We start from the raw sequence: 56,645 nt of genomic DNA on the forward strand, positions 1-56,645 counted from the left end.
CGGGATCGTCGCCGTCGACTGGGTCCACTCCGTCGTCTGGCACACGCGGGCCTTCTTCAGCGGCCGAATCCCGAGGGAGTACGCCCGAGGCGACGCGAGTCGCCCCGTCGTCGTCCTCATCCCCGGCGTGTACGAGACCTGGGCGTTCCTGAAGCCGGTCGCCGACCGCCTGAACGCCGACGGCTACCGGATCCGCATCGCCCGCGGCCTCGGATACAACCGCAAACCCATCCGCGACACGGCGGCCCGCTTCGCCCGCGCGCTCGGGCGGTTGCCGAAGCCCGCCGCCGGGTGCGTCATCGTCGCGCACAGCAAGGGAGGCCTCGTCGGAAAGGAGCTGCTCCTCACCGAACGCGAGCGGCTGGGCCTGCTCGGGGTCGTCGCGATCTGCTCGCCGTTCTCCGGGTCGGTGCTCGCGAAGTACGTCGTCGACCCGAGCCTCCGCGCCTTCCTCCCGACAGACGAGACCATCGTCGCGCTCGGCGCCCCGCACGACGTCAACGCCGACATCGTCTCGATCTACAGCACCTTCGACCCGCACGTGCCGTCCAGCAGCGTGCTGCCCGGAGCGACGAACGTGCTCCTCCCGGTGCCGGGTCACTTCGTGATCCTCAGCACGGACGAGCTCAAGGACGCCGTGGAACTCGCCGTCGACGGGTTCGCCGGTCGGGTGCGGCCCGCACTCGACACCGAGAACCCGGCCGACCGGTGAGCCGCGCACCCGAGAGCTCGGGCAGCGCGCTCCCCGACATCCTCGTGTCCGCGGTCGCGATCGTCCGCGGACGGCGGGTGCTCATGGTGACGGCTCGCGGCCGCGACGTCCTCTACATGCCGGGCGGGAAGATCGACGCGGGCGAGACGCCCGCCGAGGCCGCCGTCCGGGAGGCACGCGAGGAGGTCGCGGTCGAGATAGATCCGGCGCGGGTGTCGCCGTTGTTCACGGTGGTCACGCAGGCGCACGGCGAACCCGACGGCCGGCTCGTGCGGATGCACGTCTTCGCGGCCGAGACGCACGAGACACCGACGCCCTCCGCCGAGGTGAGCGCGGTCCACTGGGTGGGCACGGAGTCACTCGACCGCTGCCCACCTGCGGGACGCGACGTGCTCGAGCGCCTGGCGGCGGCGGGGCTCATCGACTGAGGAGCCCTTCAACAGGCGGATACTGCCATTCGACAGGCTCAGGGACCGGCGGGGGTGAGCCCTTCGACAAGCTCAGGGACCGGTTGACGCTCAGGGACCGGTCAACCTGGGACCGGAGGAGTGAGACCGGCTCAGTGCACGTACTCGAGGAGGTCCTGGCCGAGGATCCGAACGGCGTCGACCACTCCGAGGCGCGTGCCGAGCTCCGTGTCGTCGTAGCTCGTGCACACGGCGTAGCTCACGGCACCGTTCGGGCCGCGGAGGATACCCGCCTCGGCTCGCACGCCGACTCCGGAACCGGTCTTGTTGAAGAGCTGGATGCCGTGGTCGGGCTCACGGTGGGCCAGTGGGTCGAGCCCGAAGCCCGAGGCGACGAGCGAGAGGTCGGTGTTGAGCGACAACCAGGCCAGGACCCGGCGGCTCGTGGTCGCGTCGACGATCTCGCCCGTCGCGAGCGCCTGGAACAGCCAGGCGAGTTCGCGGGCGGAACCGACGGAGAGCTGCGGTGCGTTGTCGGGGCCGCGGTGGTCGCGGACGATGTCGAGGAGGGCCGTGCGCTTCAGCCCGATCTCCTCGGCACGGTGGCGGACGGCGTCGAGACCGATGTGTCGGAGCAGGACGTTCGTGGCGAGGTTGTCGCTCGTCGCGCCGACGAGGGCCGCGAGGTCGGCGACCGGGAGGGACGGCGCTTGGAGGTGCTGCCAGATCCCGGAGTCGGCGACGGCGTCGAGTGGCTCGCGGTCGAGGATGGTGAGCCCGCTGAAGTCGGCGTCGCCCAGACGGGCCGCGACCTCGATGAGGAGGAGGACCTTGCCGATCGAGGCAGTGGGCACGACGACGTGGTCGTCGGCCGACATGAGCATCTCGCCGGTGGTGATGTCGTTGATCCGGAGGCTGACCTGCGCACCCGACGCGGCCAGCTCACCGAGGGCGCTGAACCCGCGGGTGAATGGTTCGATCTGGGCGGAGGCACGGTGGCGCCCTCGACGCGCATCGCGCGAACGGCGACGTTCCGACTCGTGCACTCGTGAAGCCACGGCTGACCGAACTCCTCTGCTCCAGATGGTGATCCCGACGATCCTGCGGGTGTGGACCTGCCCCGGTCAGCCCACTCGACGGCCGTCCGACGACCCGCGCAGCGGGCCTCCGGATGTGCCGTCCACGGTATCGTAAGCGCCCTTCGCGCTGGCTGCGAATCTGGGCCTGGGAACGTCGTTCCCGGGCGCGTCGGTCCGACATCCATCGCTTCCATCGCCCGCGAATCCGGTCGGTCCACCGCCCGGATCCCGTCGGGTTCAGAGCCTGATCACGGGCGAGCGCGGGCTGGGAACTGGGTCGCGAACTTGCCGCCACTGACGTCGATCAGCGCACCGGTGACGTAGCCAGCCTGGTCGCTCGCGAGGAACCGCACGATGTTCGCGACGTCCTCCGGTTCCTCCCATCGGCGCACCGAGAGCGTGTCGAGGAGTTCGTCCTGCTGCGCTGTCGGGAGATCGGCGAAACCGTTCATCGCCGTCGGCACCATGCCGGGGGCGTAGGCGTTCACCGTGATGCCCCACGGCCCCAGCTCGCTCGCGAGGACCCTGGTCAACTGGACCACCGCGGACTTGGACGCCGCGTAGGCCGCGCTGCCGACGCTCGGGATGACCGCCGCGAAGCTCGCGGCGTTGATGATGCGCCCGGAACGCTGTTCCTTCAGATACGGGATGACCGCCTTCGACACCCGGAAGACGCCGCCGACGTTGACGTCGAAGCACCTCGTCCACGCGGCGTCGCTCGTCTCCTCGAGCAGCGACTGCACGTTGACCCCGGCGTTGTTCACGAGGACGTCGATCCCTCCGAGCCCGGCGGCAGCCGCCGCGACCGCGCTCGACACCGATTCCTCGGAACGCACGTCGCATGCGATGGCGACGAGGTCGCCGTGGTGGGACGCCACGAGCGCGTCCAGGGAGGAGACGTCGAGGTCGAGCACCGCGGCGCGGGACCCCTCGGCGAGGAAGGACTCCACGAGGGCGAGCCCGATTCCGCGAGCACCTCCGGTCACAATCACCCGTCGATCCGTCAGGTCCAGCAGCATCGGTGTCTCCCGTCGTTTGAGCGCGTCCGTCGACGCGTCGACCCGGTGTCGACGGCAGCGTGCGCACGAGGCGAGTAAAACATACTTATGATCGATCAGCTCGATACACTGGCGTCATGACGGATCGAGTGCTCTGGGTTACTGGTGGCGGCAGCGGCATGGGGCAGGCCGTGGCGGTGTCTGCTGCTGAGGCGGGCTGGCGCGTCGCCGTGACGGGGCGACGCCGCGAGGCGCTCCTCGAGACCGTCGAGGCCGTCACCTCCGCCGGCGGTGTGGCCGTCGCCGCGGAGGCCGACGCGACGGACCCCACTTCGCTCACCCGAGCCCACGAACGCATCGTCGCCGAGCTCGGCCCGGTCGACGACCTCGTCACCGCGGCGGGCCTGAACGCACCACGGCGTCGATGGGACGACCAGTCGATGACGGAGTTCGCCGCGATCGTCGACACCAACCTCACCTCGGTCGCCCGGACGATCGATCTCGCACTGCCCACCATCCGTGACGCACAGGGACGGATCATCGTCATCTCCTCCTTCGCCGGTTGGCGCTTCTCGACGAAAGGTGGCGTCGCCTACAGCGCGAGCAAGACCGCGCTCGCCTCGCTCTGCACGACCCTCAACGAGGAGGAGGGACTCCGCGGCGTCGGCGCCACCCACCTCTGCCCGGGCGACGTCGACACCCCGTTCCTCTCCATGCGGCCGCAGGTGCCGGACGCGTCGGCGCGCGAGACGATGCTGACACCCGAGGACATCGGCCGCGCCGTGCGGTTCATCCTCGACGGCCCGCCACACGTGCGGATCGATGAGCTCGTGATCTCCCCCACCCGTCCGTCAGCACGGGCGTGAGCCGCGCACCGGGGACGTCGGCCTTCGAACGGACGCTCGACCGGATCGGTACCGACATCGTCGACGGCGGACTGCCCGCCGGCACGGTGTGCACGGTGGACGAGCTGGTCGACCGCGCCGGGCACTCACGGTCGGTGGTCCGCGAGGCCACCCGCGTACTGGCCGGCCTCGGACTCCTCGCCAGCAAGGCGCACGTCGGCCACACCGTGCAGCCGTCGTCGAGCTGGGACTGGTTGCAGCCTCGGGTGCTCCGCTGGGCGTTGGCGAGCGGACGACGGGAGTCCACCCTCCTCGCGATCCGCGAACTCCGCACCGCGACCGAGCCGGAGTCGGCACGGCTCGCGGCCGAGCGACGCAGCGACGACGACGCCCGCGAGCTCCGCGTGACGAGTGAGGCGCTCCGCGCGGCCGCGGTTCGCCAGGATCCGATCGCGTTCCTCGAGGCCGACCTCCTGCTGCATCGCCTCATCCGGCGCGCGGCGGCGAACCCGATCCTCGACCGGGTCGGCGACGCCGTCGACGAGGCCCTCCGGGATCGTGTAGACCAGCTGCCCGGCGACGGCATCGACCACCACGACGCGGCGTTGCACACGGACCTCGCGTCGGCGATCGAGGCGCAGGACGGCGAGCGGGCCGCCGCGACGATGCGCGTGATCATCCTGCGCACGGCCTGACGGCGGCGATGCCCGACCGCCCCTCGCACACACGGTTCTCGCAGCTTCGTGAAACACGTCCGTCACGCAGGTAACGACCGTGTTGCAGTGCTGGAAAATATTTGCAAGCTTCCTGTACTTATTGAATACTGTTTCCACACCCACTGAAAACAGCAGGGATCGACCGCGGTTTCCCGGTCATCACGGATCCCGGGCCAACGACGGCTCGGACTCCCGATCCCAGAATCGAGGAGCAGCACCATGCGCAAGCGCACCCTTCCGCTGGCCGTCCTCGCCACCGCGGCACTCGGCCTCACCGCCTGTGCCGGTGGCGGTTCCGGCTCAGGCGACGTCTCGGCAGACGGCCAGACGCTCACCGTCTGGATCATGCAGGGCACCAACCCCGACTCCGAGGCCTTCTTCAAGGAGGTCGGCTCGGCCTTCAAGAAGGAGACCGGCGCCACCCTCAAGGTCGAGTACGTGCAGTGGGCCGACGCCCACGACCGCTTCGTGACGTCGATCGCCGGGAACACCACCCCCGACGTCGCCGAGACGGGCACCACCTGGACGGCCGAGTTCGCCGATGCCGGCGCCCTCGCCCCCATCGGCGACTACGTCGACGAGGCCGGCCTGAAGGACGACCTCGTCAAGGGCCTCGCCGACTCCGGTACGTACGACGGCGAGCTCTACGGCATGCCGTGGTACGCCGGCGTCCGCTCGATCGTCTACCGCACCGACGTCTTCGAGGAGCTCGGCCTCAAGGCGCCGACCACCTGGCAGGAGATCATCGACGCCGGCACCGCGATCAAGGCCGCCAAGCCCGACATGATCCCGTTCCCCGTCCCCGGTGACGCCGAGTTCACGGCGTACCCCTGGGTCTGGGGCGCCGGCGGCGAGGTCTCCGAGCTCGACGGCGACACCTGGAAGTCGGGGCTCGCGAGCGACGACTCACGCAAGGGCATCCAGTTCTGGACCGACCTGGCCACCAAGTACGACCTCTCCTCCTCAGGTGCCACCACCTGGAAGGAGACGGACGTCCTCGACAACTTCGTGCAGGACAAGGTCGCCATGGCGATCATGGGCTCCTGGACCCCGGCAACGATCGTCCAGAAGAACCCGGAGCTCGAGGGCAAGTTCGCCGCCATCCCGATCCCGGGTGAAGACGGCGGCATGTCGCCCTCCGTGCTCGGCGGTTCGCACCTCAGCATGTTCAACACCTCGAAGAACAAGGACCTCGCGTTCCAGTTCATCGAGATGATGACCACCGGCAAGTTCGCCTCCGAGTGGGCCGAGCAGACCGGCTACTTCCCCGGCCAGACCTCGCTTCTCAGTGACTCGACCGAGAGCGACGACCCGCTGGTGAAGCCCTTCGCCGAGCAGTTCGTCGACGGCGGCGCTTCCCTCCCCGTGACCCCGAAGTTCGGTGCGGTGCAGGCGAAGAAGACCACCAACGCGATGATCCAGGCCATCCTCTCCGGAAGCAAGTCGGTCGACCAGGCGACGACCGATGCCGCCAAGGAGATGGACGACATCATGAACGGCAAGTAGCCGATCGTGTCGACCCTCACCCCGCCCACGGTCACCCGCGAAGCCCCCGCTTCGCGGGTGGCCGGGGGCCCCTCCCCCAAGCGGCTGCGCCTCCTGATGCGCACCCGCCCCTGGCTGCTGCTCGCGCCGGCACTCCTCATCCTCGCCGTGCTCCTCCTCTGGCCGCTCATCCGCGTCGTCCTGTTCTCCCTGCAGGACTACGGCCTGCGCGAGATCGTCAGCGGCGACACCAACTTCAACGGCGGCGCCAACTACGCCGAGGTCTTCGCCGACCCGACCCTCTGGACCGTCGTCCTCCCGAACACCGTCTTCTTCGCCGCGGCCGCCGTCATCGGTACGGTCGTCCTCGGCACCCTCGTCGCCCTGCTCATGGCGAACCTCGGCTCCTTCTGGCGCACCATCGTCGGCAGCGCCATCATGGTCGCCTGGGCGATGCCCGCCGTCACCGGCACCTACGTCTGGGTCTGGATCTTCGACGCCGACCGCGGCATCGTCAACCAGACGCTCATGGGGCTCGGGCTCATGGACGAGCCCTTCAACTGGTTCACGAACCAGTTCACGTTCTACGGCATCGCGCTGCTGAACGTGATCCACCACGGCTTCCCGTTCGTGGCCATCACCGTCCTCGCCGGCCTGCTCGGCGTGTCCAAGGAGATGCTGGAAGCCGCCGAGATGGACGGGGCGGGCGCGTTCCGTCGCTTCTTCCAGATCACCTTCCCGTCGCTGCGCCAGGTGTTCTCGGTCGTGATCATCCTGTCGACCATCTGGGACTTCAAGGTGTTCGCGCAGATCTACCTCATGCCGGGTGGTTCCGGCTCGAACCGCGAGGTGTTGAACCTCGGCGTGTGGTCGTACGTGGAGTCCTTCGGGCAGAACCGCTACGGCTTCGGCTCCGCGATCGCGGTGCTGTTGACGCTCGTCCTGCTCGGCATCACGATCGTCTACATCCGCGCCCTCATGAAGGAGGACGAACTGTGACCACCCACGCTCCCGCCCCCACCGCCGCCCGTCGACAGGCTCAAGGGCCGGGCACCGACCGGTCCACCAAGCCGCAGGTCCCGATGCACCGGAAGGCGAGCGGTCGGAAGATCCGCTCGAACACCGTCAAGGCGATCCTCGTCACCCTCCTGCTCGTGTTCACGCTGTTCCCGGCGTACTGGATGCTGTCGAGCGCGTTCGACGCGCAGGCGTCGAGCGGCGGCCAGTCCTTCTTCCCGAAGGAGTTGTCGTTCACGAACTTCGAGTCGGTGCTGACCGACGGCGGGTTCGCGGTCTTCCTCCGCAACTCCGCGATCGTCGCCGGTGCGACGGTGCTCATCTCCGCCGCCGTCGCGCTCCTGGCGTCGGTCGCGGTCGCCCGCTTCCGGTTCAAGTTCCGCACCGCGGTGCTGCTCATGATCCTCGTCGTGCAGATGGTGCCGCTCGAGGCGCTCGTGATCCCGCTGTTCGTGCAGATCCGCGACCTGCAGCTGCTCAACACGCTGCTCGGGCTCATCATCGTGTACGTCGCGCTCGCACTGCCGTTCGGCATCTGGATGCTGCGCGGCTTCGTCGCGGCGGTGCCCGTGGAGCTCGAAGAGGCGGCGTTCCTCGACGGCGCCAGCTGGTGGCGCATGTTCCGCTCGATCATGCTCCCGCTCGTGGCCCCCGGCCTCGTCGCGACGAGCGTGTTCAGCTTCATCACGGCCTGGAACGAGTTCATCTTCGCGATGACCCTGCTCGGCGGCTCGACGGAGAACTACACGGTGGCCATCGGCCTCAAGCAGTTCTTCGGTCTGAACTCCAACGACTGGGGTTCGGTCATGGCGGCGTCGACCATCATCACGATCCCGGTCATGATCTTCTTCATCCTCGTGCAGCGCCGCCTCTCCGGCGGACTGGTGTCCGGAGCGGTGAAGGGATGATCGACCCCGACGTCGCGCGGCTCGTCCGAGGCGTCCTCTGGCCGGGCTTCCTCGGCCGGACCGCCCCGGACTGGCTGCTGCGCGAGCTGGACGGCGGCCTCGCGGGCGTCGTGTACTTCGGGCAGAACCTCTCCTCGGACCCCACGGAGGTCGCGGCGCTGTCGGCCGAACTCCGCGACCACCGGCCCGAGATCCTCATCGGCGTCGACGAGGAGGGCGGCAACGTCTCCCGCCTCGAGGCGCAGACGGGCTCCACCCTGCCCGGGCATGCGCAGCTCGGTGCACTCGACGACGTCGAGACGACGCGCGCGGTGGGTGCGGCACTCGCCGAGCGGCTCCACGCCGCCGGGGCGAACGTCGCCCTCGCGCCCGTCGCCGACGTGAACACCAACCCCGCGAACCCGGTGATCGGGGTGCGCTCGTTCGGCCCCACCGCCGACCTCGTCTCCCGCCACGTCGCCGCGATGGTCGACGGATTACAGGCCGGCGGAGTCGCCGCGTGCGTCAAGCACTACCCCGGCCACGGCGACACGGCGAGCGACTCGCACCTGGATCTGCCCCGCATCGACCTGGACCTGGCGGAGCTCGAAGCCGAGCACCTGCCACCGTTCGACGCAGCGATCGCCGCCGGCGTCGCGAGTGTCATGACCGCCCACATCGTCGTCCCGGCGTTCGGCGACGCCCCGGCCACGCTCAACCCGATCCCCCTCCGCCGGCTGCGCGAGAGCGGCTTCGACGGCGTCATCATCTCCGACGCGCTCGACATGGCCGCCATCCGGTCCACCACCGGCTCAGGACGCGGGGCGGTCCTCGCCCTCGAGGCCGGGGTCGACCTGCTCTGCATCGGCAACCCGTCCAACCTCGGGCCGAAGCAGGGCGCGACGACCGACGAGGACGACTACCTCGAGGTGTTCGAGGCGGTCTGCGCCGCCGTCGCCGACGGTGAGCTCGATCGAGCGATCGTCGAGCGCGCGGCCGCCCGCGTGGCGTGGCTCGCACGGTCCGTCAGCCCTTCGACCGGCTCAGGGACCGGGGCATCAGTCCCCGAGCCCTCCGCGGTCCCTGAGCTTGTCGAAGGGCGCTTCTCCGACGCCATCCGCCGGGTCGTCCGCGTCCGGGGCGAGGTCGCGATCGACGCGTCGGCGATCACCCTCGTCGACCTCCGCGACCGACCGACGTTCGCCGTCGCCTCGGCCCACGATCCGTTCGCCGAGTCGCTCGCCGAACGGTTCGACGTCACCCGGCTCGCTGCCGGCCCGAGCCTCCGGACACCGGGCCCAGACGCCGAGGCCCCCGCCTCCGACGAGCTGACCCTCCTGCTCGAGACGATCCCCGCCGACGACGGGGTCGTCCTCCTCGCGGACCGCCTCGGCGACGACACCCCGCAGCGGCTCGCGGTGGACCGCGTCGCGCTGGTCCGCCCGGACGCCGTCGTCGTGAGCGTCGGACTACCGCTCTCCGAGGACGCCGTCCTCCCCCTGCCGGTGATCGACACGCTCGCGGCCTCCCTGGCATCCGCCGACCGGGTCACCGAACTCCTCGCCGCGGCCTCCTCCGCGGCGCCGACGCACCATCTGCACGACCAGCACCACCGGAACGGATCATGAACCACCTCGCAGCACCCGTCCTCGCCATCGATCTCGGGAAGACCTCCTGTCGCGCCCGCATCACGAGCGGATCCGGCGACGACCTGACCATCCTCGCGGAGGCCCGCGGCCACGGTGCACCGGGCCTCGCCGACCACGAGGGTGCGGAGCTGTCCGCCCGCGCGGTCCTCGAGACGGTCGCGCACCTCCCGGCCGACCTCCTCGCCGAGGTGCAGCACGTCGGGATCGGCGCCGCCGGGGTGGAGGCGGCACCGCACGAGGTCGCCGCGTTCACCGCCGAACTGCGCCTGGCGCTCGGAGCGACGATCGCCGTCGTCAACGACGCCCTGGCAGCCCACGCCGGTGCGTTCGCCGGTGGTCCCGGCACGGTGCTCATCGCCGGCACCGGATCCGTCGTGTTCGACGTCGACGCCGACGGCTCCGTGAAGCAGATCGACGGTTGGGGTCCCTGGCTCGGAGACGAGGGCAGCGGTCGATGGATCGGGCAGCAGGGCCTCGAGGCGTGCATGCGTGCCTTCGACGGCCGCGGCCCCGCCACCACCTTGCTCGTCGACGCCGAGGCACTCATCGGGTCGATCCCCGCGCTCCCCCGCTGGGTCTCGAGCACCGGAGCCCCGGCCCGCCAGCTCGGCACCTTCGCGCCCACGGTCATCACCCGAGCCGAGGAGGGCGACGCCGTCGCCGCGGACATCGTCGACGCCGCCTGCGCCCATCTCGCCGTGAGCGCCGCCGCCGCCGGCACGGGCGCCGTGTGCGTCGTCGGCGGGATCGCCTCCCACCCCTACGTCGCCGCCCATCTCGCGACGGCCATGCACGAGGTCGGCGTCGACCTCGTCGCACCCCGCGGTGACGCGCTCGACGGAGCCAGACTCGTCGCACTCGACACCGCGATCTCCTACGACGGAAGGGTCGTGCGCGACGATGTCCACGCAGCCTGAGGGCGCCTCACCACCGGTCCCTGAGCCTGTCGCGGGGCCTGGGCCGACCACCGCAGGGCCGATCTCCGACCGTGACACCATCCGCGCGGAGCTCGCCACCCTCTCGACGGAGCAGGTGAACGAGCGACACCCCGACCTCGACGCCCTCTCCACGCGGGAACTCGTCGCCGCGATGAACGAGGACAACCGTTCCGTCCCCGACGCCATCGCGGCCGTCGAACCCGAGATCGCCGAGGCCGTCGAAGCGATCGTCGAGCGCCTCCGCAGGGGCGGACGACTCGTCTACCTGGGCGCCGGGACCGCCGGACGGATGGGCATCCTCGACGCGAGTGAGGCCCCACCCACGTTCGGGACCGACCCCGGCCTCATCGTCGGACTCATCGCAGGTGGCCCGGGTGCCATCCAGCAGGCGGTGGAGAACGCCGAGGACCGCGACGACCTCGGTCGGGCGGATCTGGAATCCCTGTCGATCACCGCGGACGACGCCGTCGTGGGTGTCTCCGCATCCGGTCGCACGCCCTACGTCCTGGGCGCCCTCGAGTACGCGCGTTCGATCGGTGCGATCACCATCGGCCTGTCGTGCAATGCCGGCTCCCCGCTCGCCCGGGACGCGGACATCGGCATCGAGGCGGTCGTCGGTCCGGAGCTCCTCACGGGATCGACCCGACTGAAGGCGGGGACGGCACAGAAGCTCGTGCTCAACACGCTGTCGACGATCACGATGGTGCGGCTCGGGAAGACGTACCGGAACCTCATGGTCGACCTCCTCACCACGAACGAGAAGCTGCGGGCGCGGGCGGAACGCACGGTCATGCTGGCGACCGACGTCGACGCCGCCACGGCCGCGAAGACGCTCGCATCCGTGGACGGCTGGGTGAAGGCCGCTATCCTCGTCCTCGTGACCGGCATCGCCGCAGATGAAGCAGTCGCCCGCCTCCGTGGTGGCGACGGCTCCCTCAGCGCGGCCATCGCAGCGCACGCCGTCGAAGACCCGACGGGGGCCGCACCGGATGTCCACTGACGCGCTGCTCGTGCTCCGCCAGGCGATCCCTCGCCTGAGCGCCGCCGAGACGCGCGTCGCCGAGACCATCATCGGCACCCCCTCGCTCGTCGTCGAGTTGACCATCACCGAACTCGCGAAGGCCTGCGGCACCTCGCAGGCGACCGTCGCGCGGTTCTGCCAGACCATCGGGTACACCGGCTACCGGGAGTTCCGGGTGGCCGTCGCGACCTCCACGAGTCGAGAGCAGGCGGAGCGTGACCGGTTCGAGGTCGACGACGCCGACATCGACCCGGACGACTCGGTCGAGACCGTCGTCGCGAAGGTCGCGTACCAGGAGGTGCAAGCGATCGAGCTCACCGCCCGCTCGCTCGACCGCGACGCCCTGGACGCGGTCGTCGACGCGCTCCTCGTCGCCCCACGGATCGACATCATCGGCTTCGGGTCCTCGAACCTCACGGCGCAGGACCTCCACCAGAAGCTCTACCGGATCGGCATGCCGGCCAACACCTTCGTCGACGCCCACCTCGCGCTGCCGTCGGCCGCCCTCCTCGGGCCCGGTGGGGTCGCCATCGGCATCTCGCACTCCGGGCTCACGGTCGAGACCGAGCAGGCGATGCAGCTCGCGCGGGCCGCCGGCGCGACGACCGTGTGCATCACCAACTTCCCCGACTCCCCCATCGCCGGCCGCTGCGACCTCGTCCTCGCGACGCAGGCGAGGGAGAGCCGATACCGCTCGGGTGCGATGTCGTCGCGCATCGCCCAGCTCGCGCTCGTCGACCTGCTCTTCATCCGTGTCGCCCAGCGTCGCTACGACGCCGCGGCCGAGTCGCTCCGCGTCACCTACGAGTCGATCCAGGACCACCGCATCGACACCTGAGTGCTGAGATCAGGGCAGCAGCGAGACGCCCGTGTGCTCGGCGAGGGCGAGCAGCAGCTCGTCCTGGAACGCCTCGTCGCGGACCGCGCGATGCGGCTCCTCTCGTCGCTGATGGTGCCAGTAGCCGGAGGTGTCCGCGCCACGCCCTTCGGCGAGCGCCACCTGGGTCCGGTGCCCGAGTTCCAGGTCGTCGGGCGCGTTCGGCCCGCCCATCCGCGTCGGCACCCACCCCGGGTCGACCGCATTGCTGAACACCCCGGGACGCACTCGCGCGATGGCCGCCGCGAGGACGGTCACGAGGAGCTTGCTGTCGGAGTAGCTCGCCGTCCTCGTGGAACCCGACCAGTCGAGACCGTCGAGCGTCGCGGTACCGCCGCGGTGCATGCTGCTGCTGAGGAACACGAGTCGCCGCGCGGGGACGAGGGTGCTCAGCAGGTAGGGCGCGACCACGTTGACCGGTAGGACGGCCGCTCCGTCGAGGACGCCGGCGTTGTGGATGATCGCGTCCACGGGACCGGCAGCTGCGACCTGCTCCGCGAGCTCCTGGACGCCGTCGAGGGTGGCGAGGTCACCGGTGACGAGGTGCGCGGAGGGCTCGTCGAGCAGCCGGACCTCGTCGGCTCGGGCGAGGCTCCGGGCATGGACGAGCACCTCGTGCCCGTGCTCGACCAGCTCGGTCGCGGCACCGAGCCCCAGGCCGACGGCGGCACCGGTCACGAGGATGCGCGCCATCAGCGACCCCCTGCCCGTCCGGCCTCGCTGGTGTCGGGCTCGTTCGTGACCGCCGCAGCGTCACGCTGCTCCGCCTCCCGCTGGGACGCCGCCCAGTTCGCGAGCAACTGCAGACGCTCGGCGGACGGTGAGCCGGGCTCCGCCGTGTAGACGAGCACGACGTGGCCTGGGTCGGCCGTGATCGCGAGCTCCTCGTAGGCGAAGGTCATCTCGCCGACGATCGGGTGGTTGAACCGCTTCGTTCCCGTGCCGTGGGTGCGCACGTTGTGCGCTCCCCAGAGGGTGCGGAAGGCGTCGCTCCGGGTCGACAGCTCACCGACGAGGTCGTGCAGTCCCTTGTCGTGCGGGTCCCGGCCGGCCTCGGCACGCATGACCGACACGCACATCTCGGCGAAGACGTCCCAGTCGGGGTAGAAGTCCCGGGAGGCCGGGTCGAGGAACTGGAACCGTGCGAGGTTCGGCGTGCGCCCGCCGTCGCCGATGACCGGCGAGTAGAACGCACGCCCGAGCTCGTTGGTCGCGAGGAGGTCCTGGTGGGTGTTGCGGACGAAGGCGATCCCGTCGGTGATCGCGTCGAGCATCCAGTGCAGACTCGGCCGGGTCGCGGGGTTCTTGGCCGCCCGGCGGCGCGGACGACCGGAGAGCGGGACACCGTCGGCCGCGCGGGCGAGGTCGAACAGGTGGGTGCGTTCCGCCTCGTCGAGCTGGAGCGCCCGGGCGATGGCGTCGAGGACGGTCGACGACGCTCCGGCGATCGCCCCACGCTCCAGTTTCGCGTAGTACTCGACACTGACCCCGGCGAGCGCCGCCACCTCGGATCGCCGCAGCCCGGCCACCCGTCGGTTGGGGCCCGCGGTCAAGCCGGCGAGTTCCGGGGTCAGCCGTGCCCGACGCGTCATGAGGAACTCGCGTACGTCTGCTCGATCGTCCATGCCTCCGACGATACGTCCTCGAGGCGAGCCGACAGGTGCTCTCTCGGTACACCTCTCAGGCGGGACTCCCTCCCGCGTCGCGCGGGGCGTTGACTGGTCACCTGCACCACCCGACAGAAGGAGCACACATGCGCGCAGTCGTCATGCACTCGCCCGGCGACGTCCGGGTCGAGGACCGTCCGGACCCCACCATCGTCGACCCGACCGACGCCGTCATCCGGCTCACGGCGACCTGCATCTGCGGGTCCGACCTGTGGCCGTATCGCGGGGTCGAGCCCGTCGACCACACGAACATGGGGCACGAGTACGTCGGTGTCGTCGAGCAGGTCGGCGAGGACGTGCGGACGATCGCCGTCGGCGACTTCGTCGTGGGCTCCTTCGTGACCTCCGACAACACCTGTGAGATCTGTCAGGCGGGGTACCAGTCGAAGTGCGTGCACGCTGAGTTCGTGTCGGTCGCCGCAGGCACGCAGGCGCAGCTCGCCCGCATCCCCCATGCCGACGGCACGCTCGTGGCGACGCCCGGGCAGCCGGACGCGGAGCTCATCCCCTCGCTGCTCGCCGCGTCCGACGTGCTCGGGACGGGCTGGTTCGCCGCGGTCGCCGCCGAGGTGGGGCCGGGGAAGACGGTCGTGGTCGTCGGTGACGGAGCCGTCGGACTCATGGGCGTCCTCGCGGCCCGGGAGCTCGGGGCGGAACGCATCATCGCGATGTCCCGTCACGCCGACCGACAGGCGCTCGCCCGCGAGTTCGGTGCGACCGACATCGTCGAGGAGCGCGGCGCCGAGGGTGTCACACGGATCAAGGAGCTGACCGGCGGTCTCGGCGCGCACAGCGTCATCGAGGCGGTCGGCACCGAGGAGTCCATGCTGCAGGCGATCCGCTCCACTCGCGGTGGCGGCCACGTCGGCTTCGTCGGCGTCGCCCACGAGGGTGTCTCGCTGCCGCTCGACGAGCTCTTCTTCGCCGAGGTGCACCTGCACGGTGGGCCGGCGCCGGTGCGACGGTTCCTCCCCGAGCTCATCCGGATGATCTGGGAGCGGAGGATCGACCCGGGGAAGGTCTTCGACCTCACTCTGCCACTCGAGGACGCGGCCGAGGGCTACCGGGCCATGGACGAGCGCCGTGCGATCAAGGTGCTGCTGACGCTGTGAGCCCCGCGGCACCGACCACCTCGACGCCGGACGCGTCGGCCGGTTCGTCGACCCTCCCCGCAGCCGGGACGCCCACCCGGATGCCCTGGTTCGCACTGGCGACCCTCGCCGCGATGGGGTTCGTCCTCGTGGCCGCGGAGACGATGCCGGCCGGACTCCTCCCGGTCATCGCCCGGGATCTCGACACGAGCGAGGGCCTGATCGGTCAGTTCATCAGCGTGTGGGCGCTCGGGACCGTGCTCGTGACGATCCCGGCGCTCGCCCTCACCCGTGGCATGCGTCGCAAGCCACTGCTCCTCGGCGCGATCGTCGGGCTCATCCTCGCGAACACCGTGACCGCGGTCGCGGGGGACGTCGTCGTCGCGCTGGTGTCGCGGTTCGTCGCCGGTGCGTTCTGCGGGGTGATCTGGGGCATGCTCGCCGCCTACGGGCGCCGTATCAGCCCGCCCGACCGGGGAGGCCTCGCACTGTCGATCGTGTCCGTCGGAGCGCCCGCCGGACTGGCGCTCGGGACACCGCTCGGGGCGTGGCTCGGCACCGCGTTCGACTGGCGCTGGGCGTTCGGAGGACTCTCGGCGCTCGCGCTCGTCGTGCTCGTGTCCATCGCGGTGGTGGTGCCCGACGCGCCCGGGCAGCCTCGCTCGGCACGGCTCCCGCTTCGACGGGTGCTCGTCCTGCCCGGTGTCGCGGTGGTCCTCGCGGTGATCGTCGTCTGGATGCTGGCTCACAACACCGTCTACACCTACATCTCGCCGTTCCTTCGGGCCTCAGGGACGGGACTTGGGGCCGATCTCGTGCTGCTCGTCTACGGCGTCGCGTCCATCGCGGGCATCGGTCTCACGGCGGCGCTCATCGACCGGGCTCCGCGCGCGCTGCTCCACGGGAGCGTCGCGATGTTCGTCACGGCGGGCGTGCTGCTTCTGCTCGGCCACGCGTCGATCGTCGCCGTCCTCGTCGCGACGGTCCTGTGGGGGCTGGCGTTCGGTGGCTCCTCCGCCCAGCTGCAGTCTGCGCTCACCCGATCGGGACGCGAGCACTCGGACATCGCGAACTCCTTCCTGCCCGTCGCGTTCAACCTCGCGATCTTCGCCGGCGGTGTCCTCGGGGCGCTCCTCCTCGGCACCTTCGACGGCCTGATCCTCCCGGTGGTCATGATCGCCCTCGGGCTCGCTGCGCTGCTGCTCACGATCGCGGGACGCCGTTCGGCCTTCACCGCGGGGTGACGACGAGACCGAGCCGGTGGCGGTGGTCGCGTGAGACCATCGGGCATGGCTTCCATGGATGATGCACCACGGATCGGGGACCTCGAGGTCGACGGCGACGCACTCACCGGCGACGGCACGACACTCTCGGAGCTGGCGGACGAACTGGCTTGCGGCGTCGACGACGCCACCACCGCCGAGGCCCCGTCGGATGGTTGGCGGGTGCTCCGCCGGCTGGAGAGCGGTGCGGTGTATCTCGGTTCGCCGGTCGACGCGGACCACCGGACCTGGCGCCTGGCACAGCTGCATCCGGGAGAGCAGCCTCCGGTGGTGCGCGTGCACCCGGACACGTTGGTCGTGCGACCGAGCCGAGCAGAACGCCGACAGGGCTTGGTGCTCCGCTGGCCGCCGTTTGTGGAGGAGATCTCCGACCCGACGCAGCTCGTCATCGACGTCGTCAACCTCGGTCACTCTCGTTGGTCTCCAGAGGGTGATTCCTTCCATGCCATCGGAGCGCTCACGGAACCGGGCGAGGTCACATTCGGCTTCGCCTGGATGAGTTCAGCGCAGCAACGCGGGGTCCCGCTCGAGCCGGGTGAGTACGCCCGGGTCCCCGTGCATGTCCAGGAACGCGCGACCCCGACGGAGCTCCGAGAAGGACCGTGCGACCTCCACGTCGTGGTCGTCGAACTCGGGCTCCGCCTCGCCGAACCGCTCCGGGTCGAGCTGACCGCGGAGATGGTGGCGCGTCAGGTCGCCAAGCAGAACCGCCACCGGGCCGACCCCGCGAGCGAGCGCCGAGAGCTCGACCGACACATCGGCGACGAGCGTGTGCGTTCCGACGCCCGTCGGTCCTGGGCCGCGATCGCAGACGTGGTCGGGAGCACGATGTCGGAGAACGAGTCCCTTGCCCGCATCGCCGCCGTGCTCGACTGCACGACGGAGCAAGCGGCATCCGTATACGACTCCTCACTGCGCGCGATGGGACGGATGGACGCCGACCGCCGTGACGAGCAACTACAGGAACTCATCCGCCGTCGCGACGCCCTCGGGTGATGACCCGCCCACCGAGAGTGCAGAAGATGTCCGCCCAAGCCGCGTTTGAGAGCGTCTTGTGCGCTCTCGGTGAGCGCATCATCGCTCGCGCTCGCTCAGCCGGGCCGGATACGCTGGCGGGCGGGACGAGACGACCGCTCGACCCACGAGGGGATGCCGGATGCTGACTGACGCACTCACCATCGTCCTGGCGGTCGTGTCGGCGCTGCTCCTCGGATTCGCCGCCCGACGCGTGCTCGACGCCCCGGTCGGATGGCCGCGCAGCATCCTCGTCGGGCTCGTCGTGTTCGTCACCGGCCCACCGTTCGTGAACTGGCTGCTGCAACAGACCGGCCTGGTCCAGCCGGGTGAGTCCGGAGATGCTCGAGCGGCCTTCGCGGCGATCGCCGTCGCCCTCCTCGCGATCGGTTGGATCTTCGCGCTCGGGCTCGGTGTCCTCGTCGCCATCGAGGTCATCATCCCGACCCGGCCGCTGATGAACCCGATCGACGTCGTCCGCTCCGCGATCAAACGACGGCGACGGACGAGGCGATACCTGCAGATCCTCACCATCGCGTCGCGGCACGGCGCAGGATGGCTCGTGCACGGCCGGTCCCGCGTCCAGCTCGAACTCACCACGAGCGAGCAGCGCGCCAACGCGATCATCGCCACGATCAACGACTCCGGCGTCACCTTCGTGAAGCTCGGACAGGTGCTCTCGACGAGACGCGACCTGGTGCCCGAGCCGTACCTCAGCGCCCTCGCGTCGCTGCAGTCCGAAGCGACCACGCTGCCCTGGCACGAGGTCCAGGTCGTCATCGAGACGGAACTCGGTGCTCCCATCGACACCGTGTTCGCGTCGATCGACTCCGAGCCGCTCGCTGCGGCGTCCGTCGCGCAGGTGCACACCGCCGAGCTGCTCGACGGCACCCCCGTGGTCGTGAAGGTCCAGCGACCGGCCGCGCGGGTGCAGGTCGAGGCCGACGCAGACATCGTCGTCCGCCTCGCCGAGCGCGCTGAGACGCACACCAAGTTCGGGCAGGACCTCCGCCTCGCTTCGGTCGCGCGCGCCTTCACCTCGACGCTGCTCGAGGAGCTCGACTACCGGATCGAAGCCCGCAACGTGGAGATGATCCGCAGCACCTTGAAGCGTCGCGAGGAGCGCGACGAGGGCGTCCGGATCACGGTGCCGCGCGTCTATCCGGCGGCCTCCGGCGCCCGCCTGCTCACCATGGACCTCGTCGACGGGTTGCCGCTCAGTCGAGCGCGGGACCGCATCGCGACCATCCCCAAGGAGGAACGCGAGACCCTCGCCACCGGCCTCATGGAGGTCGTGCTCGAACAGATCCTCGTGCACGGCGTCTTCCACGCCGACCTCCACCCGGGCAACGTCATCCTCCGCGAGGACGGATCGCTCGGGCTGATCGACTTCGGGGCCGTCGGCGTCATCGAGCGCAGCCAGCGGCAGCGGCTCACCGCGGTGATGCTCGCGACCGTCAGCGAGGACGACATCGCGGCGACCGACGCCCTCCTGCTCATCGTCGACCTGCCCGAGGACGCCGACCTCGACGCCCTGCGCCACGACGTGGGCATCGTCATCACCACCGAGCGTCACCGCCCCGGTGGCGACGGCTCGATCTTCAGCCGACTCCTCGACGTCATCCGCCAGCATCACATCGCGCTCCCCGGCGACCTCGCCGCCGCGTTCCGCAGCTTCGCGACCCTCGAAGGGTGCCTCAAGGCGCTCGACCCCGACTTCGACATGTTCGAACAGGCCCTCCCGATGGTCCCGCGTCTCCTCCGCCGCTCCCAGTCCATCCGGCAGACCGCGGTCACCCTGCAGGCGCAGGCCGCCGTCACCGCCGCGTTGGCCCGCAACCTCCCACGTCGACTGGACTCGCTGCTGTCCGGACTCGAGGACGGGACCGTCGGCGTGACGCTGAAGGGCTTCGCCGACGAACCGGCGAAGGGGCTCGTGGAAGGCGTGACCGCTGAGATCGTCGGAACCCTGATCTCGATCGCCGCCCTGGTGATCGCCGTGGTCCTCGTCGTCACCGGTGCCGGCCCGGTCCTCCCCGGCGGCCTACGGGTGTTCGATCTCATCGCGGCGTTCATCGGGTTCCTCGGCTTCCTGGGGCTGCTGCGCGTCCTGCGGCAGACCGTCGTCCGCAGGGGTCGGTGACCGGAGCACCCCACTGTTCACCTGACGGCGCTACCGTGATCGGGTGAGCGACCCCCGACTGCAGCGACGCCTGGGCACGAGCGCCGCGGTGTTCATCGGCCTGGGCTCGATGATGGGCGCCGGGGTCTTCGCGGTGTTCCAGCCGGCGGCGCAGGTCGCCGGCGCGGGACTCCTCATCGGGCTCGTGATCGCCGCGGTCGTCGCCTGCTGCAACGCGATGTCCTCCGCGCAACTCGCCGCGCAACTCCCCTCGGCTGGCGGCACCTACCTCTACGGCCGCGAACTCATCGGGCCGTGGTGGGGCTTCGCCGCCGGATGGAGCTTCGTGGTGGGCAAGACCGCGAGCGCGGCAGCCATGGCGGTCGCTTTCGCCGCGTATGCGGCACCGGCCGAGTGGAGTCGTCCGGTCGCCGCGGTCGCGGTCGCCGCGGTGGTCCTGACCAACTGTCTCGGGGTCACCCGCACCGCGACCGCGACCCGGGTGATCGTGGTGGCCGTCCTGCTGGTCCTCGCCGTGGTCGTCGGTTCAGGCGTCGTCGGGCCAGACGCCGGTTGGACGGGGGTCGCGTCGCTCGGGTTCGACGCCAGCCCGCTCACCGTGCTGCAGTCGGCGGGGCTGCTGTTCTTCGCCTTCGCCGGGTACGCGCGGATCGCGACCCTGGGCGAGGAGGTCCGCGATCCGGCCAAGACGATCCCGCGCGCCATCGGGATCGCGTTCGCCGTCGCCGTGGTCGTCTACGCGGCCGTCGCGGTCGTGTCGCTGCTCACGCTCGGCGCGGACGGCCTCGCAGCCAGTGCGCGACCCCTGGCCGCGGTGGTGGAGGCGAACGGGTGGCCGTGGGCTGCGACCCTGGTGCGACTCGGTGCGGCGGCGGCCTGTCTGGGAGCACTGCTCGCGGTGTTCGCGGGCATCGGCCGGACCGCCTTCGCGATGGCGAGGACCGGCGACCTGCCACGAGCGCTCGACGCGGTGCACCCGCGCTTCGCGACCCCGTACCGCGCGGAGCTGCTCGTCGGCGCGGTCGTCATCGTGCTCGTCCTGCTCGTCGACCTCCGGAGCGCGATCGGGTTCTCCTCGTTCGGCGTGCTGCTCTACTACCTGGTCGCCAACGTCGCGGCGTTCCGCCAGACGCGCGAGCACCGACGGTACCCGCGCGCGGTCAGTGTGTTCGGCGCCGTCGGTTGCGTCGTCCTCATGTTCACGCTGCCGCCGACGTCGGTCATCGTGGGCACGGTGGTCGTGCTCCTCGGGTTCGCCGGGCGGGCGGTGCTGGCACCTCGACGAGCTCGGTGACCGGGGTTGGGCTCGGTGACCGGACCCCGGTCCCTGCCCTTCGACAAGCTCAGGATTCGCTTGTCGAAGGGCCGACCGGCTACAGCTGCGCGGAGAGGCGGAAGATGTTCTCGACGGCCAGTTCGGCGGCGATCGCGTCGCCGGCCTCGACCGCCTCGCGGAGTGCCGGGTAGCCCTGCTCCTTGGCAGCCCAGTCGGTGTTCTCCTCGGTGCGCGTCGCGGAGGACCGGTAGGTGAGGCCGTCGATGATGTCCTTCGTCGCAGCGACGAGCGTGGCGTTCGGGCACGCGGCGATGAACGCGTCGAAGAGCTCCCAGCTGAGTCGCCCGTGCTCGGCCATGTCGCGCTGCTCGACGACCACGATCACCTGGTTGATCGCGCGGACGAGCGCCTTCTTCTGCGTCGCGCCGAGGCCGGGGACGGTGACGCGGACGACACCGCCGAGCATCGCACCCAGCGTCTGCATGACCTCGGTGCGCTGCGCCGGGTCGGGCAGGGCGACGCGGGTGTACCGCTGTGCGGCCATCTCAATGAGGCCGACGCGGGCGAGGTCGTTGAGGGCCTCGCGGATCGGCGTGCGGGAGATCCCGAGCCAGGACTGGAGTTCGCCGTCGTTGAGGTGCTCACCGGGCTCGAGGGTGCCGTCGAAGATGGCCGTGCGGATGCGTTCGACCGCGACCTCGCGGAGTGAACGACGCTCGACGGGCGGGTTGGCTGAGGGCACGGGCATGCGGGATCTCCTTCGTCGGCGAATGCTATGCCATCAGCGTACCGAATATCAGCGGATCCACCCGGGGTTGACGCGAGATCCCACGACACCTGACGGGCGGGGTCACCGCGCGGTCACCGCGGGGTCGTCCGCCCGCAACCGCTCATTCATCCGGTCTCCGTACCGTGATCGGCTGCCGAGCGTCGCGATTCGCTCGGCGGTGCGGGCGATGCCCACACCTCGGAAGAACACTGGAGATCTGCGTGAATGACATCACCGGCGCGACTGACACGCGCCACCGCTCGCGACACCGCGCGACGCGACTCGCCGGCGGCACCCTCGGAGCGCTCGTGCTCCTCGCCGGCGTCGGCACCACCGCCGCCGCACCGGCGCAGGCTGCCTCGTACCCCGACACCTTCCTCGACACCGCGTCGACCGTCTGGAGCTACTCCGACGACGCGAGCGACCCGGCCGCCGGTTCCGCCGACCGCCTGGTCTGGACGCAGGGCGGCTTCGACGACAGCGCCTGGAAGACCGCGAACGGCAGCTTCGGCGCGAAGAACGGTCGCGCGACCGGCATCGGCCCGCACACCGCGAAGACCCTGCTCAACCAGTACGTCGACGGCAGCGCTGCACCCGATGTGCCGACGTACCACTTCCGTTCGGACTTCGAGCTGACCGGCGAGCAGCTCGACGGACTCGACAGCCTCCAGGGCAGCATCGTGTACGACGACGCCGTGCAGGTCTTCGTGAACGGCACCAAGGTCGCCGGCTTCGTCGACGAGCAGGTCGAGGCGGCGCCGGAGGCGTCACGCAACCAGATGTACGCCGGCGCCAGCAACGGCGATCCGCTCACCTCCACGTTCACCGTCCCGGCGAGCGCACTCGTCGCCGGCGAGAACACCGTCGCGGTCGCGCTCTACCAGGACCGGGCCACGAGCTCGGACATCTACTTCGACCTGACCTCGCTCGCCCCGGTCGCCGCTGACGAACCCGTCTCCATCTCCGACGTCGTCCTCACGATCGGCGCCGATGAGAGCGAACGCGGCATCACCTGGTACAGCGACCGCGATGTGGCCCAGGTCGCCCAGGTCGCACCGGCGTCCGCGATGACCGGTGACGCCTTCCCCGAGGCGTCGGCGGTGAACGTGCCGGGTGTCGGCGGCGTCACGACGAGTGGTGAGTTCAACCGCTTCGCGACGATCACGGGCCTCGCCGAGAGCACCGGTTACGTCTATCGGGTCGGCAGTGACGACAACGGATGGTCGGAGGTCTCGGCATTCACGACCAAGTCCTTCTCCGGTGACTACGACTTCCTCTTCGTCGGGGACCCGCAGATCGGTGCCTCCGGGAACGTCGCGAACGACCAGGCCGGTTGGGCCGACACCCTGGACGTCGCACAGGCCGCCTACCCCGATGCGGAACTGCTGTTCTCAGCGGGTGACCAGGTCGAGCGCGCCGGTAACGAGGACCACTACAACGCCTTCCTCGCCCCCGAGCAGCTCCGCACCATGCCGCTCGTGCCCGTCAACGGCAACCACGACGTCGGTTCGAAGGCCTACGAGCAGCACTACAACGTGCCGAACCTGGACCCCACCGCCGGCGCGGCGACCTCCGGTACCTCCTCGGGCGGCGACTACTGGTTCTCCTACAAGGACGTCCTCTTCATGGTGATCAACTCGAACAGCAGCGACTACGACTCGCACGCCGCGTTCCTCGAGCAGGTCGTCGCCGAGCAGGGTGCGACCGCGAAGTGGAAGGTGCTCGTGTTCCACCACTCGATCTACTCGGTGGCGGCGCACACGAACGACACGCAGATCGTGGACATGCGGGCGAAGCTGCCGTCGATCATCTCCGACCTCGGCGTCGACCTCGTCCTCCAGGGACACGACCACAGCTACACGCGCAGCTACCTCATCAAGGACGGCGAGCTCGCGAACCCCGACGAGACCGCCGCACAGGGCACGGTCACGGCCGGGGCCGGCGAGGTCCTCTACGTCACGGCCAACTCCGCGAGCGGGTCGAAGTACTACGACGTGAAGGCGCCCGACGCCTGGTTCGCCTCGGTGATCAACCAGGAGTACACACGCAACTACTCGAACATCCGGGTGACCGACGACTCCATCACGATCACGACGCTCCGGAGCGAGGCCAACGGTGCCGCTCGGGCGGCGGTGAACAGCGTCGTGGACGAGGTCACGCTGCAGCGCGAGGACACCGTCGCACCGCAACTGGTGTTGCCGGAGACCGAGACCACGGTGGAGCAGGGCGCCGCATTCGACGCGCTCGCCGGCGTCACGGCGACGGATGCGCGCGACGGCGATCTGACCGCCGCGATCACCGTCTCGGGATCGGTCGACACGACGAAGCCGGGCACCTACGCCCTGAGCTACGCGGTCTCCGACGCCGCCGGCAACACGGCGACGGCGAGTCGCTCCATCACGGTCACCGCTGCCCCCGCCGTTCCCGGCACACCGGGCGCCGGCAGCGGGACGGGCGCTGGATCCCCGGCGCCGGTCGCGTCCGGCTCCGACCCGCTCGCGAACACGGGCGCGGAGATCGGCGGGATCGTCGCGATCGCGTTCATGCTCCTGTTGGGCGGCGCGCTGACGCTGCTGCAGCGTCGCGCCCGCGCACCTCGCGAGGACTGAGGCCACCGCGCAGGCGTCCTCGTCGTCCGTGCTCGTCCGCGAGCTGACGACGGGGACGCCCGCGTTCCCGTATCCGGCCCCGGTCGGACCTCCCCACCCTTCATCCCGTGATCGGATCCTGTATGCCACTGTTCCGTGCATCCGACCGGCGAACGGTCGGTTCCCTCTCGGCGGTCACCGCCGCAGTCGCGCTCACCATCGCCCTCACCGCGTGCACGGCTCCAGCCACGAGCGACGTCACGGCGGCGGTGGCGAACGCGACCGGCACGCCCACGGCGCCGGTCGGCCCGAACGGGGTCACGCAGCCGGTGCCGGGAGCGTCGAGCACGCCCGACCCGACGACGTGGTCGACCGCGGTCGCGCCGGCCGGATTCACCGTCGTGATCGTGACCGCCGTGGCCCCTGGCACCGACCCCGAGCTCGACGCCGCGGTCGACGCGGTCCGCTCACGTGCGACTTCGGCCACGGTTCGCACGGCGACGGTGTCCCCCGGTGCGTCCGGTTCCGGCGATCCCTTCGCGGAGGTGCTGGCCGACTCGCCCGATCTCGTCGTCGTCCTCGGCCCCGAGCTGCTCGATGCGGCCGACCGCTCCTCGGCCTCGAACCTCGGGCGACAGTTCCTCGTCGTCGGAGCGCAGCTGCCCGAACCGACAGCGAACGTCACCGCGGTGGTGTGGCCGGGTGCGTCCGCTCGGCGGGCAGACGAACCCCGGACGGTGCCGAACGGCATGCCCGAGGTGGCGAAGCGGGCGGGCGACGCCTTCCAGGCGGGCCTCGCCGCGCTCCTCGAGGACGCGACGGGCGGCGTACTCGTCCTGCCGTGAGGCCTCGTCAGCTCGATGGTCCGGCTGGTCGACGGACCCGCCTCCACTGCTCGGTGGGGACGGCGCGGTCCGGCTAGTCCTGGGGGATCAGCGGTGCGATGTCGCGGCTCGGCGGCACGACCTCGCCACTCTTGCTGCCGCCGATGACCTTGCCCTCGGGACGGTCGTAGACGAGGTCGAACTCGGTCTCATCGGTGCGCACCCACGCGCCGATCCAGCCGGTCGCCGTCTCACCGGCCGGTGTCGCCTGCAGGAGCGAGTAGCCGGCCGCGGCCATCGGCGCCTTCAGCGCCTCGGGCGTTCCGAGACCGAGCGTCACGTAGTCGAGGTTGACGGCACGGGTGGTGACGGAGACGCGATAGGGGAAGACGCTGCCGCCGTACTCGTCGCCGGCTTCGAGTCGGACCTGGACGAGCATCGGACGCAGGCCGTCGGTGGTGCCTGCAGGCGCCGGGAAGTCATCGACCATCGCGAGGGCGGTCACCTTCGTACCGTCGACGTCGTCGGTGAGCGTCTGCTCCTGAAGCGGCGTGCTCGGCGGCTGCGACACCGACGGCGTCGGCGAGGCGGAGGATCGATCCGCGTCCGACGAGGAGCCGGTGGAGCAACCGGTGAGGGCGAGGGCGGCGACCGTGAGTGCTGCGGCCAGGGTCGTTCGACGAGAACTCATGCGCATGCCTCAATCCTGTCAGAACGGGGTGGAGCGACCCGATGGGCAGCGCGGACCTTGACAGATCTCGACGATACGGTTTTCAGACCTCGGCGACGGCCGTACGCGCGTGTCGGGATGGAGCGTGTTCCCGAGCATCGAAGGACGCGCGGCATGATCGAGAACGGAATGGAGCGTGGCGTCGTCGAGGGGTTCGAACGGCTCGACGCGCTGCTCGGCCACTGAGTCGCGGACCTGCCGGGCGAATCGGCGGAGACCCGTCAGACAGCGCCACCGAAGTAGACCTCGACCTCCCGGACGGTGCCGTCGACGACGCGAGTCGCCTCCAGGTTGCGGTACGTCTTCCCTTGCACGACATACTCGTAGCGGCGGAGGACGATGCCGTCGGTCTCGACGATCTGGAGCGTCACCCCCGGGGTGTCGAAATGGTCGGCGCTCGGGAAGCAGCGCTCGAGCCACATCGTCCGGTCGAGGTGGTCGTCCTGCGGGCTCGTGAAGACGAAATCCGCATGCATCAGCGCCTCGGCGGCAGGCCGATCCTGCTCGCGGAACGCCCGCATGAACGTCAGAACCGTGTCGATCGCCGATGAACGCATGCGGTGATCCTACGCGCGGGCCTGGCGCTGCGGTGTCGCGGCCGGTCCCTGAGCTTGTCGAGGGGCCCACAAGGGACCTCCCGGACCGCGCCGCGACAACCGCGGTGACCCGTTCCCTGAGCCTGTCGAAGGGCCCACGGGCAACCTTCCCCGCCGCACCTCGACCGCCGAGGACACTCGTTCCCTGAGCCTGTCGAAGGGCCCACGAGCGACCTTCCCCACCAGAGGCGGACTCCGCGACCGCGTCACCGTCGGTCCTTGAGCCTGTCGAAGGGCACCCCGAGGGACCTGCCGGACCGCTCCTCGACAACCGTGGAGACCCGTTCCCTGAGCCTGTCGAAGGGCCCACGGGCAGCCTCCCCCGCCGCACATCGACCGCCGAGGACACCCGCTCCCTGAGCCTGTCGAAGGGCCCACGAGCAAACATCAACTGTCGGATAAATACCCAGATCAGCGGATGATTCGTTGGCCGTTCGAATGTCAGTGGTCCGTGTTTGGATGGATCCATGACCAGCACCGCACCGAACCCGCTCGCCGCCGCCGCGGCCGGGTTCGATGCCGTCTGGCAGGGCGCGCTCGACGCGATCCGCCCCGGCGCAGGTGTCGCGGAGCAGCTCGAGAACATGAACGACGAGGCGATCCTCCGTCTCCTCGACGAACTCGGCGCCGTGCAGCACGCGGTCGAGGTCCTCGCCGCCCGCGTCGTCGGCGCGATCGCCCTCCGACCTTCGCCTACTGGCCGCGACGGCACGCTCGTGCGGGCCGCCGGTTACGCGAACCCGGGCGTCATGGTGTCCGAGCGGTGGCGGGTGGCACGCGCCCGAGGCGCCGCGATCGCGGAGGTCGGTGCCGCGATCACGCAGCCTCGCGGGCTGCTCGGCGAGCTGGAGGAATGCCCGTTCCCGGCGGTCGCTGCGGCAGTCGAACCGACCCAGGATCTCGACGCCACAACCGAACTAACCGCCGATCCGCTCTCCGCCACGGCGGAAGATGACCCACGTGGCCTGAGCCTGCTCGGCACACCACGGGCACCCCTGAGCGTCGACGGGGCCGCGGTCATCGTCCGGGAGCTCCGCAACGCGGGCCGCATCTGCAGCAGAGGCGAGCTCGAGGCGGCGTCGGTCATCGCGATCGAGCACGCCGGACACACACCCCTGCAAGACGTCACCCGCATCGCGAAACTCGTCCGCACCCGCCTCGACCAAGACGGCCGCGAACCCCGCGACGAACTCCTCCGCCGAGCGGAACGCTGCACCATCCACGAACTCCCCACCGGCATGACCCTCCTCCGCGCCGAACTCGCCCCAGAAAGCGCCGCCTTCATCCGCGCCGGCCTCGACGCCCTGATCACCGCAAGCATCCGCAAACCCCGCTTCATCGACCCCGAGCAGCCGTCCGACACCGACGCCCCAGACGGGTCCGGTCACCCCATGCCCGCCACCACGCTCATCCCCATCGACCGACGCCGCGCCATCGCCCTCACCGAGACCTTCCGCCACCTGGCCGGCTGCAGCAGCGCCGCCACCGAACTCACCCCCGTCACCGTCATCATCCGCACCGACCACGACACCCTCGAAACCGGTCTCGGCACCACCACCATCGACGGCATCGACGAACCCATCGGCCCCGGCGCCCTCCGCCGCCTCGCCGCCGACGCCAACCTCATCCCCGCAGTGCTCCGCGGACCATCCCAGGTCCTCGACCTCGGCACCAGCACCCGACTGTTCTCCCGCGCCCAGAAACTCGCCCTCGCCGAACGCGACGGCGGCTGCGCCTGGACCGGCTGCACCCACCCACCATCCTTCACCGAAGCCCACCACATCACCTGGTGGTCCCGAGGCGGACCCACCAACCTCGACAACGGCATCCTCCTCTGCCCCTTCCACCACCACCGCATCCACGACGACCACTGGACCATCCGCGTCCAAAACGGTGTCCCCTGGTTCATCCCACCCAGCCACATCGACCGACACCAAACCCCCATCCGAGGCGGACGCATCCACCTCGCCGCCTGAACCCGGGGCACCCGTCTGCCTCCGCACCCGCTGCCCTTCGACAAGCTCAGGGACCGACACGGGAACCACCCTTCGACAAGCTCAGCGACCGAAGCGGGGACCCAGCACACCCGGACACGCTCAGGGAACGACGCCCTACTCGACAACCCGGCCATCCCGGTCCCTGAGCCTGTCGAAGGGCACACGAACAGCCGTTGAACCTGCCCTTCGACAAGCTCAGGGACCGAGACGGAAACCACGCTGCCTCGACAAGCTCAGCGACCGGACCACCCAACCCCCGAGCCACACGAAGGGCCGATGACGAACCGGCCCACCCACCCTTCGACAAGCTCAGGGAGCGAGACGGGAACCACCACCCGTCGACAAGCTCGGTGAACGACGCCGTATTCGACAACCCGGCCATCCCGGTCCCTGAGCCTGTCGAAGGGCCCACGAGCGACCACCCGCCCTTCGACAAGCTCAGGGACCGGGGACACTGACTCAGGAACCCTGGACACCTGCTCAGGGGGCCAAGAACTCCGGCTCAGGCACCGGGCTGCTGCCTCGGGTGCGGGGCGCCGGGCCGAGGAACGGGATCGAGCCCAGCTCAGGCGCTCGGAGCCGCCGTCGACTCCCGCACGATGAGCTGCGGCACCGAACGCACCACGCCGACGGAGTCCGCATCGCTCAGCACCTCGAGCAGCGTCGACATGATCGTCCGCCCGAGCTCGGGAAAGTCCTGCCGCATCGTCGTCAGCGGCGGCGCGAAGTGCTCAGCCTCCGGGATGTCATCGAACCCGACGACGCTCACATCACCCGGCACCCGCAGGCCCCGCTCCGACAACGCGTGGATCACCCCGAGCGCCATCTGGTCGTTCGCCGCGAACACGGCCGTGAACAGCCCACCGACCCGTTCACCGGCCCGCCCGTCGTCATCGTCTCCGACTCCGAGGCCCGCCACGAGCTCCCGCCCGAGCCGGAACCCGCTCCCCGGCGTCCAGTCGCCCACCAGCGGCTCGCGGGCGACGAGCCCGTGCTCGGACAGCGCGTCACGCCACCCCCGCACCCGCTCCAACGCGTCCACCGAATCCGCCGGCCCCGCGAGATGCGCGATACGGCGATGCCCCAACCCGACGAGGTGGTCGACGAGGATCCGCGCCCCCTGGTACTGGTCGATGGAGACACGGTGGAACCCGTCCCGACGACTCGACTCGACCGCGACGAGCGGCACCCCGAGCTCGATCCCGCGCACCGCGTCGAGCGCCCCACGATGCGCCGCGATGAGCACGATCGCCTCGACGTTCTGCCGCAGCAGCAACTCGACGGCCTGCCGCAGCGACGCCGGATCCGACTCCAGCATGCTCGCCATACTCACGGCATACCGGGCATCCCGTGCAGCCTCGTTGAAGCCGAGCGCCGTGCTCGACGGCCCGTAGTCCGGCCCACCGGTCGTGATCAGACCGATCGTGCGTGAACGGCGGGTGACGAGTGACCGTGCGGCCTGCGAGGGCGTGTACCGCAGCTGCGCGATCGCCTGCTCGACCCGTTGCCGCGTCGCGGGGCGCACGTTCGGCAGATCGTTGAGCACCCGCGACACGGTCTGGTGTGAGACTCCGGCCAGACGCGCCACATCGAAGATCGTCGCGACCCGTGTCTTCTCGTCGTCGTTACCCACCAGCCCCACCGGCTCCCACCTGGCGACGTCCGCACGTCTCGCTGAGAGCAGCGTATCCGTCGATGCGCGGCGTGTTCGCGCTCTCAGCGCACCTCCAGCGGTTCGTCAGGTCCGCCGCGATGGGCACCGCTCCCCATCGCGGGTGGACAGCCGACCTCGGTACCGTGATGGACGAGCCGACGGTCGCGCGGGTGCCGCGTGATCAGCTGCGCGTCGCGACCGACACCCGAAGAGGAGCACACATGATCATCTGGACCCGTTGGGGCATCGTCGTCTTCCTGATCTTCGGGCTCTCCGTCGGCGCCGGCTTCCTCATCAAGGCGATCGTCTCGCCCGACGGCGGATCGGCGCAGTCCGGGGTGTTCGTCGGCATCGGATTCCTGCTCGGCGCCGTCGCGTGCTGGGCCTTCGGGAAGTTCGCGCTGGCGAAGCTTGATGCACCGCGGCCGGTCGTCGTGTGGCAGCAGCTCGCGCAGCCGTACGTCAACGAGCACGGCATCACCGTGAAGCAGGAGGCCGTCCCCGTGCGCCACCCGCAGACCGGCGAGCAGCTCTACAGTCGCCCGAGCTCCACACTCTTCTTCATCCCCGTCCGCTTCTGGGCGTACGTGATCGCCGCACTGGGTGTCGTCACGATTGTCGTGAACGTGGTGCGCGGCTGACGCTCAGCCCTGGCGACCCTTCCACCGCGGGTTCTGCTTGTTGATGACGAACACCCGGCCACGGCGGCGGACGATCTGCGACCCCGGCTTGTCTTTGAGCGACTTGAGTGATGCGCGGACCTTCATGGCGACCTCCTGGTGATCACGATGCGTGCTACCTTGTTGAGAACGATTCTCAACAGAACGCACTGTAGCACTCATCGACCAGGAGAACCCGCCGTGACCACGCCTCGCATCCCGCTGACCGTGACGCTCGTCCTCGGCACCTGTCCGCCGGAGCGTCGCACCGTCGCCCGACAGGTCGCCGGAAGGTCCGCGGCGCTCGTCACGATCGAGCGGCACGACGACGCCGAGAGTGCCCACCCTGACATCGACGACGCGATCGACGCCGTCGCGCGACACCCGCTCGCTCCCCGGCACCTCGTCCTCGATTGCGGGAGCACGGTCCGCCCGGTCGACGCGGTCTCCGCCGTCCTCGGGCACCGCGACACGGCCGTCCTGGACGCCGTCGTGACCGTCGTCGACGCAGCCCATCTCCTGCACGACCTCCAGGACGACGAGTACGTCACCCACGACGAGGACGGCGATACGGCGTACACCGCGCGGTCGATGATCACCGTGGAGCAGCTCGAGTACGCGGACACCATCGCCGTCGCCGGCCGACGTGGCGTCACTCACGAGCGGCTCGCGGTGCTCCTCGCGCTCCTCAGCCACCTGAACCCGACGGCGCTGACGCGGATGGTCGAACCGGTCGCAGCCCGACCGCGCGTCACGCCCGGCACTCCGGCGACCGCGAGCAACCGTGAGCCGCTCGCGCGCTTCCGCGACTCCCCGTTCGAACTGGACCGCTTCAGCACGTCCCCCGGGTGGATCGCGATGCTGAACGGCGAGCACCGGCCGTGGGTGGATCACGAGCGCGTGACCACCCTGCGGTTCGTCAGCCCCCGACCGATGCACCCGGAACGACTCCTCGCGTGCTTCGACGGACCGATCGAGGCGGGGCGGTTCGGCCAGGTCATCCGTACGGCGGGGTTCCTCGTCCTCGCGACGCGCGCCTCCCGCGTCGGCGTCCTCCAACACGTCGGCACGATGATCGATCTGGAACCCACGTCGTTCGAGACGAACGACCCCGGCGCACCGCTCGGTCAGGAGCTCGTCGTCACCGGGATCGACCTCGACGAGGTCGCCATCTCCGCTGCCCTGCACGCCTGCACCCTGACGGATGAGGAACTCCTCGCCGGGCCGGCGGCGTGGGCGCACTACCCGGACGCCTTCACGCCATGGAGCACCACCCACGAACACTGAGCGGCCGGCCCGTCAACTGCCCGAAACGGTTCGGATCCCGGTCGATGTCGTGCAGGTTCGGGCGACTCAGTGGATCCGCGCGCTCACCCACTCCTCGCGGACGAACCGCACGAACTGCTCGACGGCCGGCGACACCGCCCGGGCACGGCTGGTGGCGACACCGATCACCCGGACCGCCTCGTCGTCGAGCGGGACGAGCACGACGCCCTCCATGCTCGTGGAATCGGGGAGGACCGCGATCCCGACCCCGGCGCGTACGAGACCACGGAGCGTCGACAGCTCGGACACCTCCATCGTCACGCGGGGCACGACGCCATGCCTCGCGAAGTACGCGTCCGCGATCTGCCGGAGCCCCGAGTCAGTCGTCATCGCGAGGAACTCCGTCTGCTCGAGGTCGGACGCAGCCAACGACGTCCGATCGGCGAGCGCATGCCCGACCGGCACGCCGAGCGCGAGCCGCTCGGAGGTGAGCGGACGCCACTCGATGTCCGGATCCCGCGGTTCCGGGCTGAGGAAGGCGACGTCGGCCGAGCCGGAGCGGAGCGCGTCCAGCACGCTGTCGGCCTTCCCGCCGTCGAGGACGAACCGGATGTCCGGCAGTAGCTGGCGATACTCGCTCACGATGCGCGGGATGAGCCAGCCGCCGAGGGACGAGACGTAGGCGATGGACACGAGACCGGCCGAGGGGTCGCGGAGCTCGTCGATCCGCGACTGCGCGTTGTCGAGCTCGGTCTGCGCCCGGAGCGCGTGCACGAGGAGGATCTCGCCGTAGCGGTTGAGTTCGAGCCGGCTGCGGTGGCGATCGAACAACTCGACCCCGGCGTCCGCCTCGAGCCGACCGATCGCCCGCGTGAGCGTCGACTGGGAGATACCGAGCGCCTCAGCGGCGTACGGGACGTGACCGTCTTCGGCGAGCGCCCGAAGGTACGCGAGTTCGTCGATCCTCATGCCCTCATGATGCCGCACCGGCGAGCCCGGCTGGGGCGGCACCTCGACAAGCTCGGCGACCGGGGCGCGCTAGCGTGGTGCAGTGATCCGCAGACCGCGACCGAGCCAGGCGGCGACCGGCGCCCTCCTCGTCCTGGCCGGACTCGTCTGCCAGGAGCTCGGCGCGTCGATCGCGGTCGCGCTGTTCCCGCAGGTCGGTCCGATCGGCATGGTGACGCTGCGGCTCGTGTTCGCCGCGCTCATCCTGCTGGCCGTCGCCCGCCCGGCCCTGGGCGGACACCCGAGGAGCGCCTGGGGATCGGCGGTCGGCTTCGGGCTCGTCCTCGCCGCGATGAACGTCTGCTTCTACCTGGCACTGGACCGCATCCCGCTCGGCCCGGCGGTGACCCTCGAGATCCTCGGCCCGCTCGCGCTCAGCGTCATCGCGGGTCGTCGATGGACGAGCGCACTCTGGGCGGGCGTCGCCCTCGTCGGCGTCCTCCTCCTCGGCGGGGTGCTCCTCCACAACGGACCGACGGCCGCACTCGACCCGCTCGGCGTCATCCTCGCGCTCGCCGCCGGCGCCCTCTGGATCGGCTATATCCTGCTGTCGGCGCGGACGGGGACGGAGTTCCCCGGCTTGAACGGTCTGGCGATCGCCGCCGCCATCGGCGCCCTCGTGACCATCCCGCTCGCCGCGACGACCGCCGGCACCGCCCTGTTCGATCCCGTCATCCTCCTGCTCGGGCTGGGTGTCGCCGCGCTCTCGTCGGCCGTGCCGTACGCGCTGGAGTTCGTCGCCCTCAGACGCCTCAGCGCCGCGACCTTCTCGATCCTGCTCGCATCCGCGCCAGCCATCGCCGCGATCGCCGGACTCCTCGTGCTCGGGCAGGAGCTCACGACACCGCAGTGGCTCGGCATCGCCTGCGTGGTCGGTGCCGGAATCGGTGCCGTGCTCTCAGCTCGGCGCGGTCGCGCACCCGAGGTGCAGCCGAGCATCGCGCCGAGCTGATCGTCAGGTCAGGACGCGGCGAAGCGGGCGTGCACCCGGGAGGACACGGTGATGTCCTCCGGCTTTAGGTCGAGGCCGGTGTCGCCCGCGGGTGCGGCGGCCCCGCGCATCATCGGCGCCGCGGTCTGGGTCCCCGAGGTGCGGGTCTCGTCACCCAGCATGCCGGGATCGGCCAGCGCAACAGGCCGCACGGTGCCCAGCCCGAGGCTCCGCGCGTAGGCGGTCGCGCGGTCCACGGCGTCGCGGACGGCGTTGTGCTGGGCCTCGGCCGTGATGCGGTGCTTCGTCGCCTCGGTGAGCGCCCACGTGACACCCGTCACCGTGACGCCGTCCTGGACCGCGATCTCCTCGGCCCAGCGGGCCAGCGCCTGGAGGTCGGCGAACTTCACCTCGAGCGCGACCGACGCATGGTGCACGAGCGGCAACTGCTTCCCGTCCTTGTTCCACGGCCGCTCACTCCACACCCGCAGCCGGTCGGCCGACCACCAGGTCACGGCCGACTGCGCGCGGAACTGCTCCGCCGTCTGGCTGAGCGCCCGGTGCAGCGCGGTGGTCCGGGAGACGACGGGCTCACGTTCCGGCCCCTGGAACCCCGCCGAGATGAGGACGGTCCCACGCTCAGCCGGGTGGTGGTAGTCGAAGCGGCCCTCGACGGTGATGATCGTTTCGCTCATACCCGGCACTCTATCCCGCGACGGCGGCTACGCTCTGGACCATGACGGACGGCGGAACCTGGGCGGATCGACGACGTGGACGGCAGCGGGACGCACACGGTCCGGCGGGACGCGGGCTGCCGCCCGGCGACGTCGAGACGGTCGCGAAGTACCTCAAGGAGCGCGTCTACGCGACCTTCACCGGCCTCGCGATCGTCCTCGTGCTGGCGGCGAACGTGGAGCACCACGACGCGCCGGATGCGCTCTTCTCGCTCGTCATCGGCGTGGTCGGCATCACCCTCGCCGGCCTGGTCGCCGAGATGATCGCGCACCTCGCCGCCCACGGTGCGTTCCCCGACGAGCGCGGGTGGCACTCCATGCTCCGGATCGCGTGGGGCTCGCTGCTCACCGTCGCGACCCCCACCATCCTGCTCGTGCTCGCCGTGTTCGACGTCATGGAAGTCGAGACCTCCCTCCGCGTGTCCGCGATCGTCTACCTCGTCACCCTCGGGCTCAGCGGGTGGGTCGCCGTCCGGCGCGCCCGGCTGTCCGTCTGGCAACAGCTCATCGCGCTCGCGGCCCTCGTACTCCTGGGTGTCCTCGTCATCGGCGTGCAGGTCCTGGCCCACGGCTGAATCGCGGAGGCGAGCTCGGACGCCGTCGGAAATGCCGGAGCGGTCGACGACGTTGCAGAGCACGTGAGCACTCCGGAGACCGTCGACGTCGTCGTGATCGGCGCGGGTCAAGCCGGGCTGTCGGCCGCGTACCACCTGCATCGCCGCGGATTCGTCCCGCTGGGCACCACCGAAGCCGCGACCGCAGCACGCACCTTCGTCGTCCTCGACGCGAACGACGCCCCGGGCGGCGCCTGGCAGCACCGATGGCGGTCGCTCACCATGTCGACCGTCAACGGGATCTACGACCTGCCCGGCATGCCGAAGCCCGAGCTCGATCCCGCCTCCCCGAGTGTCGACGTCATCCCGCCGTACTTCGCGGCGTTCGAGGAGCATTTCGCCCTCGCGGTCCGCCGCCCGGCGCAGGTCCGCGCCGTCCGCCGCGAGGACGACGACCCGCACGGTCGACTCCTCGTCGAGACCGCGGCGAGCTCCGACTCCTCAGGCGCTGACTCTTCTGGCACCGGCTCCCCACCCGCCGTGTTCCGAGCACGGGCGGTCGTGAACGCGACGGGAACCTGGACGAAACCGTTCTGGCCCGCGTACCCGGGACGGGAACGCTTCGCCGGACGCCAGCTGCACGTGGCCGACTACGTCTCCGCTGACGAGTTCCGCGGCCGACGCGTCGTCGTCGTCGGTGCCGGCATCTCGGCCATCCAGCTGCTCGAGGAGATCTCGCGGGTGGCGGAGACGGTGTGGATGACACGACGCGAACCGGAGTGGGTGGAGGACGACTTCGACACCGCCGCCCGGGTGGAGGCGATCAAGGGCGTCGAGGAACGCGTGCGCCAAGGCCTCCCACCGGGCAGCGTGATCTCCGTGACGGGGATGCACTGGACGCCGTGGGCGCGAGCGGCCGAGGCGCGCGGCGTCCTGGTGCGTCAGCCGATGTTCCGCCGCATCGAGGAGCACGGGGTCGTCCTCGCCGACGACTCGTTCCTCCCGGTCGACGCCATCCTCTGGGCCACCGGGTTCCGAGCGGCGCTCGACCACCTCGCACCGCTCGGCATCCGACTGCCCGGGGGCGGTATCCGGATCGACGGCACCAGGGCAGCCGACGAGCCGCGGGTGCACCTCATCGGGTACGGCCCCTCAGCGTCGACGGTCGGAGCGAACCGGGCCGGGCGGGCGGCGGTCATGGCGATCCTCGCCGACCTCGACGCCGCCGTCCCGGTCCCACACCGCTGACCCCGTCACTGCACCGCGACGGGGATCGGCACGGCGGGAGCCCGCTCGGAGCGCACGAAGCCGATCCCGAGCAGGATGCAGACTCCACCGAGGAGCTGCGCGAGCGACAGCTGCTCCCCCAGGAGGATCCAGGCGAACCCGGTCGCCGCGACCACCTCGAGGAGGCCCGCGAAGGAGGCCAGTCGGGAGCCGAGCATCTGACTCGCGGTGATGCTCGCCGCATAGGCGACGGCCGTCGACACCACCCCGACGAACAGGAGCGGCACCCACCACACGACGTCGGTGCCGAGCACCGTGACGTCGGCGTCGGAGGTCGTGAACGGCACGCCGACGAGCCCCGCGAGCCACAGACTGAGCGCCCCGATGAGCAGACCGATGGCGGCGAACGCCACCGGAGGCAACCCCTTCGCCGGCCGCGCTGAGATGACGTAGTACGCGGCGCAGCCCACCATCGCGAGGATGGCGAACAGCAGGCCGACCGGGTCGAGCGTCGAGCCACCGCTCGGAGCGACGACGAGCACGAGCCCGACGAGCGACACGACGGAGCCGACGAGCACGACCGTCGCAGGACGACGTCGGGTCAGCACCCATGCGACGGCGACGAGCAGCAGCGGTGCCATGTACTCGACGAGGATCGCGGTCCCGACGGCGATGGTCTGCAGCGCCGCGAAGTAGACGAGCTGCGTCGCCGCCACCCCGATGAGGCCCATGCCGAGGAGTCGCCAGCGTCCACGCCAGACCGCGTCCCAGCGACCGCGGAGCGCGATGAGGGCGAACGGGGCGAGTACCAGGCCACCGATCAGGGCACGGACGGTGACCGCGGCAGCGGGGCTCCACCCCGATGCGAGCACCGGTTTGATGAACGCTCCGGAGGTGCCGAACGCGACCGCGGCGAGTACCGCGACGAGCAGACCGACCGTGGTCGAGGACGTGTGCTTCATGGGTGTCTCCAGCTGCCGCGAGTGGGGCCGGCAGAAGAGGTGGACGCCCGGCTGAGATGAAGCTACTCTCGGAGAGAGTAAGGAGTCAACTTGCATTTTGCCCCTGACACCGAGGATGCGCTGCTCTTCGCCGCGCTGCTCGTGAACACCCGCGCATCGGCGTCCCGGAGCGGACTCGACGAGCTCGCGACACCGCCACAACTCGTCGAGCTCCTGCGGGTCAGTCGGTACTCGGGTCGGGTCGACGGCGATGAGCCCGAGCGGGCCGCGGTGGCCAGGCTCCGGGAACGGATCCACGCACTCTGGGCCTCCGACGCGGACGCCCCGGACACCCGCGACCGCGCCGTCACCGAGATCAACGCGATGCTCCGGGAGTCCGCCGCGCTCCCCCAGCTGCGCCGCCACGACGGCTTCGACTGGCACCTCCACGCCACCGAGTTCGACGCACCGCTCGTCGACCGCGTCCAGACCGAGATCGCCATGGCACTCGTCGACGTCGTCCGGTCCGACGCCTGGGACCGCCTGCGGCTCTGCGGCGCCGACGATTGCGACGGCTTGCTCGTCGATCTGTCCCGCAACGGTTCGAAACGCTATTGCTCCGTCCGCTGCAGCAATCGGGTCAACACGATCGCGTTCCGCGCACGGGCGCAGTAGCGGGCGTCACCAGACCCGGATGACGACCATTACTGCGATCTCGTCACATCCCAGAGATGGTGCACCGGGTCGTGGATGAAGTAGCGGCCGAGGGTCTCGGTCGTGAAGCGCGCGCCGTCGCTCCGTCGCCCCGTCCGCGTGAGCGCCTCATCCGGCACCCGCTCGAACGCTGCGGCGAGCACCGTCGCGGCCTCCACCAGCTCCGCCGACACCCGGTTCGGGTCCTGCTCGCCGTAGCGCTCCTCGAGAGCCGTCGCATCCTGGTCCCAGTTCTCGAACGCAGGATCGTCCTCGTCGAGGACGAGCCGCAGCCGGACGTCGAAGATGCGGAACACGTCACGCACATGGGCCGCGTACTCGAGCGGCGACCAGGTCTGCGGGTCGGGCCGCTCCCGGACGTCGGCGCGCTCCAGCACCGCCGGCCACGCGGCGGCGTTCGCCAGGATCAACCCGGGGAGTTCCCGGAACCCGAACCGCGACGTGTCCATCCCACACTCGGGACAGGCGCGCTCGAGGACCCAGGTCCAGTTCTTCGTATCCGGGACGATGGTGTCGTCGTCGGGGGTGTTCGTCGTCATGGGTTCACTCTAGGAAGCGGCATGGCCCAGCGCCCTCGCGAAAGCGTCATCGTGCCGCGATCCGCCGCCACAGTCCGCTGGCGGCGCCGTGCCGATGCCTCCGTTACCCGGCGGGGGCGACCGGCGGGGCGCAGACCATCGCCGCGGCGGCGAGCTGCTCCGCCATCTGCTGCTCGGACCACGGGAGTGCGATCTCGGGGGCCTTCTGCCCGCTCGCCGGTGCCGCCTTCGCACCGATCGACGCGAGCTGCATCGCGAGCGTCTGCGCGAAGCCCGCACCGAGCGTCGAGTTGTTGAGCATGACGACGACCGTCAGTCCGGAGGTCGGGTCGGAGAAGGCCGCCGAGAGCGAGCCGGGGATCGCGCCGGCCTGCCCCCGGAGGGGACCGATCTGCAACCCACCCACGCCGAAGCTCTTCCAGGTCGGCTCAGCCTCACCCAGCGAGACAGGGTCCTTCCACTGCTTCTTGTACGTGCTGTCGTTCAGCAGCGAGCCGGACGCGAAGGACTGGGTGAACTTCCGCAGATCGTCGACCGAGGAGACGACGCCACCGGCGGTCCACACCATCGAGGTCGACAGCTCGGTCTCGTCCGTCGGTGCGTCGCACTGGTAGGTGCCGTCCGCGACCCGCGGCGTCAGGTACCCCTTGGGGTGCGACCCCGGAAGCTCGACGGTGGAGGCGTCGGGGAAGCTGGACTTCGACATGCCGAGCGGCGAGAACACGTAGTGGTCGTACAGGGACTGCCACGACTGACCGGTCAGCTCCTCGAGCGCCATGCCGAGCAGGATGTACCCGGTGTCGCTCGAGCCGAAGAGCGCCCCCGGAGCCGTCCGCGTGCCGCTCGCGAGGCCGTTCGCGAGGATCTCGGCCATCGACCAGTTGCGGGTCGGGTTGGTGACGAACTGGGCGTTGAGCGCGGGCGTGTAGGTGCCGAGCCCCGACGTGCCGTTGCACAGCTGCTGGTAGGTGATGCCCTCGATGCCCTGGACCTGCGGGAGGGTCTTGTGGACCTGGTCGGTGAGCTTGATCTTGCCCTCGTCGACGAGCTCGAGGAGCACGGTGCAGGTCATCGGGCGCGTGGTGTCGCCGATGCGGTAGACCATGGACGGATCCATCTTGGTCTTGCCACCCGGCTCGGTCGTGCCGACGCCGGCCGTGTAGCTCCCGGCCCACGGCGCCCAGACGCCGACGATGGCCCCGGAGGATCCGGACTGGGTGACGGCGGCCTCGACCGCCGCTGTGATGGCGTCGGTCGTGTCGCCGGCGAGTGTGCCGCTGACCTGGTCGGGGAAGTCGGTGTCGGACACCGAGGGGCCCGAGCATCCGACGAGCACCGTCGCGAGGGTCGCCGCGGTAAGGAGTGCGGCGAGACGCCGTCGCCTCGGAGCTGTTGCAGTCAAGTCATCCCCCTGATGAGCGGTCTGCGGAGCTGCAGACTGTTCCCGATTGTAACCGGGCGCGGCTGGGAGCTGCGGTCGCACGCCGCGCGCCGGTCACTCGGGCGGCGGGCCTGGTGCCGGGCCCGGTGATGGTGTTCCCTGGAGAGGTGACCTCGAACGCCTTCCCGCAGACCACCGTCGACGCCGTCCTGGCGCACATGAACGGCGACCATCCCGACGACAACCTGCTCATCGTGCGCGCCTTCCTGGAACCGGCGGCCGAGACCGCCACCATGATCGCGCTGGACGGGACGGGTGGCGAGTGGACCTGGACGGTCGACGGCACCGCCGCGGGTGGTCGGGCGCCCTGGCCCGCCGGCACGATCACCGAGCGCGGCGAGATCCGACGCGAGGTCGTCGCCCTCTACGACGCCGCGTGCGCCCGTCTGGGTGTGGAGCCACGCCCGCACGACTGAGCGACGACGGCCGGACGATCGCTGCGGTCAGGAGACGGACCGTGCCCCGCTCGGCCGGTCAGCCGCGAATCCCCGCCGAGCGGGACCGGCCGACGCGCAGCACCACGAGCACGAGGCCGGCGAGCACGAGGAACCCCGCAGCCCAGAGCGTGCCGCTGGCGCCGACTCCCGTGCGGGCGAGGTCCGCTTCCGCGGGCCCAGCGGTGTCCGCGACCGGTCCAGCACCGCCGTCGACCGGGGTGACCGGCGGCTCGACGGGCGTGCCCGGGTCCTCCGGAGTGACCGGCCCGGTCTCATCCTCCAGCGCGACGGAGAACGAGAACTCGGTGGCGGGGCTCGTGGCGACGCCGGCGTTCGCTGTCGCCGTCCACCGCTTCTCGCCCACACCGACGGACTCGACCGTGCAGCTGAACGTTCCGGCCGCGGTCGAGAAGGTGAGACAGAGGAAGCTCCCCGCCTCACGCACCTCGATCAACTTCGACGGTTCGGCCTCACCCGTGACGACGACGCGCTCGCCGACGATTCGCTCCCCGGCGGCCGGGGAGATGATCCGGGGTGCCGCGTTGACGAGGTACTGGAAGGCGTGGGCGACGGACACGACGCCGTTCGTCGACGTCTCGACGACGGACATCTCGTGCGCCCCGGGAGCGAACGCGACGTCGGGGGTGCACGCCCACCGGCCTCGATCGGTGGCCGTGGCGGCGCAGACCGTCCGCTCGGCGGCATCGAGCACGACGACCGAGGATCCGGGCGTCGCCCGGCCGGCGAACTCGGGCCGCGCCTCTCCGACCTGCGCGGCTGGTGACGTCACCGACAGCTCGGACGACGGCACCGGGATGAAGGGCGCCTCCCGGTCGAAGTCGATCCCGACGATCGGGACGATCCGCCCGCTCAATGCCGCGAACTCGTCCTGCAGCGCCTCCGCGGCTTCCAGGCCGCCGGGCTTCCCCTCGATGAAGAAGAACGCCTCGACCGGCAGCTCCGGCGTGCTCTCGACGGTCCACGCACCGACCACGACCTCGTTCCACAGGGCGTCCAGGTAGTCGTCCACCGGGAGGAGCGCGCGCATCTCCAATGAGGCGGCGAACCCGTCGAGATCCGCCCCGAAGGCACAGTTGCCGTTCTTCCACTCGAGGCTGTCGAAGTGCCGCGACCAGGCGACGCCGGAGTCGATGCCCTGTTCCAGGCATGGGGCACTACTGCCCTCGGGATTGCCGTACTCCACCTCGACGGTCGAGCGGTCGCAGCTGTCCGGTCGGGTGTTGGTCGCGGCGTCGGAGGGGAACGCGCACCGGAGCCGCATCTGCGACTCCTGGTCGGCCCACGGCTGCAGGATCATTCCGGCAGACGCGGCCGGCCAGAGCGTCTCGATGCCGAGATCCGCTCGCAGGTAGCTGAACGAGGCGCCGTCGCGGGAGATCTGGAGCGGGGTCGGGAGCACCGTCGAGGTGGTGCGGACGACGACGCCGTTGCAGAAGTAGGCGGCTTCGCCACCGTCGCAGGACCTGGCGGTGTCCGCGTAGCGGGCGTTGAGGACGTCCGCGATGGTCGCGTCTGCGATCGTTCCGGCGGGCTCCACTGGAGCGGACCGGGGCGACTCGGCGAGCGCCGACGCGGCCGGTGAGGCCAACACGCTCATGAGGGCCAGCGCGGTGGCGGCAGTGGCACGCCGTGCGGCGCGTGCGGGATGCAGGAGCATGAGGGGACCTTTCAGCGGGACCGGGTCAGCCTACAACTGGAATACCAGATGCAGAAATCGGACGATCGGCTGGTCGGTCGTCTGGACCAAACCGCGAAGCGGCCGACCTCCGAACCCTTCAATGCCTCGGATCAGCCCGGGGCTCGACCGAACTCAGGAGGCTCCCATGCTCCACTCACCCAACCGGCTCCTCGCGACCGTCTTCGGCGCGGTCTACGTGGTCGTCGGACTCCTCGGCGGGATCGTCGCGGGCGGCCTGCCGTTCCTCACCACCGAGGGCGGCCTCCTGCTCGGGATCTTCGAGGTCAACCCGCTGCACAACATCGCGCACGTCCTCATCGGTGCGGCCCTGCTCATCGCCGGGCTCTCGAACGTCGTCGCGGCCAAGACCGTCAACACGGTGATCGGCGGGTTCTACCTCCTGCTCGGTGTCGTCGGCTTCTTCATCGTGGGTTCCGCGCTGAACATCCTCGCGCTCAACACGGCCGACCACTTCCTCCACCTCGCGAGCGCCGTGGTGCTGCTCGGTGCCGGACTGGCTGCGGACAAGCGCACGCACCGGGTGGCGACGGCCTGACATGTCGGTCTCCGTCGAACGTCAGGACGCCCGGGCGGGCGCCGGCACAGCGGTCCGCTCCGGGACGACGTCGATCTCGAACAGCCTGCTCGCGATGTGCACACTCGGTGCCGGTCTCGTGCTGATCGCGACCGGTGCCGGGTCCTCCCCCGTGGGCGCGATCCCGCTCGTCACCCTGGGCGTCGCCGCACTGCTGTGGTCCGTCGTGGTCCTCGTCCGCGACCGGGTGCCGGGCCTCCGAGCGTCCTTCGCCGGCGCGGTGGGCACGGTCGTCGTCTGGGTGGCGCTGTACGGACTCGCCTCCCTCGGCGTCACGACCGTGCCCCCGTTCCTGCCGACCCTGTCATCCACGGTCCTGCTGCTCGTCGTCGCCGGGGTGCTCGCACGGCGACTCCGGCGGGTCACCCTCGCATCGACGGCGCCGGACGAACTCGAGCTCGACGCCCTAGTGACGCGCGCGAACCGCCGGCCACATCGCGAGCCGAGCACGGGACGGTACGTGCTCACCCTGCTCGCCGGGGCAGCGGTCGTGGCGGCGATCACCACCCCGGCACTGGCCCAGACCAACGCGGGCGCGTTCGCGGTCCCGCACGGTTCCCTGCACAGCAGCCACTGATTCCCTCCACAGCGACAGATCCACCCTCCCGCTCACGAGTCCGGCCCGTTACACTTAGGCAACCCTTACCGAACCAGCCGACGCGGAGTCCGACATGAGCACTGTGATCCCCTTCTCCCAGGCCCTGCGCGAGCGCACGTCATCCGGCCACTCCTCCAGCGAGGGGGCGGACTTCATGAGCGACCTCATGACCGGGAAGGGCTCGAAGGAGGACTACATCGCCCTCGTCGCGCAGCACTTCTTCATCTACGAGGCCCTCGAAGCCGCAGCCGACCGCATGCGCGCCGATGCCGTCGCCGCTCCGTTCATCAGCGACAAGCTGACGCGGCTTCCCGCCATCGTGCAGGACCTCGAGTTCCTCATCGGTCCGGACTGGCGCGAACAGATCACCCCGCTCCCCACCACCGCCCGGTACGTGGCACGGATCAACGAGGTGGGCGCCGTCTGGCCCGGCGGCTTCGTCGCGCACCACTACACCCGGTACCTCGGTGATCTCTCGGGCGGGCAGATCATCCGCACGCTGATGCAGCGCCAGTTCGGCTTCGACACCAACGGTGTCGGCTTCTACCTCTTCGGCGACATCGCGAAGCCGCGCGAGTTCAAGGACACCTACCGCGAGCAGCTCGACGCCGTGCCGTGGGACGACGAGGAGCAGGCCCGCGTGATCGACGAGGTCATGGTGGCGTACCGCTTCAACACCGACCTCTTCCGCGACCTCGCGACCGCGAAGGCCGCAGCGACCGCCGTCGCCTGACCCGTCCGTCCATTCGCCCATTCTTGGGCGAACGGGTGTTCATTCGCCCATTCTTGGGCGAACGAACTGCGGGCGGCGAAGCACCCCTCCCGCCGCTCGCAGGCCCGGCGTAGCATCTCGGGCATGGACGTCATCCTCGTACCCGGTTTCTGGCTCGACGCATCCTCCTGGAGCGCGGTCACACCCCCGCTCGAAGCGGCAGGCCATCGGGTCCGACCGCTCACCCTCCCCGGCCTCGAGAGCGTCACTGCCGGCCGCGCCGGCATCGGCCTCCGCGACCACGTCGACGCCGTGGTCGCCGAGATCGACGCCGGCACCGAGCCGGTCGTGCTCGTCGGACATTCCGGCGGTGGCGCCATCATCTCCGCCGCGATCGACGCCCGCCCTGACCGCGTCGTCCGCGCCGTGTACGTCGACTCGGGTCCACTCGCCGACGGCGCGTGCATCAACGAGGAACTCCCCTCGTCGGGCTCCGATATCCCGCTGCCCGACTGGGCGGTGTTCGACGCCGAGGACCTCGTCGATCTGGACGACGAGCTCCGCGAGCGATTCCGGGCCAGGGCCGTCCCGCAACCGAAGGGCGTCGCCGTCGACCGACAGCAGCTCTCCGACGACGACCGCCGCCTGTCCGTCCCGGCGACCGTGGTCGCGTGCGAGTTCTCCTCGGAGATGCTGCGCGGCCTGATGGAACAGGGTCACCCGTACGTCGCGGAACTGGCACGGCTGCGTGACGTCGAGTTCGTCGACCTGCCGACGGGCCACTGGCCGCAGTTCACGAAGCCGGCCGAGCTCGGCGCGATCCTCCTCCGGGCCGTCGACCGGACCTGAGGTCTGGCCTCCCTCGACCAGGCCGGTCAGCGCGAGGCGTCGACGGGCGCTCAGGTCATGAGGTACGCGAGCGGGACGATACCGAGTATCGCGATAAAGATCACTGCCAGCACGGCGTACACCGCGATCTGCGCGCCGCGTCCCTTGATGACCGCCTGACCTCTCGGTGCGAGCGAGCCTGAGACCCACTGCTGCGCCGGCGCGATGTAGTCCAGCGTCGGCGCCTCGCCGGGCTGCAGCAGGTAGTCGGCACGGCCGAACTCCCACAGCCAGGCCATCGAGCACGAGACCTGCACGGGACGGTCGGCTGGAACCGTGAACTGCGACGGTCCCCAGGTCGGGCGGTGCTCGAAGCCGTCGATGCGCACGACGAGTGGGATGAACCCCCAGTATCCGGCGAACGGCGGCTTGCTGGCGTTCAGCTCGAGCGTGCGCCAGGCGGTGATCGGACCGGGCTGCGGCCACTGAGCTTGTCCATAGGTCATGAGCGATAATCGTAGTTCTTCGGATGTGGTCCCGCTCGCACAAACTCTGCCGATCCCTGAGCCCAACCCCGGTCCCTGAGCCCAAACACGGTCCCTGAGCCTGTCGAAGGGCAGGTGCGACCGTTGCGACGTCGCCCTTCGACAGGCTCAGGGACCGGACGGCTTCGGCCGAGACCGGAGACGCTACTGCCCCGACATGAACCGCTTCACGTCGGTGTCGACGATGATGTCGCTCGGGCGCAACGGCCTGGAGAGGTAGAGACCGTCGAGCGTCGAGATGCGGCTGAGTGCGACGTAGCTCTGCCCCGGGCTGAACGCGCGGCTGCCCAGGTCGACGATCGCGCGGTCGTAGGTCTTGCCCTGCGACTTGTGGATGGTGACCGCCCACGCGAGCCGCAGCGGGAACTGCGTGAACTCGGCCACGATGTCGCGCTTCAGCTGCTTCGTCACCGAGGAGTAGGAGTACTTGTACTTCTCCCACGTCGCCGGCTCGACCTCGAACTGCTCGCCGTCGACCTCGACCCAGACGGTGGAGTCGATCTTCACCACGGTCCCGAGCGTGCCGTTCACCCAGCGACGCTCGCTGTCGTTGCGGAGGAACATGACCTGCGCACCGACCTTGAGGTCGAGGGCCTCGTCGGCGGGGAACGCCCGCCCGCCGAAGTCGCCCGAGACCTCCGCGTTGGCGGTGAGCGGCTTGCCGTCGAGCTTGGCGAGCGCCGCCTTGTTGATGCGGTCGACGGTGTCGTTGCGGCTCGCGAGGGTGATGACGCCGTCCTCCGGTGGGATCCTGGCGCCCATGCCGTTCAGCCGGCCGGCCATCTCGGCGGTGACCTGGCCGTGCCGGACACCGTTGAGGAGGTACTTGAACTCGGCCTCGTGCTGGCGGTGGATCTCCGTGAGCTCGACGAGCTGCAGCGGCGTCTCGGACCACACCTTGGCGTCGAAGAACCAGAACGAGCGGTAGGTGTCGGCGATGTACGCCCGTTCCTCGAGGCTGCCCGGCACGGGAGCGAGCTGGTACGGGTCGCCGAAGAGGACGATCTGCACGCCGCCGAACGGCTCGCGCGGCCGCTGCCGGGCCTGCCGGAGGCTCCGGTCCATGGCGTCCATGAGGTCGGCGCTCACCATGGAGACCTCATCGACGACGAGGGTGTCGATGGAGTTGAGCAGCTTGCGGGTCTGATCGTTCTGGTCGATCGTGTGGTCGGCGATGAGCCCGATCGGCAGGCGGAACAGCGAGTGGATCGTCTGCCCGCCGACGTTCAGCGCGGCGACACCCGTCGGGGCGCAGATGGCCAGCTGCTTCGAGGTGTTCCAGGCGAGGTGGTTGAGCAGCGTCGACTTCCCGGTGCCCGCCCGACCCGTGACGAACAGATGCTCGCGGGTGCTCTCGATGCGGTCGAAGACGGCTTGCTGCTCGGCGGAGAGGGCTACGCTCATGATGCTTCGGTTCCCTCCCGTTTTCGCCCTCCAATCCTATGCGAGGTGCCCGCCTAGGATGTCAGGATGAGCCATGTCGCGACACGTGGGGAGCTGCGACGCCCGGGAACGGTGCGCGGTGCGCTCGTCCGCGCCGTCGTGCTGTGGCTCTGCATCGCGGCACTACTCGTCGCGGCCATCGTCTCCGCCTGGTCGGCCGTCGCCCGCGACGTCTACGGCGCCGGTTCCTTCGCGCGCGGGTACCTCGACGCCCTCGCAGACGACGACGCCGCGACCGCGCTCGCGTTGCCCGGGGTCGCCCTGAGCTCCGCCGAACTCGCCGACGCGGGCCTGCCCGCCGAGAGCTCGGACGCCCTGCTCCGGAGCGAGGCGCTCGGCACGATCGAGAACGTGCGCCTCGTCTCCGACGTCACGACCGCATCGGGTGCCCACGAGGTGACCTTCTCGTACCGACTCGCGGGTCAGCCGCACAGCACGGCGTTCTCGATCACGAGCGGCGAGCGCACCTTCGGGCTGTTCCCGTCGTGGCGCTTCGACACGAGCCCCCTGAGCGTCGTCCAGCTGACCGTCGCGCACACGACCGGGTTCCGGGCGAACGGCTTCGAGCTCGACACCCGCCGTGTCGCGGAGGGGACCGAGGGGGCCTTCACCTCCACCATCCCGCTCCTCACCTTCACGCCGGGCAGCGTCGACTTCGACGTCGACACCACCTACCTGGCGGCATCGGTGGAGACGGCGACGACGACCGAGGTCGCGAGCGTCGTCGACGCCGAGGTGACCGCGAGTGCCACCCCGGACTTCGTCGGGGAGGTCCAGACCCAGATCGACGGCTACCTCGACAACTGCGCCACGCAACAGGTCCTCCAGCCCACCGGGTGCCCGTTCGGCATGGTGATCCGCGATCGCGTGGACGACCTACCGGTGTGGTCCATCGCGGCCTACCCCGTGGTGGCGGTCCAGCCGGGCGACACCGGTTGGCAGATGCCGGCGACGGACGGAGCCGCGCACCTCGTCGTCGACGTGAAGTCGCTGTTCGACGGCACGGTCTCGACCCTTGACGAGGACGTCCCGTTCACGCTGTCGGCGTTCGTGACGATCCGCGACGACGGCTCCCTCTACATCGACCTCCGCTGAAGCCCGCGAACTGTCACTCCAGCACAGTCCGACACCCCTCACACTGTTCCGGAGTGACAGTTCGCGGACTAGGAGCGGGTGTCGTTGGCCGCCATGCGCGCGAGACGCTCGTTGTACTCGTTGAGCTCCGCGTCGTTCGTGCGGTCCGCGTTGCGATCGAGCCGCTTCTGATCCTTCGCGTCGCTCTTACTCCACGAGATCGCGACGGCGACGGCGAGCGCCAGGGTCGGGATCTCGCCGACGCTCCAGGCGATCCCGCCGCCCGTCTGCTGGTCGAGGAGCGGCGCCTGCCCCCACGTGCGTCCCATCGCCCCGAACCAGTCGGCGAGGAACAGCCCGGTCGAGGAGATGATCGCCAGCCCGAAGAACGCGTGGAACGCCATCGTCGCGAAGAGCAGCAGGAGCCGCATCGGGTACGGCAGGCGGTACGGGACCGGGTCGATGCCGATGAGCGACTGCACGAAGAGGTAGCCGGTGATGAGGAAGTGCACCACCATCCACTCGTGGCCGATGTGGTCCTCCATCGACCAGCGGAACAGCGGCGTGTAGTAGAACACCCAGAGCGATCCGGCGAAGAGCACCGCGGTGACGATCGGGTTCGAGATGATCCCCGCGAACTTCGAGTGCACGGCCAGGAGTACCCACTCCCGGCCTCCTCGGGAGTCGTCCGAGCGCTTCCGCACCGCCCGCGCGAGCAGCGTGACCGGCGCTCCGGGGACGAGGAGCACGGGGACGAGCATGGTGAGGCCCATGTGTCCGAGCATGTGCACGCTGAAGAGGTACGGCTGGTAGACGTTGATGCCGCCGCAGGTGAGGTAGAAGAGCACGAGCAGCCCGAGCACCCAGCTGACGGTGCGCAGGATCGGCCAGGAGTCGCCGCGGCGGTGCAGGCGGACGACGCCCGCGATGTAGAAGAAGATGCCGAACGCACAGGCCAGCAGCCACAGGAGGTCGATGTTCCACTCGGTGAAGTACCGCGCGAAGGTCAGTTCCGGCGGCAGTTCCTCCCCGGTGAGCAGCACCGCGGGTGTCGGCGCGGTCGGCACGGTCTGGTCGACCGGCGGGGCCGTCTTCGCGAGGGCTGCGGCGGCACCGGAGGCGATGCCCATGAACCCGAGCTCGAGGGCGACCAGCCACCAGAAGGTGCCGGTGCGGCCCGCGGGGGTGTCCGCACGTGCAGCGGCGGACCGCTCGATGCGACCGATCAGCACCCGACGCTGCAGCGCACCGAACAGGCCGAGCGCCAGCAGGGCGAAGACCTTGACGAGGACGAGGATGCCGTACGGGGTGCCCAGGCGGTCGAGCGAGCCGATGCGCAGCTCGGCGCTCACATACCCGGAGACCGCCACGACGACGAAGGACACGAGTGCCACGGTCGAGTACCGCATGAGCACGGGGGCGAGCCGGCCGTCTTCGAGGGTCTTGCGGATGAAGACGAGCGTGAGCAGACCGCCGAGCCAGATGGCGGCGAACACGAGGTGCAGGCCGAGCGCGGTGACGGCGGCGTTGTGCCCGCTCGCCTCGGCGGAGTGACCCTGCTGGGCCATCGGCAGCAGCGACACGAGGGACAGCCCGAAGACGAACACGAGCACCGTGTGGTTGCGGACGGCGAAGCAGAGCACCGTGACGGCCGCGGCGATGAGCGTCGTCTGCAGCCAGGCCTGGCCCGACTCGATCCCGGTGAAGAAGAGGCTGAGCTTCGCACCGAACGCGTCGTCGAAGGTGAGCGGCACCTGCGTGACGTTCAGGAAGGTGAAGAAGCCCGTCACGCCGGATGCGACGGTGAAGACCGCGGCGCCGGCTGCGGCGACGTCGAGCGCCGCGCCGTACTCGCGCCGGTCCGGGCTGAGCGCCCAGCAGGCCATGAGCAACGCGCCGATGGTGACGGCGGCGCTCAGGTTGACGAGCAGTTGTGCGATCGGGAGTCCCCACCGCACGACGGCGCCGGGATCGCCCAGGAGTTGCGCATCCGCTCCGCCGCCGAAGGCCAGACCCGCGAGGAGGGTCGCCACGGCCACGAGGAGCAGGAGGGCAGGACCCGCGAGGCGGACGACACGATTCACGCTGCAAGCCTACGCGGCGCTGCTGGGAACCCCGACCGCAGCGGGATCAGCCGAACCACCGGTCCCTCAGCCGAACCACCGGTCCCTCAGCCGAACCACCGGTCCCTGAGCCTGTCGAAGGGCGCCGCTCACGCCCGCACGAGCAGGGTCGAGGAGCCGTCTTCCAGCCGCCGCACCTCGATGCGTTCGCCGATGCGCTGCTTCATCTCCTCGACGTGGCTGACGACGCCGACGACGCGCCCTCCGGCCGACAGCCGACCGAGCTCGGCCATCACGGTGTCGAGCGTCTCGGGGTCGAGGCTGCCGAACCCTTCGTCGACGAAGAGTGTGCCGAGCTCGACCCCGCCGGCCTCGCCCGTCACGACGTCCGCCAGCCCGAGCGCGAGGCAGAGCGAGGCGTAGAACGTCTCGCCGCCGGACAGCGACTTCGGATCGCGACGCCGGTCGGTCCGGTGATCGTGGACCGTGAGCGACAACCCGACGCGCTGGCTGCGGGAGGGTCCTTCCTTGACGTCGCTGCGGACGAGCTCGTAGCGCCCGCCTGACATCGACTCCAGGCGCGCGTTCGCCGCCGCCACGACATCCTCGAAGCGGCGCAGCAGGACGTAGGTGCCGAGGGTGACCTTCGTGCTGTTCTCGCTGCCCGTGGCCGACACCACGTCGGCGAGGCGGACGACGGCCGCGGCCTCGCGGACCGCGTCGGCGTTCTCGTCGGCCGCCTCGGCGAGCGCCGTGCAGGCGGCAGCCGCGTTGGTCGCTCGTCGTGCGGAAACGGCGGCCGCCGCGGTCGCGGTGCCTGCCGCCGCTTCGGCATCGGCCAGTCGTCGGGCCGTCGCTTCGACGTCGGGGGCTGCAGTACCGGCTACGCCCGCGAGAGCCGGGCTCGCGAGTGCTTCGGCGTTCGCGGTCGTGTGACGCAGGTGATCGGCCACCCGCGCCTCTGCGCTCGCCCGTTCGACCCCGTTCATGGCTGCGGCCTCCGCAGCCGCGCGGTCGGCGAACCCGGCCCGCTCGAGTGCCGCCTCCAGCTCGACCGCGCGCTCAGCGTCACGCTGTCTCCGGTCGGCGACGGTCGCCCGTGCCGCCGCGAGCAGCGACAGCGAGGAGAGCTCGGCCTCGAGCATCGCGTCGAGCTCGGCCAGTGAAGCCGCTCGGCCGTCGAGGACGCCGGCCACCTCGGCGCGGGCCTGCTCGTGGACGCGCTGCGCGGCGGCGAGCCGCTCGGTCAGTGTCGCCCGGGTGGCGGTGCGTTCCGACACCGCGACCACGCCGGCCAGGTGCTCCTCCGCGAGGCGTCCGGCCTCCGCGACCTCGGCGTCCGCCTCCTCGGCGGCGACCACGGCCTCCGCGTACTGCCGATCGGCCTCCGCAGCGGCCGCATCGACGGCCGCCCGCGCAGCGACCGGGTCGAACCCGGCAGTCGCCGTCGTCGAAGCGTCGGTGGAGCCGGCAGCGGCGACGTCGCCCGGGTCGTCGGCCAGCGCGAGGAACTGCTCGACGAGGCGACGGCGCTCCGCCCGGGCGATGTCCCGGGCGCTCTGCGCCGACTGCATCGTCGCCTCGGCATCGGCCCGAGCGACGGATGCCGCGTCGACCGCGTCCGCGTCGGGGTGGTCTCCGTCGAGCACCGCGGGCGCCGGGTGACTCAGCGAGCCGCAGACGCTGCACGGTTCGCCGTCCCGCAAGCCGGTGGCGAGTTCACCCGCCATGCCCTCGATCCTCCGGAGGCGCAGCGACGTCTCGACGTCGATCGCCGCCTTCGCGGCCGTGGCGGCCTCGGTGACCTCGTCGGCGAGCCCCGCGAGGCGTTCGTCGGCCGCGTCCACCCGATCCAGCACCGTGCGGCGTTCGGCCGCGCGCTCGACGGACCGGGCGGCCCTGGCCGACTCGGTGGCCGCACGCGAGGCGCGCTCCGGTGCCGAGCTGAGCGCTGCCCGGCGGGCGTCCCGTCGCGTCTGTTCCGCTGCGAGCTCGGCGAGCCGTTCGTCGACGGTCGCGAGCTCCTCGGTGAGTGCTGCGAGCGCGCGTTCGCGGTCGGCGTCGGCGGCTTCGAGGGCGAGCACTGCCGCCATCGATGCCCGCTCGACGGTGAGGGATTCGCGGCGCGCGGTGACGGACGCGTCGTCGAGTGCGACGATCGCCTCGTCGGCCTGCTCCTCCATCGCGGCGAGCGACGCGATGGCGTCCTCGAGCGCCGCCGATGCCGTGGCCGCTCCGGCGAGGGCGGACGCGACGGTGTCCGCTCGAGCCGCTGCCGCGATCCGTTCGGAGAGCCGCGCGACCGGTTCGTCGTCCACCGAGAGCAGCTCGCGCTCGGTCAGCAGCTCCGCGCGACGTTCGATGGACGCGAGCAGCGTCTGGGCCGCGGCGTGTTCGGCGCGAGCGCGCTCCAGGGCGACCCGCGCCTCGCCAGCGGTCGAGGCGTCGGCTGCGGCGTGGCGCTCGAGGACGGCGACGATGCGCGTGGCGTCACCGACGAGGTCTTCGGAATCGGGTTCGAGCGGGACCGCGAGGGTCGCGATGTCCGGTTCGGGCTCGCCATCCGCGACGTCCGGGTGGAGGTCGGGATCCGCAGTCGACGGATCACCGGCAGTCGCGGGATCGACTGCCTCGGCATCGACTGTCGAGAGGGCGTCCATCCCGGCCGGGGTGTCCGTCCCCTTGCCCGCGACGAGTTCCCGTGCGTCGTCGAGTTCGGCTGCTCCCGCGAACCGGGCGATCGCGCGGCCCAGCGCTTCTCGTGCGCCTTCGATGTCGCGTTGGGCCTGCCGTCGCCGCTCGACGAGGTGCTTGGCGACCCGCTCGTAGTGCTCCGTCCCGAACAGGGACCGGAGCAGTTCGCTGCGCTCCTCACCGCCGGCGGCGAGGAACTTCGCGAACTCGCCCTGCGGGAGGACGATCGTCTGGACGAACTGCTCCCGGGAGAGACCGACGATCCGGCTGATCTCGGGACCGATCTCCTGCGCGCGGGTCGACAGCGTCTCTCCGGCCAGTGCGTCGGGGTCGGTCAGGCGGACGAGGGTGGCGCTCGCCTGCTGCGGGGTGAAGCCGGCACCGCGCTGCTTCGGCCGTTGGTAGGCCGGCGTCCGCCGAACCCGGTACACGCCGGATCCGGTCTCGAACACGAGTTCCACGAACGGTTCCGTCCCGGGCTGCGCGTGGTGCGAGTGGAGGCGGTCCTTGCTGGCCCCGGTTCCGGCGAGTTCGCCGTACAGCCCGAACACGATGGCGTCGATGATCGTGGACTTGCCGGCACCGGTCGGGCCCTCCAGGAGGAACAGGCCAGCCCGCCCCAGTTCGACGAAGTCGATGGTGTGCTCACCGGCGTAGGGCCCGATGGCCTGCAGCGTGAGTCGGTGCAGCCGCATCAGGCGCTCACCTCCGCGGCGAGTGCGGCCTCGTTCGCCGCTGCGATGAGCTCTCGCTCGCGAGTCGTCGCCGGTGCACCCGTCGCGTACTCGATGAACTCGGCGGTGACCTCGACCGGGTCGGAGACCGCCGTGACGGCTGCGGCGCGCGCTTCCTCGGAGCGGTTCGCCGGCGCGTGCGACCAGACGAGCAGGTGCGGGAAGCGCCGGGTCAGGGTGGCGTACAGCTCCGGTGGCCGGACGTCGTCGGTGACCGTGGCGCGCACCCAGGCGTCGACGGCGTCGTCTCCCGCAGGGCCCTGCAGCTCTGCGAGGGTTCCCGTGACGTCGACGAGCCGACGCGGCACCGGCGCCGGCAGTAGCTCCAGGTGCACGGAGCCGTCGGCGGCGAGGTCGACCAGCACGCTCGACTTCACCTGGTTGCGTTCGGAGAAGGAGTAGGCGAGCGGCGACCCGGAGTACCGCATGCGGTCGGCGCCCGTCGCGGCCCCGACGCGCTGCGCACCGTGGAGGTGGCCGAGCGCGACGTAGTCGAAGTCGTCGAACAGCTGGGCGGGCACCGCATCGACCCCGCCGATCCGGATGTCGCGTTCGCTGTCGCTCGCGAGACCGCCGATGACGAAGGCGTGCGCAGCCACGACCGATCGGACCGCTCCATGCTCGCGACGCTGCGCGAGATCGGCTCGGACGCTTGCGAGGGCTGCACCCATGACGGCGGCGTGCGACCGCGCGAGCGGCTGGTCGTCCGGGGAGAGCACCCCTCGTGCGGTGTCGGGGTCGAGGTAGGGCAGCGGGTAGAAGGCGACGGGCCCGTGTTCGTCGTCCACCAGGACCGGTTCGCCGATCCGCGCGAGGTCGGCTCTGATGTCGATCCCGTCGCGCAGCATGGCGGCGCCGAATCCGAGCCGGATGGCCGAATCGTGGTTGCCCGGAGCGAGGATGACCCGGGTGCGGCCCGCCAGCCGCCCGAGCGACTCCGACAGCAGCGTCACCGCTTCGACCGGGGGGATGGCGCGGTCGTAGATGTCGCCGGCGACGAGGAGGACGTCGACCTCGTTGTCCACGACCGTCTGCTCGAGGTGCGCGAGGAAGTCGCGTTGGAAGGGGAGCAGGTCGACCCCGTGCAGCGAACGGCCGAGGTGCCAGTCCGAGGTGTGGAGGATCCGCATGACAGCAATGCTAGGCCGAGCCGCCGACACCTCGCCGCGCCCCGGACGGCACCCGGACGAACGACAGCAGGGCGTCACTCTCGCGACGCCCTGCTGTGTGGTCTGGACCGACGGAGTGTCTCCGCGGTCCGAGTCCGTGCGGGCTCGCGCCCGCGACGACTTACTTGACGGAAGCCTTGAGCTTCGAGCCGGCGGTCACCTTGACGCGCTTGCCGGCCGGGATCTGGATCTCGGCGCCGGTCTGCGGGTTGCGGCCCGTGCGAGCGGCGGTGTCGGTCTGCTCGAAGGCGATCCAACCCGGGATCGAGACCTTGCCGCCCGTGGCGACGGTCTCAGCGACGGTGGTGAACAGCGCGTCGACAACGCTGCCGACGGTCGCCTGGCTCTGGCCGGTCGATGCGGCGATGGCGGCGACGAGTTCGGTCTTGTTCAAATTTGCCATTGTGAGGGTCCTCCTCGGACGTTGCTGCAACGTACAGCTGATGTGTTGGTAGCGAAGGTGTCGCTGATACGGCACCAACTGGTCGGTGTGACCGCCTCGAATGTAGCAGCAATCCGCGAGATTTCGCGGATTTCTCCGCTCTACGCGGACAATCGGGCCTGCGTGTCGGTCGTTTCCCAGCTGGGAGGCGTCGGTGCGAGCGCTCAGCGGACCCCGATGACGCTGTGCCCGGCAGCTCGCGACAGCAACCACGCCTCGATCGTCGGGAAGAGGGTCAGGACGGCGATCGCGAGGAACGCGAACTGATACGGCAGCAGCTGGCCGCCACCGACCCCGTCCTCGAGGGAGAATCCGGTCGTCAGCAGGATCGCCCCGACGGCGACACCGAAGCCGCTCGCGACCTGTTGCAGCGTCGAGTTGAGCGTGTTCGCCCGAGACATCGCAGCGGGTTCGACGTCGGCGAACGTGATGGTGTTGTATGCCGTGAAGCCGATCGACCGGGCGACCCCGCTGACGAAGAGCAGCAGTGCCATCAGCACGATCGACGTGTCGGCGGTGAGGAACGCCATCCCGGCCATGCACAGGACTCCGATCAGGTTCGACGACACGAGCACCAGACGGAATCCGAACCGCCGCAACATCCAGGTCGTCGCCGGCTTGATCGCGAGGTTGCCGGCGAAGAGGAAGAGCACCATCGAACCCGCCTGCACCGGAGTCCAGCCGAAGGCGTCCTGGAAGAGCAGCGGCAGGAGGAAGGGGACGGCGCTGATCGCGAGCCGGTAGACGCTGCCGCCGGCGTTGGCCAGGCGGAAGGTCTCGATCCGCAGCGAGCGGAGGTCGACGAACGGGTGGGGCGCGCGGAACAGGTGTCGGATCGCGAGGGCGAGCAGAACGATGCCCGCTACGAGCGACCCGGCGAACCACCGTGCATCGAACCCGGCGCCGGACACCAGGGACGCCGCCACCAGGAGCGATGCGAGCCCGACGCAGGCGAGCGACAGGCCGAGCCAGTCGAGCGGAGGCACCTCGTCGGCGGCGAAGTCGGGGACGATGCGGAGCGCCACGATGAACGCGACGACACCGATCGGCACGTTGATGAGGAAGATCCAGTGCCAGGAGGCGTACTGGGTGATGACCCCACCGAGGAACGGCGCGATGATCGGGGCGGCGAGGGCGGGCCACGTCAGGAGGGCGATGGCCTGGATCAACCGCTCCTTGGGCGTCACCCGGAGCACGGCCAGCCGGCCGACCGGCACCATCAACGCCCCGCCGACGCCCTGGAGCACCCGGAAGCCGACGAGCATCGGCAGGCTCGAGCTCAACGCACACAGCACGGAGGCGATCGTGAACACCGCGATCGCCAGTGCGAAGATG

53 protein-coding genes (2 of these 53 running past the window's edge) are annotated in these 56,645 nt (G+C 70.4%); 31 read left to right on the plus strand and 22 right to left on the minus strand.

Annotation, left to right across the window (positions count from 1 at the left end; translation table 11 throughout):
* Together IFR14_RS21515 and IFR14_RS21520 are read left to right on the plus strand one after the other, a co-directional pair.
* Positions 1 to 712: the 3' portion of a hypothetical protein gene (locus IFR14_RS21515; protein ID WP_191942050.1), read on the plus strand. It extends 131 nt beyond the left edge of the window; the window shows 712 of its 843 coding nt (coding positions 132–843); its start codon lies off the left edge, out of view; it ends in the stop codon at positions 710 to 712.
* The gene (locus tag IFR14_RS21520; protein WP_342365758.1) at positions 709 to 1,140 is read left to right on the plus strand and encodes an NUDIX hydrolase; all 432 of its coding nucleotides are present in this window, start codon (positions 709 to 711) and stop codon (positions 1,138 to 1,140) included. The genes IFR14_RS21515 and IFR14_RS21520 overlap by 4 nt, the downstream gene beginning before the upstream one ends.
* A 131-nt stretch (positions 1,141 to 1,271) precedes the next feature.
* Here IFR14_RS21520 and IFR14_RS19930 read toward each other — a convergent pair whose 3' ends face one another.
* Positions 1,272 to 2,177, minus strand: a complete 906-nt coding sequence (locus IFR14_RS19930) for a serine hydrolase (RefSeq protein WP_064294922.1) — start codon at positions 2,175 to 2,177, stop codon at positions 1,272 to 1,274.
* Between the two features lie 269 nt (positions 2,178 to 2,446).
* A complete protein-coding gene (locus IFR14_RS19935) occupies positions 2,447 to 3,217 on the minus strand; it encodes an SDR family NAD(P)-dependent oxidoreductase (protein ID WP_191942051.1) in 771 nt (256 codons plus the stop codon).
* Positions 3,218 to 3,333: 116 nt separating this feature from the next.
* Here IFR14_RS19935 and IFR14_RS19940 point away from each other — a divergent pair, with 116 nt between their 5' ends.
* The 9 genes from IFR14_RS19940 to IFR14_RS19980 all read left to right on the plus strand — a co-directional run bounded on the left by IFR14_RS19940 (position 3,334) and on the right by IFR14_RS19980 (position 12,592).
* Positions 3,334 to 4,062, plus strand: coding sequence for an SDR family oxidoreductase (locus IFR14_RS19940; RefSeq protein WP_191942052.1), 729 nt, complete (start codon positions 3,334 to 3,336; stop codon positions 4,060 to 4,062).
* Positions 4,059 to 4,736 (plus strand): FCD domain-containing protein, encoded by a 678-nt coding sequence (locus IFR14_RS21525; RefSeq protein WP_191942053.1) that lies wholly within the window; start codon positions 4,059 to 4,061, stop codon positions 4,734 to 4,736. The genes IFR14_RS19940 and IFR14_RS21525 overlap by 4 nt, the downstream gene beginning before the upstream one ends.
* Positions 4,737 to 4,976: 240 nt before the next feature.
* Positions 4,977 to 6,263 carry a sugar ABC transporter substrate-binding protein gene (locus IFR14_RS19950; RefSeq protein WP_191942054.1) on the plus strand — a complete coding sequence of 429 codons (1,287 nt, stop codon included), beginning with the start codon at positions 4,977 to 4,979 and terminating at the stop codon, positions 6,261 to 6,263.
* Between the two features lie 6 nt (positions 6,264 to 6,269).
* Entirely contained in the window at positions 6,270 to 7,241 is a 972-nt protein-coding gene (locus IFR14_RS19955; protein ID WP_370282131.1) for a carbohydrate ABC transporter permease, read from the plus strand.
* A gap of 83 nt (positions 7,242 to 7,324) precedes the next feature.
* Positions 7,325 to 8,167: a carbohydrate ABC transporter permease gene (locus tag IFR14_RS19960; protein WP_079706980.1), complete on the plus strand. Its 843-nt coding sequence runs from the start codon at positions 7,325 to 7,327 to the stop codon at positions 8,165 to 8,167.
* Positions 8,164 to 9,774, plus strand: coding sequence for a glycoside hydrolase family 3 protein (locus IFR14_RS19965; RefSeq protein WP_191942055.1), 1,611 nt, complete (start codon positions 8,164 to 8,166; stop codon positions 9,772 to 9,774). The genes IFR14_RS19960 and IFR14_RS19965 overlap by 4 nt, the downstream gene beginning before the upstream one ends.
* Positions 9,771 to 10,712: an N-acetylglucosamine kinase gene (locus IFR14_RS19970; RefSeq protein WP_191942056.1), complete on the plus strand. Its 942-nt coding sequence runs from the start codon at positions 9,771 to 9,773 to the stop codon at positions 10,710 to 10,712. Before IFR14_RS19965 ends, IFR14_RS19970 begins: the two co-directional genes overlap by 4 nt.
* Positions 10,696 to 11,733: an N-acetylmuramic acid 6-phosphate etherase gene (murQ, locus tag IFR14_RS19975; RefSeq protein ID WP_191942057.1), complete on the plus strand. Its 1,038-nt coding sequence runs from the start codon at positions 10,696 to 10,698 to the stop codon at positions 11,731 to 11,733. Before IFR14_RS19970 ends, murQ begins: the two co-directional genes overlap by 17 nt.
* Complete coding sequence (locus IFR14_RS19980; RefSeq protein WP_191942058.1) at positions 11,723 to 12,592, plus strand: MurR/RpiR family transcriptional regulator; 870 nt, start codon at positions 11,723 to 11,725, stop codon at positions 12,590 to 12,592. The genes murQ and IFR14_RS19980 overlap by 11 nt, the downstream gene beginning before the upstream one ends.
* 9 nt (positions 12,593 to 12,601) lie before the next feature.
* On the opposite strand, the gene IFR14_RS19985 is transcribed toward IFR14_RS19980, so the two are convergent.
* The gene (locus IFR14_RS19985; RefSeq protein ID WP_191942059.1) at positions 12,602 to 13,324 is read right to left on the minus strand and encodes an SDR family NAD(P)-dependent oxidoreductase; all 723 of its coding nucleotides are present in this window, start codon (positions 13,322 to 13,324) and stop codon (positions 12,602 to 12,604) included.
* Positions 13,324 to 14,256 carry a helix-turn-helix domain-containing protein gene (locus IFR14_RS19990; protein ID WP_191942060.1) on the minus strand — a complete coding sequence of 311 codons (933 nt, stop codon included), beginning with the start codon at positions 14,254 to 14,256 and terminating at the stop codon, positions 13,324 to 13,326. The genes IFR14_RS19985 and IFR14_RS19990 overlap by 1 nt, the downstream gene beginning before the upstream one ends.
* Before the next feature lie 128 nt (positions 14,257 to 14,384).
* Here IFR14_RS19990 and IFR14_RS19995 point away from each other — a divergent pair, with 128 nt between their 5' ends.
* The 5 genes from IFR14_RS19995 (at position 14,385) to IFR14_RS20015 (ending at position 21,123) form a co-directional block, all read left to right on the plus strand.
* Positions 14,385 to 15,410 carry a zinc-dependent alcohol dehydrogenase family protein gene (locus tag IFR14_RS19995; RefSeq protein WP_137244257.1) on the plus strand — a complete coding sequence of 342 codons (1,026 nt, stop codon included), beginning with the start codon at positions 14,385 to 14,387 and terminating at the stop codon, positions 15,408 to 15,410.
* Positions 15,407 to 16,633, plus strand: a complete 1,227-nt coding sequence (locus tag IFR14_RS20000; protein ID WP_342365760.1) for an MFS transporter — start codon at positions 15,407 to 15,409, stop codon at positions 16,631 to 16,633. Before IFR14_RS19995 ends, IFR14_RS20000 begins: the two co-directional genes overlap by 4 nt.
* 54 nt (positions 16,634 to 16,687) lie before the next feature.
* Positions 16,688 to 17,668: a hypothetical protein gene (locus tag IFR14_RS20005; protein WP_191942061.1), complete on the plus strand. Its 981-nt coding sequence runs from the start codon at positions 16,688 to 16,690 to the stop codon at positions 17,666 to 17,668.
* Positions 17,669 to 17,828: 160 nt separating this feature from the next.
* Positions 17,829 to 19,829 carry an ABC1 kinase family protein gene (locus IFR14_RS20010; RefSeq protein WP_191942062.1) on the plus strand — a complete coding sequence of 667 codons (2,001 nt, stop codon included), beginning with the start codon at positions 17,829 to 17,831 and terminating at the stop codon, positions 19,827 to 19,829.
* Positions 19,830 to 19,872: 43 nt separating this feature from the next.
* Entirely contained in the window at positions 19,873 to 21,123 is a 1,251-nt protein-coding gene (locus IFR14_RS20015) for an amino acid permease (protein WP_191942063.1), read from the plus strand.
* A gap of 79 nt (positions 21,124 to 21,202) precedes the next feature.
* Here IFR14_RS20015 and IFR14_RS20020 read toward each other — a convergent pair whose 3' ends face one another.
* Positions 21,203 to 21,853, minus strand: a complete 651-nt coding sequence (locus tag IFR14_RS20020; RefSeq protein ID WP_191942064.1) for a GntR family transcriptional regulator — start codon at positions 21,851 to 21,853, stop codon at positions 21,203 to 21,205.
* Positions 21,854 to 22,095: 242 nt separating this feature from the next.
* On the opposite strand from IFR14_RS20020, the gene IFR14_RS20025 reads away from it, so the two are divergent.
* Positions 22,096 to 24,483, plus strand: a complete 2,388-nt coding sequence (locus IFR14_RS20025) for an immunoglobulin-like domain-containing protein (RefSeq protein ID WP_191942065.1) — start codon at positions 22,096 to 22,098, stop codon at positions 24,481 to 24,483.
* A gap of 122 nt (positions 24,484 to 24,605) precedes the next feature.
* Positions 24,606 to 25,307: a BMP family ABC transporter substrate-binding protein gene (locus tag IFR14_RS20030; protein WP_191942066.1), complete on the plus strand. Its 702-nt coding sequence runs from the start codon at positions 24,606 to 24,608 to the stop codon at positions 25,305 to 25,307.
* A 73-nt stretch (positions 25,308 to 25,380) separates the two neighbouring features.
* Here the strand turns inward: IFR14_RS20030 and IFR14_RS20035 are convergent, their stop codons facing one another.
* Complete coding sequence (locus tag IFR14_RS20035) at positions 25,381 to 25,977, minus strand: hypothetical protein (protein WP_191942067.1); 597 nt, start codon at positions 25,975 to 25,977, stop codon at positions 25,381 to 25,383.
* Positions 25,978 to 26,237: 260 nt separating this feature from the next.
* A complete protein-coding gene (locus tag IFR14_RS20040; RefSeq protein WP_191942068.1) occupies positions 26,238 to 26,573 on the minus strand; it encodes a DUF4440 domain-containing protein in 336 nt (111 codons plus the stop codon).
* Positions 26,574 to 27,079: 506 nt separating this feature from the next.
* Between IFR14_RS20040 and IFR14_RS20045 the strand changes: the two genes are divergently transcribed.
* Positions 27,080 to 28,588, plus strand: a complete 1,509-nt coding sequence (locus IFR14_RS20045; protein ID WP_191942069.1) for an HNH endonuclease signature motif containing protein — start codon at positions 27,080 to 27,082, stop codon at positions 28,586 to 28,588.
* A gap of 586 nt (positions 28,589 to 29,174) precedes the next feature.
* Here the strand turns inward: IFR14_RS20045 and IFR14_RS20050 are convergent.
* Complete coding sequence (locus IFR14_RS20050; protein WP_191942070.1) at positions 29,175 to 30,242, minus strand: substrate-binding domain-containing protein; 1,068 nt, start codon at positions 30,240 to 30,242, stop codon at positions 29,175 to 29,177.
* Positions 30,243 to 30,484: 242 nt separating this feature from the next.
* On the opposite strand from IFR14_RS20050, the gene IFR14_RS20055 reads away from it, so the two are divergent.
* On the plus strand, positions 30,485 to 30,904 hold the full coding sequence (locus IFR14_RS20055; RefSeq protein ID WP_064294781.1) for a hypothetical protein: 420 nt from the start codon (positions 30,485 to 30,487) through the stop codon (positions 30,902 to 30,904).
* A gap of 3 nt (positions 30,905 to 30,907) precedes the next feature.
* On the opposite strand, the gene ykgO is transcribed toward IFR14_RS20055, so the two are convergent.
* The gene (ykgO, locus tag IFR14_RS20060; protein ID WP_079707423.1) at positions 30,908 to 31,030 is read right to left on the minus strand and encodes a type B 50S ribosomal protein L36; all 123 of its coding nucleotides are present in this window, start codon (positions 31,028 to 31,030) and stop codon (positions 30,908 to 30,910) included.
* Between the two features lie 93 nt (positions 31,031 to 31,123).
* Here ykgO and IFR14_RS21530 point away from each other — a divergent pair, with 93 nt between their 5' ends.
* The gene (locus tag IFR14_RS21530; RefSeq protein WP_191942071.1) at positions 31,124 to 32,209 is read left to right on the plus strand and encodes a GTP-binding protein; all 1,086 of its coding nucleotides are present in this window, start codon (positions 31,124 to 31,126) and stop codon (positions 32,207 to 32,209) included.
* Between the two features lie 66 nt (positions 32,210 to 32,275).
* Here IFR14_RS21530 and IFR14_RS20070 read toward each other — a convergent pair whose 3' ends face one another.
* Positions 32,276 to 33,157 (minus strand): LysR family transcriptional regulator, encoded by an 882-nt coding sequence (locus IFR14_RS20070; RefSeq protein ID WP_079707425.1) that lies wholly within the window; start codon positions 33,155 to 33,157, stop codon positions 32,276 to 32,278.
* Between the two features lie 82 nt (positions 33,158 to 33,239).
* Between IFR14_RS20070 and IFR14_RS20075 the strand changes: the two genes are divergently transcribed.
* A complete protein-coding gene (locus tag IFR14_RS20075) occupies positions 33,240 to 34,148 on the plus strand; it encodes an EamA family transporter (protein ID WP_342365763.1) in 909 nt (302 codons plus the stop codon).
* 8 nt (positions 34,149 to 34,156) lie between these two features.
* Here IFR14_RS20075 and IFR14_RS20080 read toward each other — a convergent pair whose 3' ends face one another.
* Complete coding sequence (locus IFR14_RS20080) at positions 34,157 to 34,822, minus strand: SIMPL domain-containing protein (RefSeq protein ID WP_124767676.1); 666 nt, start codon at positions 34,820 to 34,822, stop codon at positions 34,157 to 34,159.
* 41 nt (positions 34,823 to 34,863) lie between these two features.
* Between IFR14_RS20080 and IFR14_RS20085 the strand changes: the two genes are divergently transcribed.
* Positions 34,864 to 35,436, plus strand: a complete 573-nt coding sequence (locus tag IFR14_RS20085; RefSeq protein ID WP_191942072.1) for a hypothetical protein — start codon at positions 34,864 to 34,866, stop codon at positions 35,434 to 35,436.
* Positions 35,437 to 35,499: 63 nt separating this feature from the next.
* Positions 35,500 to 36,663, plus strand: coding sequence for an NAD(P)-binding domain-containing protein (locus IFR14_RS20090; protein WP_191942073.1), 1,164 nt, complete (start codon positions 35,500 to 35,502; stop codon positions 36,661 to 36,663).
* Positions 36,664 to 36,668: 5 nt separating this feature from the next.
* On the opposite strand, the gene IFR14_RS20095 is transcribed toward IFR14_RS20090, so the two are convergent.
* The gene (locus IFR14_RS20095) at positions 36,669 to 37,604 is read right to left on the minus strand and encodes an EamA family transporter (protein ID WP_079707429.1); all 936 of its coding nucleotides are present in this window, start codon (positions 37,602 to 37,604) and stop codon (positions 36,669 to 36,671) included.
* A gap of 90 nt (positions 37,605 to 37,694) precedes the next feature.
* Here IFR14_RS20095 and IFR14_RS20100 point away from each other — a divergent pair, with 90 nt between their 5' ends.
* Complete coding sequence (locus IFR14_RS20100) at positions 37,695 to 38,258, plus strand: CGNR zinc finger domain-containing protein (protein ID WP_079707430.1); 564 nt, start codon at positions 37,695 to 37,697, stop codon at positions 38,256 to 38,258.
* 29 nt (positions 38,259 to 38,287) lie between these two features.
* On the opposite strand, the gene IFR14_RS20105 is transcribed toward IFR14_RS20100, so the two are convergent.
* Together IFR14_RS20105 and IFR14_RS20110 are read right to left on the minus strand one after the other, a co-directional pair.
* On the minus strand, positions 38,288 to 38,836 hold the full coding sequence (locus IFR14_RS20105) for a DinB family protein (RefSeq protein WP_191942074.1): 549 nt from the start codon (positions 38,834 to 38,836) through the stop codon (positions 38,288 to 38,290).
* 103 nt (positions 38,837 to 38,939) lie between these two features.
* Complete coding sequence (locus tag IFR14_RS20110; protein ID WP_191942075.1) at positions 38,940 to 40,238, minus strand: serine hydrolase domain-containing protein; 1,299 nt, start codon at positions 40,236 to 40,238, stop codon at positions 38,940 to 38,942.
* 146 nt (positions 40,239 to 40,384) lie between these two features.
* Here IFR14_RS20110 and IFR14_RS20115 point away from each other — a divergent pair, with 146 nt between their 5' ends.
* Positions 40,385 to 40,693 carry a DUF2470 domain-containing protein gene (locus IFR14_RS20115; protein WP_342365764.1) on the plus strand — a complete coding sequence of 103 codons (309 nt, stop codon included), beginning with the start codon at positions 40,385 to 40,387 and terminating at the stop codon, positions 40,691 to 40,693.
* Between the two features lie 58 nt (positions 40,694 to 40,751).
* Here the strand turns inward: IFR14_RS20115 and IFR14_RS20120 are convergent, their stop codons facing one another.
* Positions 40,752 to 42,392, minus strand: coding sequence for an Ig-like domain-containing protein (locus IFR14_RS20120; protein WP_191942077.1), 1,641 nt, complete (start codon positions 42,390 to 42,392; stop codon positions 40,752 to 40,754).
* A 166-nt stretch (positions 42,393 to 42,558) separates the two neighbouring features.
* Between IFR14_RS20120 and IFR14_RS20125 the strand changes: the two genes are divergently transcribed.
* The 4 genes from IFR14_RS20125 to IFR14_RS20140 all read left to right on the plus strand — a co-directional run bounded on the left by IFR14_RS20125 (position 42,559) and on the right by IFR14_RS20140 (position 45,167).
* Positions 42,559 to 42,969 (plus strand): DUF4383 domain-containing protein, encoded by a 411-nt coding sequence (locus IFR14_RS20125; protein ID WP_137244279.1) that lies wholly within the window; start codon positions 42,559 to 42,561, stop codon positions 42,967 to 42,969.
* A gap of 1 nt (position 42,970) precedes the next feature.
* Positions 42,971 to 43,585, plus strand: coding sequence for a hypothetical protein (locus IFR14_RS20130; RefSeq protein ID WP_191942078.1), 615 nt, complete (start codon positions 42,971 to 42,973; stop codon positions 43,583 to 43,585).
* A 94-nt stretch (positions 43,586 to 43,679) separates the two neighbouring features.
* Positions 43,680 to 44,339 (plus strand): biliverdin-producing heme oxygenase, encoded by a 660-nt coding sequence (locus IFR14_RS20135; RefSeq protein WP_079707436.1) that lies wholly within the window; start codon positions 43,680 to 43,682, stop codon positions 44,337 to 44,339.
* 123 nt (positions 44,340 to 44,462) lie between these two features.
* Positions 44,463 to 45,167, plus strand: a complete 705-nt coding sequence (locus IFR14_RS20140) for an alpha/beta fold hydrolase (RefSeq protein ID WP_191942079.1) — start codon at positions 44,463 to 44,465, stop codon at positions 45,165 to 45,167.
* 50 nt (positions 45,168 to 45,217) lie between these two features.
* Here the strand turns inward: IFR14_RS20140 and IFR14_RS20145 are convergent, their stop codons facing one another.
* The gene (locus IFR14_RS20145; RefSeq protein ID WP_191942080.1) at positions 45,218 to 45,652 is read right to left on the minus strand and encodes a hypothetical protein; all 435 of its coding nucleotides are present in this window, start codon (positions 45,650 to 45,652) and stop codon (positions 45,218 to 45,220) included.
* 183 nt (positions 45,653 to 45,835) lie between these two features.
* Positions 45,836 to 47,095 (minus strand): ATP-dependent DNA helicase, encoded by a 1,260-nt coding sequence (locus IFR14_RS20150; RefSeq protein WP_194719016.1) that lies wholly within the window; start codon positions 47,093 to 47,095, stop codon positions 45,836 to 45,838.
* 66 nt (positions 47,096 to 47,161) lie between these two features.
* On the opposite strand from IFR14_RS20150, the gene IFR14_RS20155 reads away from it, so the two are divergent.
* Entirely contained in the window at positions 47,162 to 48,229 is a 1,068-nt protein-coding gene (locus tag IFR14_RS20155; RefSeq protein WP_191942081.1) for a hypothetical protein, read from the plus strand.
* A 68-nt stretch (positions 48,230 to 48,297) separates the two neighbouring features.
* Here IFR14_RS20155 and IFR14_RS20160 read toward each other — a convergent pair whose 3' ends face one another.
* From IFR14_RS20160 to IFR14_RS20180, 5 genes are all read right to left on the minus strand, one after another.
* On the minus strand, positions 48,298 to 50,292 hold the full coding sequence (locus IFR14_RS20160; RefSeq protein WP_079707440.1) for a cytochrome c oxidase assembly protein: 1,995 nt from the start codon (positions 50,290 to 50,292) through the stop codon (positions 48,298 to 48,300).
* Between the two features lie 128 nt (positions 50,293 to 50,420).
* Positions 50,421 to 53,660, minus strand: coding sequence for an AAA family ATPase (locus IFR14_RS20165; protein ID WP_191942082.1), 3,240 nt, complete (start codon positions 53,658 to 53,660; stop codon positions 50,421 to 50,423).
* Entirely contained in the window at positions 53,660 to 54,829 is a 1,170-nt protein-coding gene (locus IFR14_RS20170) for an exonuclease SbcCD subunit D (RefSeq protein WP_191942083.1), read from the minus strand. Before IFR14_RS20170 ends, IFR14_RS20165 begins: the two co-directional genes overlap by 1 nt.
* Before the next feature lie 160 nt (positions 54,830 to 54,989).
* Entirely contained in the window at positions 54,990 to 55,271 is a 282-nt protein-coding gene (locus tag IFR14_RS20175; protein WP_064294762.1) for an HU family DNA-binding protein, read from the minus strand.
* 203 nt (positions 55,272 to 55,474) lie between these two features.
* Positions 55,475 to 56,645: the 3' portion of a DHA2 family efflux MFS transporter permease subunit gene (locus tag IFR14_RS20180; protein WP_342365774.1), read on the minus strand. It continues 248 nt past the right edge of the window; 1,171 of the gene's 1,419 nt are visible here — the last part of the coding sequence; the start codon falls outside the window, past its right edge — the gene reads right to left on this strand; its stop codon occupies positions 55,475 to 55,477.

The sequence above is a fragment of the Plantibacter sp. CFBP 8775 genome (assembly GCF_014839505.1).
Classification (GTDB): Bacteria; Actinomycetota; Actinomycetes; order Actinomycetales; family Microbacteriaceae; genus Plantibacter; species Plantibacter auratus.

Excerpts from the sequence above, each read along its gene's own strand:
- IFR14_RS19935 (WP_191942051.1), bottom strand. The coding sequence starts at position 3,217 with ATGCTGCTGGACCTGACGGATCGACGGGTGATTGTGACCGGAGGTGCT.
- IFR14_RS19940 (WP_191942052.1), top strand. The coding sequence starts at position 3,334 with ATGACGGATCGAGTGCTCTGGGTTACTGGTGGCGGCAGCGGCATGGGG.
- IFR14_RS19950 (WP_191942054.1), top strand. The coding sequence starts at position 4,977 with ATGCGCAAGCGCACCCTTCCGCTGGCCGTCCTCGCCACCGCGGCACTC.
- IFR14_RS19960 (WP_079706980.1), top strand. The coding sequence starts at position 7,325 with ATGCACCGGAAGGCGAGCGGTCGGAAGATCCGCTCGAACACCGTCAAG.
- IFR14_RS19965 (WP_191942055.1), top strand. The coding sequence starts at position 8,164 with ATGATCGACCCCGACGTCGCGCGGCTCGTCCGAGGCGTCCTCTGGCCG.
- IFR14_RS19970 (WP_191942056.1), top strand. The coding sequence starts at position 9,771 with ATGAACCACCTCGCAGCACCCGTCCTCGCCATCGATCTCGGGAAGACC.
- murQ (WP_191942057.1), top strand. The coding sequence starts at position 10,696 with ATGTCCACGCAGCCTGAGGGCGCCTCACCACCGGTCCCTGAGCCTGTC.
- IFR14_RS19980 (WP_191942058.1), top strand. The coding sequence starts at position 11,723 with ATGTCCACTGACGCGCTGCTCGTGCTCCGCCAGGCGATCCCTCGCCTG.
- IFR14_RS19985 (WP_191942059.1), bottom strand. The coding sequence starts at position 13,324 with ATGGCGCGCATCCTCGTGACCGGTGCCGCCGTCGGCCTGGGGCTCGGT.
- IFR14_RS19990 (WP_191942060.1), bottom strand. The coding sequence starts at position 14,256 with ATGGACGATCGAGCAGACGTACGCGAGTTCCTCATGACGCGTCGGGCA.
- IFR14_RS19995 (WP_137244257.1), top strand. The coding sequence starts at position 14,385 with ATGCGCGCAGTCGTCATGCACTCGCCCGGCGACGTCCGGGTCGAGGAC.
- IFR14_RS20005 (WP_191942061.1), top strand. The coding sequence starts at position 16,688 with ATGGATGATGCACCACGGATCGGGGACCTCGAGGTCGACGGCGACGCA.
- IFR14_RS20010 (WP_191942062.1), top strand. The coding sequence starts at position 17,829 with ATGCTGACTGACGCACTCACCATCGTCCTGGCGGTCGTGTCGGCGCTG.
- IFR14_RS20020 (WP_191942064.1), bottom strand. The coding sequence starts at position 21,853 with ATGCCCGTGCCCTCAGCCAACCCGCCCGTCGAGCGTCGTTCACTCCGC.
- IFR14_RS20030 (WP_191942066.1), top strand. The coding sequence starts at position 24,606 with ATGCCACTGTTCCGTGCATCCGACCGGCGAACGGTCGGTTCCCTCTCG.
- IFR14_RS20035 (WP_191942067.1), bottom strand. The coding sequence starts at position 25,977 with ATGAGTTCTCGTCGAACGACCCTGGCCGCAGCACTCACGGTCGCCGCC.
- IFR14_RS20040 (WP_191942068.1), bottom strand. The coding sequence starts at position 26,573 with ATGCGTTCATCGGCGATCGACACGGTTCTGACGTTCATGCGGGCGTTC.
- IFR14_RS20045 (WP_191942069.1), top strand. The coding sequence starts at position 27,080 with ATGACCAGCACCGCACCGAACCCGCTCGCCGCCGCCGCGGCCGGGTTC.
- IFR14_RS20055 (WP_064294781.1), top strand. The coding sequence starts at position 30,485 with ATGATCATCTGGACCCGTTGGGGCATCGTCGTCTTCCTGATCTTCGGG.
- ykgO (WP_079707423.1), bottom strand. The coding sequence starts at position 31,030 with ATGAAGGTCCGCGCATCACTCAAGTCGCTCAAAGACAAGCCGGGGTCG.
- IFR14_RS20070 (WP_079707425.1), bottom strand. The coding sequence starts at position 33,157 with ATGAGGATCGACGAACTCGCGTACCTTCGGGCGCTCGCCGAAGACGGT.
- IFR14_RS20080 (WP_124767676.1), bottom strand. The coding sequence starts at position 34,822 with ATGAGCGAAACGATCATCACCGTCGAGGGCCGCTTCGACTACCACCAC.
- IFR14_RS20085 (WP_191942072.1), top strand. The coding sequence starts at position 34,864 with ATGACGGACGGCGGAACCTGGGCGGATCGACGACGTGGACGGCAGCGG.
- IFR14_RS20095 (WP_079707429.1), bottom strand. The coding sequence starts at position 37,604 with ATGAAGCACACGTCCTCGACCACGGTCGGTCTGCTCGTCGCGGTACTC.
- IFR14_RS20105 (WP_191942074.1), bottom strand. The coding sequence starts at position 38,836 with ATGACGACGAACACCCCCGACGACGACACCATCGTCCCGGATACGAAG.
- IFR14_RS20120 (WP_191942077.1), bottom strand. The coding sequence starts at position 42,392 with ATGCTCCTGCATCCCGCACGCGCCGCACGGCGTGCCACTGCCGCCACC.
- IFR14_RS20125 (WP_137244279.1), top strand. The coding sequence starts at position 42,559 with ATGCTCCACTCACCCAACCGGCTCCTCGCGACCGTCTTCGGCGCGGTC.
- IFR14_RS20130 (WP_191942078.1), top strand. The coding sequence starts at position 42,971 with ATGTCGGTCTCCGTCGAACGTCAGGACGCCCGGGCGGGCGCCGGCACA.
- IFR14_RS20135 (WP_079707436.1), top strand. The coding sequence starts at position 43,680 with ATGAGCACTGTGATCCCCTTCTCCCAGGCCCTGCGCGAGCGCACGTCA.
- IFR14_RS20140 (WP_191942079.1), top strand. The coding sequence starts at position 44,463 with ATGGACGTCATCCTCGTACCCGGTTTCTGGCTCGACGCATCCTCCTGG.
- IFR14_RS20145 (WP_191942080.1), bottom strand. The coding sequence starts at position 45,652 with ATGACCTATGGACAAGCTCAGTGGCCGCAGCCCGGTCCGATCACCGCC.
- IFR14_RS20150 (WP_194719016.1), bottom strand. The coding sequence starts at position 47,095 with ATGAGCGTAGCCCTCTCCGCCGAGCAGCAAGCCGTCTTCGACCGCATC.
- IFR14_RS20155 (WP_191942081.1), top strand. The coding sequence starts at position 47,162 with ATGAGCCATGTCGCGACACGTGGGGAGCTGCGACGCCCGGGAACGGTG.
- IFR14_RS20165 (WP_191942082.1), bottom strand. The coding sequence starts at position 53,660 with ATGCGGCTGCACCGACTCACGCTGCAGGCCATCGGGCCCTACGCCGGT.
- IFR14_RS20170 (WP_191942083.1), bottom strand. The coding sequence starts at position 54,829 with ATGCGGATCCTCCACACCTCGGACTGGCACCTCGGCCGTTCGCTGCAC.
- IFR14_RS20175 (WP_064294762.1), bottom strand. The coding sequence starts at position 55,271 with ATGGCAAATTTGAACAAGACCGAACTCGTCGCCGCCATCGCCGCATCG.